The organism is Methylomarinum vadi, assembly GCF_000733935.1.
Lineage (GTDB): Bacteria > Pseudomonadota > Gammaproteobacteria > Methylococcales > Methylomonadaceae > Methylomarinum > Methylomarinum vadi.
The window spans coordinates 518,608-575,536 of record NZ_JPON01000001.1 but is presented as its reverse complement, the minus strand read 5'-3'; the positions used below and the strand labels follow the sequence as shown (position 1 = coordinate 575,536).

Genomic DNA, 56,929 nt, shown 5'->3' with positions numbered 1-56,929 from the left:
CAAGCCCAAGCCGAGCTAAAGTCTCGCCAGCAAAAACAAGCCGCCAAAGGCAAAGATCCGGCCAAGACCCAAGTACAAAGCAACGAGCCGGAGGCGGTATTACAGCCGCAAAAGAACTCCAAAGACTTTCGCAGCAGTTATAAACCGTCGGTATTGGCGAACGACAATCGAGTGATCGTGGCTTGCGACGTTCATCCTTCCAGTGAAACCGAGGTGGTGCCGGGCTTACTGGATCGCGCCCAAGCCCTGGGAGGCGTCGAAACAGCTCTGTTCGATGCTGGCTATTTCAGCAATGGCGTCTTGGATACTGCTGAGCAACACAACATCGAATTGCTTTGTCCGGAAGGCCAAAGTGAAGGAGACGATTGGAACAAACAATCCAACAAACAAATCCCCAAAAGCCGCTTTATTTATCAGGCCGACGACGACACTTATCGCTGTCCGGGGCAACAACGCTTGACTCGCCGTCACACCTGCAAAGGCGGTAAAAGTGGCCATGCTTATACCGTCTACGCCTGCGATGCCTGTTCAGACTGTCCGCTGAAATCCCAATGCACGCGTAGCGAAAGCGGTCGCACCCTCAAACGCTATGACAGCGATACCCAAAAAGAAGCCCTGCGCCTGAAAATGGCCCAGCCCGAACCTCGGCAACGCTATCGGCAGCGGCAGGCCATGGTGGAGCCAGTCTTCAGTCAGCTACGCGGTCGCCAAGGCTTGAATCGCTTTCGCCGTAAAGGTTTGGCGGGCGTCAAAGTGGAATTCGCCTTGCACGCCATGGCCTACAATCTGAGCCGCGCATTAGTGGCAGCTCTTTTTCGCGCTTTATATCATTGGCTTAGCCGGTTTATGAGCTCGTTTGACCGAAAGTTCGACATTTGTCATGGTTAAACTACTGACTTGCCAGCTTCGCCGGCCGTGGGAAATACGGCCGGTTTCCAGTGGTAAATCAAAGAAATTGGGGTTTTACGACAGCCTCTAATGGCCGGTGGGCGCCCCCCGACCCGACCGCGTTTTTTGGCCGCTTCAAGACCGGCCACCACGCGTTCTTGAATCAAAGAACGTTCGTACTGCGCCAAGGCACCAAACACATGAAACAATAATTCACCGGAAGGCGTTGTGGTGTCCATCCCTTCAGTCAGTGAACGGAAAGCGACTTGTTTATCTTTGAGCGTATTGATGATGGAAAGCAGGTGGGATAACGACCGACCCAACCGATCCAATTTCCACACGACCAGCACATCGCCTGGTCGGACAAAGTCCAGCGCTTTGGTCAATCCGGCACGGTCATCTTTAGCTCCGGATGCTCGGTCTTCAAAAAGATGTCGGACATCGACACCGGCAGCCAGCAAAGCATCGCGTTGCAAATCGGTGCTTTGTCGATCGGATTCAGAAGACACCCGCATATAACCCACTAACATAGACGGAAAACCCTAGTTTTTATGTTTCCGTATCATATCACTTTCCGACATTGTTTTTCGTTTATTTTTTGAGGGAAGTTGTGTAGGATTTTAAGCACGGCATGAGAGCTGTCGTAAAACAGATGTTTTACGATAGATCAATCCAGACTGGCAGCAATCATGGCATGCTCGCCGTTCGATCTACGATTGTGCGATCGTCGGCTTCCCGACAATATATCTCAACTTATATATGGGATTTGTTATCATCGAGCAGCGGTTAAGTTAAACTGAAAACAATACGATTAAAATGAATATGACGATTGGTCAATTAGCCAAACAAGCGAATGTAAGCATTGAGACCATCCGCTATTATCAGCGTAAAGGTTTATTGATTGAGCCTGAAAAACCCGCCACGGGTTACCGCCGATACCCCTCCAATGCGGTTGTCAGAATCCGGTTTATCAAACGTGCCCAACAATCAGGGTTTACCTTGAAGGAAATCTCGGAATTGTTATCGTTGGATAGCGGTCATTGCGAAGATGTACGAAAAATGGCGGAGCATAAACGCCAACAAATTGACGACCAAATTAGAGACTTAACAGCCCTGCGCCTTGCGTTGGATGCCTTGATTAAAGGCTGTCAGACCGACCCGTCCACAGCACATTGCTCCATCATCGATTCACTTTCAAAATAACCCGCCTCAAATTCGATTCCGTCAGGGAATGATCTCCCCCTTGACTCTGTTCTATGGTACAGGGTTTAGACTTCTAACCATGATCTATCATTGTCTGTTTGACGTTTAGCCAGGATGTACTGCTGAAATAGTGATGCAGACAACAACGATTAATTTGATTGAGGAGATCCATGATGACAACTGAACAAGAAACGACGACTAAAAGCACCTCCTGGCTGGGTATCGGGGCCATACTGGCTGCCATCGGCGCATCGGTTTGCTGTGTCGGTCCTTTGCTGCTTTTAACTTTGGGTATCGGCGGCGCCTGGATGAGCATGTTGACCTCCATGGAAACGGTACGGCCTTTTTTTATCATTCTCACCCTAGTCTTCATCAGCTTGGGCTATCGCAAACTTTATTTGATACCGGAAAACTGCGAGGAAGGGCAAGCCTGCGTCTCATCCGACGTCAAGCAAAAACAACGCTTGCTCTTCTGGATTGGTTCCGGATTGATTTTATTATTATTGGCATTCCCCTGGTATGCCCCGTTTTTCATGGCCTGAGGAGAGCAATGATGAAAATGAAAACGTTATTCTTGGGGTTGTTCTTGTTATCGGGGCTTTTTTTGATGCCAACGGTACAGGCAGAGTCACCGGCTCGGACTCAGGACAGTACCCAGTCAGTCATACTTGATGTGCAAAACATGACTTGCGCGATATGTCCCATCACCATCAGAAAGGCGCTGCAAGCTGTTAACGGCGTCCAGAGCGCCAAAGTGGACTTCGGCAGCAAAACAGCAAAAGTCACTTTTGATCCGCAAAAAACCAATACCGCCGCTTTGATCAAGGCCACCACGAATGCTGGCTATCCGGCGACTGTTCACTCAGACAAATAAGTTAAGGAAATCATGATGTGGACTCAACAACTCAAAATTGACGGCATGACCTGCCCAAGCTGCGCCGAAGGCATCGAGAAGAAACTCAATGCGCTTGAGGGTGTGGACATCACGGTGTCTTACCCGGAAGGCAGCGCCGCGTTGACGGTTACCGGAGACGCCACGCTTGAATCGTTGCTCGAGCACATTGCGCAAAAAGGTTATCAGGTTAAAGCGATTGACGACAAGACAGCCAAAGCCGATAACAAACCGGCAGCGGCAAAGTATGGCGGGCCGCTGCATGTCGCGATTATCGGCACCGGTTCGGGCGCTTTTGCCTGCGCGATCAAAGCGGTGGAAAACGGCGCCAAGGTCACGCTGATTGAACGCAAGGCCATTATTGGCGGCACCTGCGTCAATATCGGCTGCGTTCCGTCTAAAATCATGATCCGCGCGGCGCATATCGCTCACTTGCAGAAAGATCATGCGTTTACCGGCATCAAAAAACACAAACCGGTCATTGACCGCAAACAGCTTTTGGCTCAGCAACAAGCCCGGGTGGAGGAACTCAGAGCGGCGAAATATGAAAACATTTTAGAAACCAACCCGAACATCACGCAGGTCAAAGGCGATGCCCGCTTTAAAAACGCCAATACCCTGATTGTCGATCAGGAACACGGCGGCAAAACCGAAATTAGCGCCGACCGCTTTCTCATTGCCACCGGCGCTTCGGCCAGTATCCCGCCGATTCCAGGCTTGGCCGGAACACCGTACTGGACCTCGACGGAAGCCCTGGAAGCGGACAAGCTGCCGGTACATTTGATCGTCATTGGCTCCTCTATTGTCGCGCTGGAACTGGCCCAGGCTTATTTGCGACTGGGTTCCAAAGTGACCTTGCTGGCTCGTAGTTCGATTCTGTTCAGGGAAGACCCCGATATCGGCTCGGAACTGCATAAAATTCTGGAGTCGGAGGGCATGACCATCCTGGCGCATACCCAGGCGGAAGCCGTGCGCTACCGAAAAGGCCGGTTTTCATCGGGAAAATTCACCATTAAGACCACTACAGGACAAACTTTGGAAGGCGATCACCTGTTGATCGCCACGGGACGACAACCGAATACCCAAGGTCTGGCTCTGGATCAAGTAGGGGTCGAAGTCAGCAAAACCGGCGCTATCATCATCGATGACCACATGCGCACCCGTGTCGAACATATCTATGCCGCAGGTGACTGCACCAATCAACCCCAGTTTGTCTATGTGGCCGCGGCCGCCGGCACCCGAGCCGCCATCAATATGACCGGCGGCGATGCCGCCATCGATTTATCAGCCATGCCCGTGGTGATGTTTACCGAGCCGCAAATGGCCACAGTGGGATTAACGGAAGCCGAAGCGCATTTGAATAATATCGAAACCGACAGCCGTCTGCTGACGTTGGAGAACGTGCCGCGATCACTGGCCAATTTTGACACCCGAGGCTTTGTCAAACTGGTCATGGAAGAAGGCAGCCGCCGTTTGATCGGCGCACAAATACTGGCGCCGGAGGCCGGTGAAATGATCCAGACCGCAGCATTGGCGATTCATCACAAAATGACCATTGAAGAGCTGGCCGGACAGCTGTTCCCTTATTTAACGATGGTGGAAGGCATCAAACTCTGCGCGCAAACCTTTAGCAAAGACGTGAAAGAGCTCTCCTGCTGTGCTGGGTAAACACGACTGTTTGCTTAGGCTTCTATTGCGACTGAGCGTTTGACGGAATTTTCAGCGGTTCCGACTTATGACCAAAAATTAGTAAGTCTATGGAAAATTAGGTTATCCAGCGAAATGGCGGCTGGTGACACGACTGCTTGTTCTACCCCTTATTGTAAAGCGAACGCCCGCTTTTATCTCTTAACGCCGCCTCGTCCTGGTAGATCACGAAAGCGCGAACATCCAATTTGTTCGTCTCTTTGTTTACAAAACACACCACTTTAAAAAAGCCGGCCGGAATCAGGGCTTCCCTCCGACCGGACGGACGAATGGTTCGGTCGAAGTCGCCGTAAAACGGCCCCGAGAAGGACGTAATCTTACCGTTGCTATCCAGTTTTAAGCCGTAGACCCAGTCTTCAAGCCCAACCATTCGTCTTGGTTAAGATTTGCATGTTGTAAACAACTGTTCGAATAAAAGAACGTTTCGTTCGAAGCCAATTGCGCATCGTGAGTTGTTTCCCCCCAAGCGGCCGACGTTCTGCGGGCCATATGCCCCCTATCCCATGGGTTATTGGCGTAATAGGCATTATCCAGCTGATTGTCGGAGCCGATACGGGGATCGATTCGCCAACGATTGCTTCGATGCGTGCTTTTCAGATGATTCTGGTCGATATTCAGACAAACAATCAACGGAGAACGCTTGTTGGCGCAACTATTCATCACGAGCGAATACGTCGGGTAATCGAATATTCGTCCGGCTTCGTATACTTCGGTGGGGATGGGCAACTTGATCCCTCCGCCCAGAAAATCTTAGTTGTAGCCAGCCATTTTGCCTCCGGTAAGAGCAATAAGTTTATCGAGTAGTTAGGTAGAGAAATACCATGTTTTTAATACACTGCCGCTGATAAACTTAGCATAGAATCTAGTGCGATGCTTGTTACCAATCTATTACAAGACATCGCAAAAAACGGGTATTTACCCTGGTGAAGACAATATCCTGATGGCTCTTTAATCATTCCGAGTTATAACACGGAAATGAATAATGTTGTCTCTTTGTACCGAAAGACTCGTCTGAACGGTATAGCATATCTTGCCGCCCTCCCCCTCTTCACTTCCGCGGGCAACCAATAATCCGATAACTGTGGCTTTGGAAATGTAGAATCCCTTGCTGACGGTGTTGTCGTTAAGGCCGGTTAACGCTTCCTTGAGCCGTTTGTTTTATTCGGGGTTTGTATTTGTATGGGCCGGTCTGGAATGGTCGTGCCTGATTTTGTCGATAATTGAACGATTAAAATTGCCGGCGTTTGATTGCATCGCGCAACCCGAATTCCGTGGCAGGATTTACGTGTTCCTTACAGAATTGCGAATGATATTCGCTCATTCCGAAATGTGAACCGCTTTCAGAAAACGCATTTCATGAAAGATAACTTTATTCCTTTCCTACATTTTCGGCTGAATGTCGTTTAGCTACGATCGCTAACCACGGTTGCTCGTGTAAGGGCTTTCCTTCCGGCCGGTAATAAAAGTCGAGTATCTCAAACCCTGCGTTCGTCAAATAGGATTCGCTGGTATCGATTTGCATGAAATGGCCATATCGTTGTCCGTGCCAGCCTTCACCGTCGCCGCGAGGGTTGGATAGAAATAACACACCGCCTGACCTTAACGATGCGTGCAACTGATTAAGCACCCTCGGCAATTCCTGGCTGGGCACATGAAACAACGACGCATTAGCGAAAATGCCATCGAAGGCACTGTCGGGCAAATCTAAACTCAGAAAGGTCTGCTGCAGAATCCGGCAACCGGTATAAGCACGGGCCATGTTGCAAAATACTTCGCTGCCATCCAGGCCGACGGGTCGGTGACCCAACGACTTAAAATAGCGGACATCTCTTCCAGGTCCACAGCCAAGATCCAAAATATCCAGTTGTTTATTTACTGGAAAATGGCCTAAAAATGCCGCATAGTTCTGAGTGACATCGTGGTCTTGTGTGCCCGCCCAAAAGGCTTCAGCATTCTGATTGTAATGCTTCAGGGTAAGTGTTTCGATCTTTTGTAATTGCTCATCGCTTTGTTTCATATCAACCCGTTGTAGAAAAGAAGGTATTGCGTGACCGTTCCTCGCTCAAAATGTAACTGACGATGTCGAGTCCCTAATTCGCTCCGGCAAGACACCTAATATCTAGATTATGGGCCCTGGCCCGCAGTCAACAGTAACTGTGGAAACGGCGTTAAACACCGATTTATAGCGCTTTTAGAAATTATATTTCACAGAAACTCAATTGGCTAACACGTTGAGATTTCAGAATATCAACTACCTCACGCAACAGATTGTTGCGGCCGATCGACTTGAAAATACACTAAAAAATGAAAAAATGTGTCCTCTTTTTTTCGATTTGGAAGAGGCCTGCAATGAAAGTCTTATTAGTTTTGCTTAATTCACTATTTTCGATCGTCATTCTGCTGGTCGCAGGCTTTCAACTCGTACACCTACTATTTAACAAACTAACCGACAAGGGCTTAGAGGCATAGCACGGGCGGGAACCGCCTCTTATTGCTGATATTTGGCTGTTTTCGAACTAATTGAGTATATTGTCTATCGAAGACCGTTTGGCAATTAACACCTTGTAACCGGTGCTTTCTATTAACCTTTTAACCGTTATTGTTTACTGATTTTGATAGAGCAATTTCGGCCATTATGTGAAGTTTCCTTTTATGGATAGCGATATTGCCGCGAGCGCGATGTGATCAGGCTTTGAAGCTTGTATATTGCTCACGAACTTAACATAATTTCCACGATTTCAAGATAGGCAGCAAAGTCTCTGAAGCTCATTCCCGACATGTATTCTATCGAAAATCATCTAATCGCCATTTTCTAGTACCCTTAGGAAGATTGGTTGCCAACCACCCCATAGATTTCGTCAAAAAAGAGTTGGTTGTCTTTTCTATTCTTGAAAATTTCATCTTGAATTTTTCTTGCAAAAACATCAGTTTCCATTGAGTCTTTATTTTCAATCAACTCCTGCCAGTATGAGTCCATATCTAGTTTAAGTTTCTCGAGGTTTTCAATGGAATCCTTGTTTTCTCTGTATTGTTCTATGCAAAAGGTAAGAATAGGCAATAATGGGGTCGCAACATTGAGGACAAAATTATTAAATGTTATGTCGGACAATAAACCAAATACAGCTATTACGGCTCCAAAAATAACAGAAAATTTAAAAATGCATTTTATGTACTCACTTCTTAAACCAACATTCCAAACAAGATTAGACCTTTGGCAAAGAAATCTTGCAACATAAAAGGGAACATTTGCCACAGATGTAGCATACCAATCCTTCAGCTCTGAATAATTCCTTTGTTCTTTAAATATTTCGGCATAAATCTTTACAACTTCATTATCAGGAACATTGCCAACATTTATATCATTCCGAGCTATGATCATTTCTGGTGTATGACTTGAGAAGAAAGCGGTGTAACCTGTTTGGCTAAGATCTCGCCAGATCAACCACCAAACGAGAAGGAAACACCGCCATGGTACATAGTAATGTCATCAACCTGAATAAGCTAGAGCAAAATGATCCGTTGCAAGAAGTGTTGCGAGACGGTGCCCGTAAAATGCTGGAGGTAGCGATTGAAGCGGAAGTAAAAGCCTTTATTGATCAGCATAGCGGGCTGAAGACCGACGAAGGTAAGGCAGCGGTCGTTAGAAATGGTTATTTGCCTGAACGTTCAATTCAAACAGGGCTGGGTGATATTGAAGTCAAAGTCCCGAAGGTTCGGGATCGATCCGGTTCGGGGATCAAGTTTAACAGTCGCTTGGTGCCGCCATATTTGAAGCGAAGCAAGAACATCGAGGAATTTCTGCCTTGGCTGTATTTGCGAGGAATCTCGACGGGAGATTTCCCGGAGACCTTAAAACACCTATTGGGATCGGACGCTCCTGGCTTATCCGCTGCGACGATCAGTCGGCTCAAGCAGGATTGGGAGCATCACTATCGGGACTGGACGCGTCGGGATCTGAGTAATAAACGATATGTGTATGTCTGGGCCGATGGTATTTACAGCAACGTCAGAATGGATGATCGACTCTGTCTACTAGTCATCATTGGTTCCGATGAAACGGGGCGCAAAGAACTCATCGCCTTAGTCGATGGCTACCGGGAATCGGCTGCGAGCTGGGAAGAGGTGTTGATGGATTTAAGGCAGCGTGGCCTCTCTACGGACCCGAAATTAGCGATTGGAGATGGCGCTCTCGGTTTCTGGAAAGCCGTCGCTAAGCTTTGGCCGCAGACCGACCAGCAACGCTGTTGGGTGCATAAGACAGCCAATGTACTGGAGAAATTGCCCAAAGCCATGCAACCCAAGGTTAAAGAGGCGTTGCACAATATCTGGCAAGCCGAGACGCGGGAGGCGGCCTATCAAGCCTTTGATCACTGCCTCGAACGGTTTAGTCCGAAATACCCGAAGGCCATGGAATGCTTGGCAAAAGACAAAGCCTCGATGTTGGCATTTTATGATTATCCTGCTGAAAACTGGCAGCATATTCGAACGACCAACCCGATCGAGTCCGTCTTTGCTACGGTGAGATTGAGAACGACTAAGACCAAGAATTGCGGCAGCCGGATAACCACGTTGGCGATGGCGTTTAAACTGATCGAAACAGCCCAGAGAAGATGGTTTCGGCTTAGGGGCTATAAACATTTAGCCGATGTGATTACCGGCGTGAAATTCGTCGACGGTATTAAACAAACGGGAGATCAAAAACAGGACGCCGCTTGATTCTCTTCTATACACCAGATTTGACAATAGCTCTATCATTCCATTCGAAAGATAAAACATTTGTATCAAATTTTTCTTGTATTTTTGCTGCTAACTCTTTTTTGCTTTTTATTACCGGCACAAGAACCAATATATTTACAAGGGTTACAACAATACTTAAAAAAGCCAGATGGGCAGATAAATCATATTTAAACCACAAAAAATCGCTGTTTGTTAGATAAGCGAATATGGAGAACACGGCTATAAAAATGACATTCGAGAAGACTTGCCACTTCATATAAAACTTAGCATCGCTGTACAAGTAACGCATTGCTGCTAAGCAATCTAAGTTTTCCGTTCTATTCTGCTTAAGTATTATTTCATTATCCATAAGTTGGGAATTCTGAACCAAAGATCTCTCCCCATTTGTTTATCGATTCCTTATGTTTACCTTGTTTTTCTAAACTTCGTGCGTCAAGGGATCTATTGTAATCAAGGTTTGCTCTATCCCAAATTTTTGACTTTTCATCGAGTGTCAAAGTATTTATGTTTCCTTGTATTTCCTTTGGGTCTGGCACATAGCTATAAATATTATCTCTTATATAGAGAAAAGAGCCAGGAAGCTCAATATCAACAAATTGGCTTGCACTAGTTGAGTTTTGATAATAATTTAATAGCATGTTTTCTATTAGATAAGATGACATGCTAGGCATTGTTGGCCTATTATTCCAATATTTCATTGTTCTTAATTGGCCTCCGGAAAAACGGTTAAAGAGGTTGCCGAACTACAGAATCTGTGTGTTGAGGCGGTTCGTATTCGACGACGCAAATGGTTGAAGCATGGTTTAGCTAGCTTACCTGACCAGCCCCGCAGCGGTGCGCCCAGTAAGCTGACGGATGAGCATCGGCAGCAGTTAGCGCAATGGGTTGACGCTGAAGCTTTATCCTCGCGGGAAATATTAACGCGCTTGGTTGAGCGCTATCAGATCCAGATCGGAGCGACGACCTTGCGAAACGAACTCAAGCGCTTGGGTTATGTGTGGAAACGCACGCGTTACAGTTTAAAAAAAAGCGCGACCCCGAGCGGTTCGAGCAAGCCCGGCAAGAGATTAAGGGATTGATCCAGCAGGCGAATGCTGGTGAAATTGAATTGGCCTACGTGGATGAGGCAGGATTTGCAGCGCAACCGCCGAATCGTTCGGCCTGGACAAAAAGTGGCGAGAGCCACGCCGTCACGGCAAAACGGACGCAGCGCTTAAATGTTATTGGTGCTCTGTTATCTTCGGGAGGACTGTTACTGGCCAAATTGTGGAAAAGTGTGAACGGGTTATGGTTCTTTGGTTTTTTGATGGCGTTGATTGAGCGGATCAAAAAACCGGTGGTGGTAATTTTGGATAATGCCTCGATTCATACGGCCAAAAAGCTCAAGCCTTATTGGGAGTTACTGGAAGAAAAAGGCATGCGCTTTTACTTTCTGCCCCCATACAGTCCTGAGTTGAACCGCATTGAAATACTATGGCGCAAAATGAAATATCAGTGGTTGCCATTCAAATCCTTTACGCCAGCTGAACTTGAGCAAGCCATTGAAGAAATTTCCGCTGGTTTTGGCTCTAAATACCAACTGACTTTCTGCTAGGCACTTATTACATTAAGAACATTTCCATTGTTCTGCTGGTTGATTGTTGAAACGCTATCTCGATCAATTCTTGGATCTGTCTTTTTCCATACTCCACTTCCATTTGGGATAAGATAGAATGTTTTCCCGTAGTAGTCCTCTTGTGTGAAAAAGCATGGAACTATATCAAAAGTCCAATCATAACTTGTCAAATTTAGAACAGCGGCTTCTTGCCTTCTATTGATGTCGGCTTTACTGTACTGTGGAACTCCGCTTAAAGCACTGTACTGTGGAACTCCGCTTAAAGCACTCACAAATTTGTTTACTACTTTTATTGAGTTCAGCTTATTTGTGAATGTGTTGCATAAATCCTTAAGGCTTTTAACATCTGAATCTATTGTAATATCAATGTTGTCATGACTATATTCATGATAAGTTCCGCCTCTCGCACTCAAACAAATCATCATATCTATATCATCAAGAGGCCTTTTTTTGGTCCTTCTTGCAAAAGAACCAAAGTTTATATCTCGCTCAGAATATAACTCTGGAAATAATGAGTTTTTAGATGGGAATTTATGTATTTCTTCTATTAGCCAATCCCGACTGCTTCTAGCTTTTTTTACCTGCTCACTATCTAAATTTACTATATCTCTCAAAAATTCATTAAATGCTGATGTTACTGTATTTGCCATAAATTCCTTGTGCTTTGTAAAAATTATCGTCTCCTTATTCTGTTTTCCATTTCTTACTTTTTCATGGCAATATCGAACATCAGGCTAAACACATCCTGCTTGAACTTTTGATTGTCTGAAAACCTTTTATATAGAGTCTACTCAGAAAATATAACCTACTGATTATAAATATTTATTAGGTGATATTTGCTATAATTAATGCACAAAAAACATGCCTTTGACTTCAAAAACCGTGCAGAGATGATTCGAACCACCAGCGCAAAACAACTGACGATAGCCGAATTCGACTGGCCCTTTGAGACGGCCCTGGATAAGAATAATCGCTGGGTCAAGCTCAGTGACTGCATTCCGTGGGACGAACTGGCGGAGAGCTATTATCAAGGCCTGCCGACTGATAGAGGCCGTCCGTTGAAAGACGCGCGCCTGGTGATCGGCGCCGTGATCATCAAACACAAGCTATGCCTGTCTGACGTAGAAACCGTGCTGCAGATCCAAGAAAACCCGTACCTGCAATACTTCGTAGGCCTGCCGGGTTATCAGGCAACGGCACCGTTTCCCCCGTCGTTATTGGTCGAAATCCGCAAACGCATGGGCGAGGCGGTGTTCGAAGGCTTTCATCGGGCCATTATCGAGGCGCATGAAGGCAAAAAGCCGGTCAAGCCTGAACCGCAAGCACCGCTTGATGCGGCCCTGGGTTCCAAGTCTGACACCGGCCCAACCGAAGAAAAGCCCAGTGCTTCCGCGGATGCCGCCTCTGAGCAAACTGGGCCAGAAGGCATGGCGCCTGCGCATCGCGGCCAATTGATTTTAGATGCCACCGTGGTCGAACAAGCCATCCGTTTTCCCACTGACTTGAGTTTGCTGAACGAAGCGCGTGAATTCAGTGAACAAATCATCGACACCCTGTGTGTCCACCTGAAGGTTGGCACTAAACCCAGAACCTATCGCCGGAAAGCCCGCGCCGCGTATCTGGCCATCGCCAAACAAAAGCGTCCTGGCCGGAAAACGTTGCGCCGGGGCATCAAGCAACAATTACAGTATCTGCGCCGCAATCTGGGCCATATCGAGCAACTCTTAGCGCCGATTCCGGAGGGCCAGCCGCTGCCGCTACCCGGCTGGCTGCTTCATCGTTACTGGGTGATCCAGCACGTGTACCAGCAGCAATGGGAGATGTATCAAACCCAGACACGCCGCTGTGACCATCGCATCGTCAGCATCAGTCAGCCCTATGTGCGGCCCATGGTGCGCGGCAAACAAGACCAGCCGGTCGAGTTTGGTGCCAAGCTCAGCGTCAGTTTAACCGGCGAGGGCTTGGCCCATGTCGACCGCCTGCGTTGGGATGCCTTTCATGAAGGCTTAGACCTGGCAGCACAGGTTGAGGCCTACCGCGAGCGATTCGGCCACTATCCGGAACGGGTGATCGCCGACCCCATCTATGGCACGCGCGCCAACCGCGACTACTTGAAACAACGCAGCATCCACTTTGCCGGCAAGCCGCTCGGCCGCCCCAAACAAGTCACCGACGCCAATCGCGAACAACTCAAGCAAGCCAAGGCCCAACGCAGACAAGACTATTTGCAACGCATCCCCATCAAGGGCAAATTCGGCCAGGGCAAGAATGGTTACCGGCTCAATTATATCCGGGCCAAGCGTGCCAACACCTCATTCGCCTGGATCAACACCATCTTCCTGGTCATGAACCTGTTGATCCTGGAAAGGATCTTTTTTGGCCTTAGTCAATGCGGCCTTGCTAGTTTGATGAGGGCAGTTGCACAGGTCTGGGAACAAAGGGTTTTAACTCAGCGCGCTCAGCTCCACTTAGCCGTCCGGCTTGTACATAACTATGGCTGATTTACTGAGTAAACTCTAAGTAATCGTTGTAATTTTTTCCAAGGTTAGCGGTTATGTTTTTACCAAAGATGAATGGCGGATTTCCGACAATTCCATCAAATCCACCCCGTTCGAAAACCTCCGGAAACTCCAGTGCCCAATGAAAAGGCTTCCGTGGCGGTTTGCCTGCCGGAAGGTCTAGGGAGAGTGATTTTCTCGCCTCGGCAAAAATCTTCCGTCCGGTCTCATCGTCACCTTCGGTATAGGCAGTCGCCCATGTGGACAGGTTATCCATGGCATTGTCCAGCGATCGCTGGCTGCCGCCGGAAGCCAAAGCTTCCCCGATCATGGCATCGGCAATGTGTTCGATATGTTCGAGCTTCTGTCTGGCTTCTTGATCCAGCCGCTCCATGTATTGAACGTCACGAATATCCCGAATCGGGATTTCCCGAAGCTGCTTGCGGAGCGATAACGCATCCTCAATCGTCGCTTCGACATCGGAAGCGAAGATGGACGTAATTCGTTTCTTTTCCGGATGCAGCGAGAACTTGGTCAATTGTTCCAACTTGGTCAATCCGAGCAGACTATCGCCGGAGCGTAGATTGTGGTCGAGAAAGCCGAAGGGTCTTCCCTTGGCCAGCGTGATCAACCAGATGGACAGCTTTGCCAGCTCCACGGCAAGCGGATTCAGGTCGACGCCATACAGACATTTTTCAGCCACCAAACGCCGGGCGATCATCAAGCGCTCGTCCAACGAATCGGGCATCGGTTCGTAGCAGATGCGCGAACGGTTTCAGGCGATCGGCCAGTTCCATATCGCCACCACAGACCGTGACGATCTTGCCGAAAGTTACATCGTCCAACTCCTTGACCAACGCATTGGTAATGGCGCTCCTACTTCTATGCGTCCTGTTTTCGACGATGGATATCAGGTCTTCCTCACCTTCCAGTCGAGCCGATTCGAGCTCGGCGAGTGCGATGTTCGGATTCTTGGCTTTCTGGGAACCAATCAGCCCGAGTGTGTCTTTTTTCAACCTGCGAACGGTATGTTCCAACAGACCTTCGTAGACATGCCCGATTTGTTCGACATCCAGAGCCTTGTAGGAAAGTAGTAGCGCTCCGCCTCGTTGTTCCAAGACCTGCAACGCTTCGAGCAGCAGCAACACGGTTCGGTTGTCGATAGGAAGTGGTTGTGCAGGCGTCTCCTGCCAGTGCGTTCCTTTGGCCCGTCCTTCGAGAAACGGAAAACGATCCGGGTCGAAAAGCGATCCACCCAATGCGGGCATCCGCAGCGATTCATGTTCGATACCGCCATAGACGGCTCTGAAAACGGCAAGCAGCCGGCCCCAGGCACGTGCCTTCTTTCCAGAACTTCGTGGCCGTGTTGATCGGCTTCTTCGGCCAGTTGTCCACGCAGGGTGGTGATGGCGTAATGCTGATCGTACACCGGATCGTCGAGCAGCAAGAGACCTCGCTCTTCGGCGCAAAGAACGAACACCAGCCGCATCATCACCGTCAATCCTGCCTCGTACAGTTCAGCTGGTGGCACGTCATGCAGGAGTTCCCTGTTTCTGTCCTGATCGGCCTTGTCCAGACACTGGACCAACACCTCGACGGCACGCTTGACCTGTTCGCCGAGGGTATCCGTCACTTCTTCATGGTGCTGGAGCGAATCTTCGAGTATGGCAGGAAGTGTCTCGTCCTCGGGACCGAACCAGCGCCTCACTCCCAGCAAAGACTGAAACGCCTTCAATGTCACCGGCTCCTGAAACCAGAGACGGGCGTACCATGATACATGGGAAGAGGTGCTGCCCACCGGTGCGTTCACCAGCATCCAGCGCTCGCCATTGGTGACTAGCCCGAGTTGGACTCCTTTGTCACGACAAAGCAGGGTCATCCGTTCGAAAACCGGAACCGGCCAGCCATCTCCGACAGTCACTTTTTCCAGATCCGTGCCTTCGGGCAGGACGGAGAGGAACATCATAGGGGAACCGTCTCTCTTCAAGACATAGTCGGGCTTGAATCTGCCATCGCCATCCGGAGACTTGTAGGTGAAGTCGTCCGTCGCCAGTATCAGCGCCAAGCCCTCGTATTCCAACAGTTCTTTGAGTACAAGCTCTATCCAAGCCCGGTGCATTTCGAGAAGCTGCGGATCGTCTTCTTCCACCGCCTCACGCCATTCCTCGTATGCGGAGCGGATACGTTTCTTCCCATAGGTGTCCAACGACTCCAGTCCCTGCGGAAAAATCTTCTCCAGCACGGCCACGGCCAGAAAAGGACCGGACACTTCGATCATCGAGAGCCACTCGGTATGTTGAGACATCTGTCTTGTCATAGAACCTTTTCCTTGAACGTAGATAATTTGGGCACGCCAGCATTCCGTAAATGCTCGTATATCCTATCGAACCATTCCGGTGGCCGAGTGGAATCTTCATTGCAACCAAGCGGAACCCAAATGACCATGCCCGCACGAGCGCGCGTCAGTAACACTCTATATCTATTACGAACATAGCCCTTCTCTACTTCCGAATGACAGTATTGCCATTTGGAACCACGAAATTTACGGTATACCCAAGAACTTCGTTTTTCATCTAGCGTGAGGTCTCCGCCCCAACAAAGACCAACCCAATCTAACTCTAAACCTTGACATTCAAATTCAGTTGCAGGCACCTCAAGTGTATAACTGGATCGAACATCATCTGGAGAAGAGAGAAACCATTTTTCGAAAGCGTATCCGCTACGAAACGAAGTTGAATTCTCCAACCCATAAGCTCTCAGCCGTTGGTCTTCCGAGCCACAAACCAATCCACACCGCTTGTGGAGATCCCCGCCACTTCTCAACCTCAACCATTCACGTGCATCACTCAGGCTTCTCGTCACGAATAATGGAAACTCCTTGGTAACTGGAAAACTCTTACAGGCGGCGGCAGAATTCGGCTCCAACAATTGGTTGACCCAATCGGTAATTTTTTGGGCTCGATGGCTACGTACACTCACGGTCAAGTGGGCCAGGGGTTCGGAAGTGAAAGCAAGCTCTGTTGGAACTCCATGTTCGAACAAGCGATGTCCTGCCACGCTTGAACCACCCGAAATCACTTCCGGTGAGGCTATCACATTCCAATTGCATGTCGTTTCTTGTAGAGCTCTTCCCCACTCCCCAAGCCCAGCTTCGCCAAGAAATATTTCCTGACCTCCCCCAACGAGGCCGATGACGACGGACCAGTCAGGTGTTCTTTCCATGACGGACAGTAGTTCGAACGGCTCGGAATAATCGACGGCTTGTTTCCGTTTCATTTGGCGCCTGTCCCAGGCACGCTGGGATTCGTCAAAAACGACGACATGCTCGTGTGGAACAGCCCCGCAATTTTCTCGATGGTAACGAAGAAACTGGTGGACATTCTGAATGAAAGTCGAAACTTCGTGTTCGGCCTCGTTTCTCCGGCGCCCTGCTTTTTGTTCATTGAGCACGAGAGCTTCTCGCACGACTTTTACCAGTGGTCCATTTCCTGAAAGAAAGATTCCCGATGGACCTTGCTTGGAACGAATGGATGGATCGTGGACGACATTCAAACCGGTCAACGTCTTACCTGCACCAGGCACACCGGTAATCAGAATCAATGTTCTCTTTTTTTCAGCTTTGGCTGAAAGAATTGCTTGAGCCACCATATCGGTCGTTGCCGATAAGTTTTCAGCGTAGTTGTGTGAGATGTCACGGACACTATGATTTTCGTAAAGAGTTTCTGCAGCCTCTATGATCGTCAGGGTAGGACGATAAACTGAAGAAAGCCATGTGCTTGCATCCAATTTTTCAGTGTTGCAACTCTCTTTCAAAATACGATAACTCGTCCCCAAAGTTGTTCCACGGGTTGCAGCATTCGCCCTAAACAGCGGGGCAACAAGACTTCCATTCAGGCGATAGACATGCTCATCAATGGGTCGAGCGTCTGTGGCACATAAAACAGGGACGATGACTCTACCAGAACTTTCTGCATGAAAATCTCTCAAATTGAGAGCGTAATCCTCAGCCTGCCATCTGGATGCCGCATCATACTCAGTAGCTCCGAACTTGAACTCAATGACAAAAACCATGTTGTCAGTCAATACGAGAGCATCTGGTCGCTTCTGACGCCTTGGGATTGGATACTCCAAAACAAGGGTCCAATCGCCAACATGGCTGATTGATTGAGCTATCTCGTTGAAGGTGTTTTTAAGAACCTCAACCTGTTGATTCCAAACGTTGATTTGCTTGCTATGTTGTTGACTGATACCCGATGAGGCTATCTTTTGCGAAAGTACACCAACTACAGTGTCTGGGTTACAATCCAGGAACTCCTTTACGGTTGAAGAATACCCTGCCTTCATGAAATGCCTCCCTTTTGTGACTCAGGTACGAGAAAGACCAAGGCCACCGGGAAGGTTCTATCGGTCAATCCTGCGTAGCGTTTCTCTATCGCCGCCTTTTCCATTTCCCGCTCTTCGGGAATTCTGGCCAGTCGCATTTTCAGGGCTTCGATATCCTTGCGAATCTGGTTGCGTTCCTCGGGTTCGAATCCGGGAAGAACCATCTGTTTCGGGAGGGCATCCTCCTTCAGCTCGCCCTTTATCGTTTTTTCGAGTTCATCGAGGACGTTCGTCAAATCGGTTATCTCGCCATCCTTCCGACGTGCCAGCGTGTTTTCGAGGAAGCGAAGCCTGTCTTTCGAACGGGCTTCCATGGTGGAACGAATGGAGCTCTCCTGTTTTTCGAACCGCTCGGTAAGGATATCCAGAAGACCGCCTTTCGGATCGAAGGAGGCTGCCTTGGTCAGTAATTCCTGCAATCGGCCTTGCTGCGGTATTCTCGAAAATCCGGTGTGTTTGAGCTCGCCGCCGGAGATCGTTATCTCTTCGTGAAGGCGGTGATGGTCGCCCCCGGTGATGACCAGCCGGGACCAGACAAGCACGGCGGGTGTCGAAATTTCACTGTCGGGAACGGTCTTGACACTCACACGGTGCAGTTTTTTCACGTCATCCAGCTTCCAGAGTTCTTCCCGCAAAAGCCGCAGGCACATCTGGACGAGTCGATGGTTCAAGTGGGCCAAGACGACATCGTCACGACCCTTCGCCACCTCGTGATCGAAAGTGATCGGTCTTCTTTCACCGGTATGGGGATGTTCGAGCCCGGCAGTCGCACGGCCCCACGAGCCGGGAAGTACAGGCACCTCGAACACGCTGCCTTCCGGTGCTCCCGGTAAAGAGACTGGTTTCAAAGATGGTTTTTCTGCCAGTTCCAGAGCGATGGAGACGGCTCTGTGTATATGATCTGCCGAAAGATGGAAGTCGGTCTTGGCCTCCATGAGCCTTTCATGCAACTTGTCTATCTTTTCCTGAAGGCGACGCTCGGCGGACACATATTTTCTGGCCTTCGCGGCTTTGCCTTCGGCGTCGGCGGTATCGAGAACCGTTCTCTTGCCCAGCATGGCTTCTTCGATTTGCTGGGCGATAACCGGGCCTACACTCCCGAGATCTTCTCGGATGGTGTCGATCTTGAGTACCGCTCTCATCAGGTATTCATGGTCTCCTTCTATCTGGCCGACCTTTTTCGAGTGGATGGATTCGTTCGACTCGAACCCTTTTCCCACTGGATGCCAGATGAAGACTTCGGATTCCTTCTGGCCGTGTCGGTCGATACGACCGTTCCTCTGTTCCATGACGTTCGGATTCCACGGAATCTCGATATGGATCATGTGGTTACAGTAGTTCTGCAGGTCGATACCTTCGGAGGCCGCATCGGTGGCCAACAGTATTCTGACGGGTGAAATATCCGGATGAGCCTGAAATGCCGACTTGATCTTTTCACGATCGTTCTGGTCGACACCACCATGCATCAGCATCATGCGCTCGCCGCCGAAGCCGTAGGTGGTCAGAATTTGTTCCATCCATACATGGGTGGCGCGGAACTCGGTAAAGAGAATCACTCGCTTACCGTTCCATTCGCCATCGGTCTTCAAATGCGCTTCGAGCCAGTCGACGATGGCCGACGCTTTGGCGTCCACCCGGTTTTTCGATTTTTCGGCCCATGCGGTCAACTTGTCGAGCATCTGCCGTTGATCCTGATCGAGAGGGACCGACAATTCACCGGCAGCTTCCACCGCTTCGTACTGGGCATCTTCGTAGAGCTGGTCGTTGGCAAAATCCTCTTCCGCCTTCAGGATGGCTTTTTTAAGGATCTTGTCGTCCATGGCCCCGGCCTTTTGTTTCGGTCTGGGACGCTCCAAACTCTCCCGGTGTTTGGCCAGCGTTCCCGCAAAAGCCATTGGGGAAGAGAAAAGTCTCTTTTTCAAGAGTTTGTGGACGAAGTCGGAGCCGTATTCGAAGGAACTGCCCTTGACGCTCTTTGCACGGGCAGCCGTGAATTGTTTCAGGAGGTCGTGTATCTCACGTTCCTCAGCCGAGTAATCGACCTCGAGAGGCATCAGCCTTCTTTTCGGATACAAAGGGTTTCCGTCTGCATCGACCAGATCCGTCTTGAGCCGTCTGACCATCACACGTTGCAGCTGTTTCTCGTCGGGCATGACGGATCGGGCGAACCGCTGGTCATCCAGCAATTCCAGCAACGAGGTGAAGGACTCCTGATACCCGTTGTGCGGCGTGGCACTCAGAAAAAGCCGGTGTTCGAAATGCGGAGCGATTGTTCTGATCAACCGATTCTCTGACTTTCCAGAGCGTACTTGGAGGCAGTCGACGGTGCGACATTGTGTGCTTCATCGATGATCAGAATGTCGAACTTTCTCGGATAAGTAATGGTCGGAGGAAGGCAATCTTTGACAAGCCGGAGACCTTCACCGCTTTTCATCCAGTCCATGGAAGTGATGAGTCGCGGGAACGAAGTCCATGGGTTGGCATGTATGCCTCGTTCACGTCGCAGACGCTTGATGTAATCGGTATCGACAATCCGGAATTCCAATCCGAACTTTTCCCACATCTCGACCTGCCACTTGACCTGCAGCGAAGCCGGACAGACTATGAAGACCGTTCTCGCACGATGACGGACAAGCAGTTCCTGCACGACAAGCCCCGCTTCGATGGTCTTACCCAAACCGACGTCGTCCGCAATCAGCAGGTTGACTCGGGCCATGTCTATGGCACGTACCAATGGGTCGAGCTGGTAATCTTCGATGGTGATTCCGCTGCGGAAGGGAGCCTGCAGGAAGGACCTGTCGGCATTGGTCACCGCACCCCAACGGACGGCATCCAGAAAGGCGTCCGATTTATCCTCGGAATCGATGCCGGTTATACGAGGCATTCCGGCCTTTTCGAGAACCTGGGCTCCGGGTTCTATCTGCCATACCACTTGGAGCTCTTCACCCAAAGCGTCCTCGTCCAAGGAGGACAGGGTCACGACATGTTGCTCTCCGTTGGCTTCGAAAGATTGTCCCTGAACGTCGCTGACGACCCATTGACGTCTTCTGACTTCGACGAGTTGTCCGGGTTCAGGTACGGACGTAATAAAGTGATTCGATGAAGTTTGGTACAGTTCGTCCATAAGTCGGTCTTCCCTTTATGTGATTGAAATAATGGGGCTTCAATTCTTGTCTGTTCGTCTATCGAGGCGGTTCACGTGATCCTGGATGCTTCGCCCGATGACCTCGCCAAGTATCACCGGCACGGCATTGCCGATGAGACGACCGATAGTTTTCTTGCTGATCGGCTCTCCAGGAGGCGTGAATTTGTATCCATCAGGAAAGCTTTGCAATATCGCTCCTTCACGTAACGAAATCGCTCGGTTTTGCTCCGGATGACCGAATCGGCCATTACCGAATCCGTAAAACTGTGTCGTCATGGTCGGCGCCGGTTCTTTCCAACTCATCCGCCCATATACGCTCGGATACGTTTTCCCTGAATCTTTTTTGTGACAATCGGCGACGAGTTCTCTAGGCCAATCCCGCCAAGAACCTCCGGGGCGAGAAGCGAGGATTCTTTTGAGATTTATCGGTGAAAGTGTCGCACTCTGATGAAGGGGATCCCGAGAATCTACTTCTCCCGCTTTCAAGGGAGGAAGGTCTCCGATGGCGTGATGGACGGTTCGCCTCTCGCTTTCCGAATGAGTTGGTGGTATGAGTTCGATCTCCCCGAGCCTCGATGCGAGCAACACCAATCGGCTTCTTTGCTGGGGCAATCCGTAATCGGCACAATTGACCACTCGATAATCGACTTCATATCCTCGGTTTTTTAGATCGTCGACGAAATCTCGGAAAACGTTTTGTTCCACGAGGCCTGGAACGTTTTCCATCGTCACCAATTCCGGACATGTTTCACGAACAAAACGTCCGAACTCGAGCAGCAACCACCACCGTCTATCGGTCGAATTCGCTTTTTGATTGTAGGATGAAAATGTCTGACAAGGCGCGCAACCAGCCAACAGTTTCAAGTTCGCCCCGGCGAACGTATCGACCACTTCATCCCCTCTCATTTCCTCGACGGATTTGAGCAGAAAACGAGCGGCGTTGTTTTCCGTATAGGGATAAGCACAAGCCGGGTCTATATCCACGCCCAATTTGACTTCGATACCGGAATTTTCCAAACCACGCGTCAAACCGCCTGCGCCACAAAACAAATCGACGGCTTCAATGCGTGGATGTTGTCCATTTCATTCGGTCGATATTCCTTGGTGGGTCATTTCATCATTCCAGATCGATCAGTAAGTAATTGTCATTTATTTAAATATTTGAAATGAACGCACAATATTCGATAGACACTGGGGGGCTCTGATTCCCAATTTTTCAGCTATCGCTTGCCTCGTCATTCCTTTTTCGATCAATTCAAAACACGTTTTAACCGTCGGCTTACGTCCTTCATATATTTGGAGTCGGCCCAAATGCCTTCACGGACATTTGGGTTTTTATCAGTTTCCACAATATCGTACCCGACACCTAAAGAAAATAGTGTAGAGTATCAAAATATTGACGACTTCTCATTCCTGAATCAAATGCGGATTCACTTTTGGTGGTTCATTTTTACCAAATACCTGAGAAGTATTCGGAAATAGAATCACATTGACCTTAGCTGATTTGTTGCTTCCTACGACTTGGTAACTGATCACATTCAAACCTCGCCCGTCCTTCATATGCCAATTCTTTTTCAACACCTTTTTCTGGAATGAGGTCCATTCAGATTTATCTAATTTTTGTGATAGCACATAATCCTGAAATATTCCTGGCGTGATCAGTGCAACGCCTTCCTTGACGACATGAACCCTCGCTCTAGGCCGATTGGTCTTGATCTCACCTTTATGAATTCCTGAGCTCAACCATGAAAAAAATTGCTCAACCGGGTCGTTGGTATCCTTTTCTGAATCAGTTTTAAAACTAGCCGATTGGTCGTCGGTAGATTGGTTCATGAACTGAGGTACTTGGACGCCATCCGCTTTTTTTTGCGTTGTATCTACCCTTGGGTTTTGTGGAGTGGAGCCTGGCTCGGTGTCCTTGGATTTGCTTTCTTGCATGTGTTGCGAATCAACCCCGTGGCCGTCACCCAGAGAATCCGTATCTGATGGAAGAAACTCCGCTAAATCGAAATAAGCCACAGCGCCTTGCGAATCCGAAGAAGACTCATCGGCTACCGTAGGAGGTGTCTCTTCGTTAACCGATTCCGAGTCACTTGCCGATTCGTTCGCGGTGACATTGGTTCGAATATCCGTATTGTTCTCGGCAATCGGTCGAACTTCATCGTCGGCCACTGATTCCATTTCAGCTGGTACAATCCGACCACCAAACTCATCCGGCCGATTGTCTGGATTCGTCCAAATTTTCGCAACCGCAATCCGGATCATGGTCAATTCATTACGCCACCCTTCCCCTTCGACGACGGCTGGCCAGATCGCTTTGTCGCCATACGGGATCAGTACGCCATGCTCTTGGAGTATGTCGAACATACGGCCGTTTTTCGTTGGTATGCCGGAGTGCCCTTCTTGGGTTAATTGATCCCTGATTGCATCCACGGTTCGCTTGCTCACCAGCCAACAGTCGTCGCCGCTAACCCAACCGGCCGCGCCATTTCTGTTTAACGGCAAATCTCCTTCGTTCAATAAATGGCGCAAAGCGGTCAACATCTTTTCGTGCAATGGTTTCGTTCGGACGGTTGACATTCGGCTGGAATCTGCGCCCAGGTTCGTGGCTACGGATTTGCTATCGGCAGAGCCAACAATCTCACCGATCGATGAGGCATTTTCGATATCACCCGACACGCAAGCCAGCCATTGCTCAAAAATGTGTCGATCGCCGGATAACCAGTTTAATGCGTATGACGGAATGATTCGATGGATTAACAGCAGCGAGGCTTTCTCATGCAGGCGGTATTTCCGTCCGCGTTGGAACTCCGTGCTGTACCATACACCCTGCTCGTCCAAAAACGAATCCCAAGGCGACCAGGGTATTGCCTTGCGATCGGCATCGTAAACCGTCACCGATTGATCGACGGCGACTTTGGCCAAGTCGTGTGATAGTGCAGCCAGAAAAACAGCGTAAGTCCATAAATCCTGTTTGGCGGCTATCTCCTCGGCTCCGCCGCTTTCGGACAATAAATAAGATCGTCGGATCTTCAACGCATTCACACAGACTTCCAAGGTATGTGTTAGCATTCCTCCGGGGCCAGCGTGGTGATGCACTTCCGAGGCTGGAAGCAATTGCACGAATCGCGTGAAATTCCGAATGGCGTGAAGATAGTAACGGTTGAAATTGCGTTCCGATAAACCGGCCAATTCATCGATTTGCACCATCATTCCTCGATGAGGAGACAACAAATCGTCGACACTTCGAATCGACAAAATTCCGGGAATATCCGGCGGTACCGCTTCGGATTTAGCCTTGTCTTTTTTCAACCAGCTAATATTCAACATGTTATTGCTTAATCCCCAACACTTTTTTGCCAAATTCCCGCAAGGAGCCGTCAGGACCGACATAGCGATACAAAGTAGGCTTGGTGATACCTAGTTCCTTACAAAGTTCCGAGACCACGGTTTCGCGCTTCCCCATCGAGGCCTGTGCCTGTCTGATTTGCGCTTTTGTCAACGAGGGCTTGGCTCCGCCTTTCCGTCCCCTGGCCCTAGCCGCAGCCAGTCCTGCCTTCGTGCGTTCGCTGATCAAGTCCCGCTCGAACTCTGCCAGCACTGCAAAGATGCCGAAAATCAATTTTCCGTTTGTCGTTGTGGTGTCGATATTAGCGCCCTGCCCCGCTAATACACGAAAACCGATATCCTGGTTGGATAGCTCGTGAGTGGTCGTGACCAGGTGTTTTAAATTCCTACCCAATCGATCGAGCTTCCAAACAATCAACGTATCACCCGACCTCAGCGCTTTCAAACAGGCCTGCAATCCTGGCCGGTCCTCTTTGGTTCCGGAAGCGTGATCGGTATAGATATGATTTTTCTCGACCCCAGCCCCCAGCAACGCATCGATTTGCAAATTCAGCATTTGTGATCCGTCCGCTTTAGAGACTCTGGCGTAGCCGATTAGCATCTTCCTCCCGTTTCAAGAACGATCGTTTATGAAACTCCTGAGTTTTACTGAAATTTACTACTAAAAGTAGTAATAAAACAAGTAAAATTAACAAAGTAATGAAAACCCAAGTCACCTACGGGATACGCAACACTCGGTTCCGGCTGATGGCCAATCTTGGCCGGACAGGACTTTCACCTGTCAGGTTACTCTGAAGGTTTCCATTATGTCTTCCTTCTACATTATTTCCCCCTTCTCCAGGCTTTCCTGGCGCAAAGAACGGTTACCAGTCTGTCTCTTGACAAATGTAGCTTTCCGGCTACACTAAAGGCATGGTTGAGATAAAGAAAACCGATGTTTATGCCCGATGGCTCGACAATCTTCGTGACATTCGCGCTCGCGCCCGAGTTTTGGCCAGGGTCGAACGTATGGCCGCTGGCAATCCAGGTGATGTTAAATCCGTTGGCGAAAGCGTATCGGAAATGCGCATCGACTATGGCCCCGGATATCGGGTGTATTTCACGCGACGCGGCAACGAAATCATCATCTTATTGGCAGGTGGCGATAAAAGCACTCAGGATGCCGATATCAAAACCGCTCAAAGTCTTGCCCGTAACCTATAGGATAACGCAATGACAAAAACTATCACCAGCCGCTACGATGTGGCGGAGCATTTGAGAACCACCGAAGAAATGGCGGCCTATTTGGACGCCTGTATCGAGGAGGCCGACGGCGATGCAGCTTTCATAGCCAAGGCGCTTGGCGATATTGCCCGTGCACGCGGCATGTCGCAGATTGCCAAAGACACCGGACTTTCCCGCGAAAGCCTGTATCGATCCCTGGATGGCGAGCACATTCCCAGTTTTGATACGATTCTTAAGGTAATAAAGGCACTAGGTATTCATCTGCATGCCGATCCAGCCTAATCTGGGGGGTCTTAAATCCAAGGGACGAAAACGTACATTAGCAGCTAACATAATTTGCTTATAAGTTTTCTTAAGCTGATTAACAGACAACACCCGGCCATTAGATACAGACTGATTAGCATGACAATAAGTCTCCTTCCACAAATGTTAGGAGTTTGTTATGCAAACAAAAATTACAAACCAAAACGACGGATGCATTCCATGGAATAAAGGTAAATTGATCGGTCAGAAGTTGCCGCTCAAATTGAAGGAGATATGGGCCATTCGTATTCGGTTGCAAATGGCCGACAAAATCCGAGAATTAGCTTTGTTCAATTTAGCCATCGATAGCAAGTTGCGCGGATGTGATTTAGTAAAGCTTCGAGTATGTGATGTTGCCCAAGGCAACCATGTGTCGAAGCGAGCAACAATTATGCAACAGAAAACACATCGTCCGGTTCAATTCGAGATCACCGAACAAACCAGAAACGCACTTAAATCTGGATTAACGAAGCAGGGCTTAAATCTGATCAGTATCTTTTTCCAAGCCGGATTCATCAATCCCCTCATCTGTCTACCCGACAATATGCTAGGATTGTTGAACGATGGGTAACATCAATTGGACTTGATCCTGCGGAGTATGGAACGCATAGCATGCGAAGAACAAAAGCTACGCTTGTCTATCGAAAAACGAAAAATTTACGAGCTGTCCAGCTATTACTTGGTCATACCAAACTTGAAAGCACTGTCAGGTATTATGACAAGTAGGAAGTTATGTTGAGTATAGCGGCCAAGTATCAGTTTTTTTCCGTTAACCTTTGAGAACTGCACATAAGATTTCATGATTGTTTTCCGCGGCGGCCATTGGGGTCGCCTTTTTGAGGAGGTCGATCAATGCTTCAATCTAGCCCGAATATTTCATGATAGAGGCGGGCAAGTTTGTTGATATTTGATAAAATTCAGTTACTTAGATTGAATTTAACCAACAACTTGCCCATGACAAATTGTACTCCAGCTCAGATAGAATTTCCTCCCTTAAAACGCCGTAAAATAGACGCCCAATTCAGTGGTGGAGCGATCACCAGTGATGGCGGTGTGCTGTTGTTAAGAGCGATTGACCAGCAATTAGGATTAACCGAACGGATAGCGGCGCAGATTCCTGACGCCAGAGCCCCTGACCGCGTGCAACACTCTGTGATCAACCTGCTCCGTCAACGGGTTTATGGCTTGGCGTGTGGGTATGAGGATTTGAATGATCATGACACGCTCAGAAATGATATCGCCTTTCAGACGGCGGTGGAAAAGGATCAGACATTGGGCAGCCGATCCACCTTGTGCCGGTTTGAGCAGCAGGCGGATCGCGCCTTGATGTGGCGCGTTCATGAGGAACTGGTGGCGCAGTTTATCGCTTCGTATGAGACACCGCCGAAATCGTTGGTCCTGGACTTCGACGCCACCGACGATCCGGTTCATGGCGAACAGGACGGACGTTTTTTTCATGGCTACTATCGGCACTATTGTTTCCTGCCGTTGTATGTCTTTTGCGGCCATCATTGCTTGGTCAGTTATCTACGTCCCAGCAATATTGATGGCGCCAAGCACAGCTGGGCGATTCTGGCGTTGCTGGTCAGGCGCTTGCGTCAGGCTTGGCCGGACGTTGACATCACGTTTCGCGGCGATGGCGGTTTTTGTCGCCATAAGATGCTGAGTTGGTGCGAGCGGCATCGCGTTCACTATATTGTCGGGTTGGCCAAAAATAAACGCTTAACGCGCTTAAGCCAACCCTGGATTGAACAAGCCCGGCAACAGTTCCAAAGCGAACAGCAGAAACAGCGTCTCTTTACCGATTTCCACTATAAAGCCGGCACCTGGAAACGCCGACGCCGTGTCATTCTTAAGGCCGAACACATGAGCCAAGGGAGTAATCCCCGCTATGTCGTCACCAATCTGGACGGCGATGCACAAACACTCTATGAAACCGTTTACTGTGCGCGAGGCGACATGGAAAACCGGATTAAAGAGCAACAATTGGATCTGTTTGCCGACCGCACCAGTTGCAGCCTGTGGTGGCCGAATCAGTTTCGTTTGCTGTTATCCACCTTGGCCTATACCCTGATCCAGGCGATTCGCCGAATCGCCCTCAACAACACCGAACTAGCGACAGCCACTTGCGCCACCATTCGCCTGAAATTGTTTAAAATCGGTGCCGTCATCATTCGTAACACCCGTCGTATTCGACTGCTGTTCAGCAGTCAGTATCCGTTTCAATCCCTGTTTAAATCCGTTTGTCAGCGCCTGTGCCCTGATTAGTACAAACAGAGTGCTGTGCCCGGCACGCTGATAAACAATGGGGTAAGGGGAAGTTGCGCCTGAAAAACGGAAATCAATGCTTAATTCCCTTTTTGACCGCTCAATTTCTCCTTACGATCGCATGTTTTAAAACAAACGAGGGTTTCGATAGGGTTTCAAGGGACTGATGAAATATCCGGGCTAATCAAAGTACCGATAGGCACCTCGATATTCATCGGCCACGTCACCGCGCCGCCGGAAACGGTAACGATTCGGCTAAGCAATGGTTCGCCATCCCTTATCGCTTTATGAATGGCGTAGGCCGTCGCGACGTTATGCATCAGCACGCCGACATCGGTCGCTCGAGATCCAGCCGGCACTTCCCTGCCCGTCAAATAACGGATCAATTGCCTATCCCAGCCCATCGGGTAACGGGTCGGCACTTTAACCACCTTGATATTGGCGAACGGCAAAGCGGCCCGTTGCATCCGTTTGATCGCATCGGGTTTGTTGTCTTCGATGCCAACAATCGCTTGCGGCGTTGCCATGCCGTGCAGCATGATGCGGATGCCATCGATGATGGCTTCGGCGCGTTCCTGCATCAAGCGGTCGTCGCAGGTCAAATAGGGCTCGCATTCGCCGCCGTTGATCAATAAGGTATGAATGCGGTTCTTACGCCCCAGATTGAGTTTGACGGCTGCGGGAAAGGTCGCCCCGCCCATGCCGACGACACCCGCGGCGGCGACTCTGACCGATACTTCTTCCGGGTCCCTGGAAAATGGATCGGAGACCGGGCTTAACGGTGTCCATTCGTCCTTGCCGTCCGTTTCTATGACGATTGTGCGTATCGGCAGTGCCGACGGATGCGGCGCCGGATAAAGGTGGATGTCGCCGACGATGCCGGAACTGGGCGCATGAACCGGCGCTGAAATCAGGCCCTGACTATGCGCCAGTAACTGCCCTTTCAACACCCGTTCGCCCACTTTGACCACCGGCTCGGCCGCCTTGCCGACATGCTGTTGCAATGGAATATAGAGTTTTTTAGCGAGCGGCAAATCGGTCACTATCGGCAATTGCGACGTGTTACTTTTACGTTCCTCGGCATGGACGCCGCCGCGTACGCGCATTATCCGTTTTAAATTAATCATGCGGACGCTCCAACTATCGCAGTATCGGGTTTATGCCAGCGCCAATTTTTCAAGGTGACTTCAACCGGATGCATTTGCAAACATTCTGTCGGACACACATCGACGCATTTACGACAGGCGATACAGGCATCGGCCACGACGGCATGGATCTGTTTCGGCGCGCCGACGATGGCATCGGTAGGACAAACCTTGAAGCAGCGGGTGCAACCGGTACACGTATCCTCGCTGACTCTCGCCACCTGGAGTTCCGGTTCCTCAACCGCGCTTAAATCGATCTCGACACCGAGAATTCTGGCGATTTGTTCCGCCAAGGTGGTACCCCCCGGCGGACAGAGCGTGACTGGCGCATCACCCGCCACCAATGCTTCAGCTGCAGGGCGGCAGCCGGGATAGCCGCATTGTCCGCATTGCGAACCGGGCATCAAAGCTTCCAGTTCATCGACGACAGGACTGCTTTCCACTTTCAGATAACGGGCCGCGACGGCTAACAACAAGCCCAAACAAAACCCTAAGGAAGTCAAACTGACAATGGCGGAAATTACATACATGGTCATCGCTCTCTATTTGTAAAGACCGGCAAACCCCATGAAAGCCAGGGACAGAATACCGGCGGTGATAAAGGCAATCGGTGTGCCGGCAAATGTTTCAGGCACGGTCATCAAGGCCAGGCGCTCGCGCAGGCCGGCGAACATCACCATGACCAGAGTAAACCCCAGAGCCGCCCCGAAACCGAAAAACAAACTTTCGGCAAAACTGTATTGTTCTTGGATATTCAATAAGGCAACCCCTAATACCGCGGGTTGGTCGTGATCAGGGGTAAGAAAATACCCAAGACCTGATACAGCACCGGACTGGTCTTATGAATCACCATTTCGGTAAATTGCACCACTGCGGCAATCACCAAAATGAAACCCAGGATGCGGAGAAAACCGATCTGCAGGGGCAGCAAAATCCAATGCTCCAGCAACCAACTAGCTGCGGCGGCCAGCGTCAGCACAAAAGTCGTGGCCAGCCCCATCCCCAAGGCGGTATCCAGCTTGTTGGAAACCCCCATGAACGGACATAAGCCGAGAAATTTCACCAGCACCACGTTATTGACCAGCGCGGTTCCTAAAATAAGTAGTAAATAGTCGGTCACGGTATACAACCTAGCGTTGTGGACTCTGCATAACTGTCAGCATCAACCATGCCAAATAACGATTACTGCGCATCTTCCACTATTTCAGTGCATTCCCGTACCATTTGTGTGCGAATTGCTGTCGCAAAAAACACATCACTCTCCATCAAGACGAATCGTTTGTCGTAAATGCGACAATTGCGTTTCCCTCACCCTGCTTGCCGCCTTGCCTGCCAGGGCATTTTTTCTTTGAGCATAAGAAATTCCTCAGCCAAAAAACCTTGGCCTTATATTTGCTAATCTTTTTACACATAATTTCTACCGTTATTCCATTACATGACTAGGCGATTCGCATTCCTATACACAAGCCCGCTATACGGGCAATCCATCAGGCATATTTATGCCGTCTCAGGGCATAAGAGGTTTAAAGGCTAATGGAAAAAACAACACTAAAATATCTACAAATGCATACGGACATCGAAAAGGTCATCAATCAATTAAACCCTGCCTTGCTCGATCGGGAACAAGGAAAATTTATCGATATTTTGAACGGCAAACGCAGGGAATTACTGCCGGCCTGGTTGTTCGTCGAAGCGGTCGAACAGGCGCCGGTGGCGATTTCCATTACCGATAAAAAAGCCAATATTCTGTACGCCAACCAGGCATTCAGCGACGTCACCGGTTACAGTATTGCCGAGATCATCGGCAAAAACGAATCGATGCTGTCCTATAAGGCCACTCCGCGACATGTCTATTACGATCTCTGGCACAATATCAGTAGAAATAAGACTTGGTACGGCCGACTGATCAACCGGCATAAAAATGGCGACCCATACCTGGCCGACCTGACCGTGGCGCCAATGCAGGACTCGTTGAAAAACATCACCCATTACCTGGGCATGCACCGCGATATCAGCGACAAGTTTCGGGTGGAAAAAAAACTGCAAAACCAAAAGTTACTGATCGAGTCGGTCATCAATGCTTCGTCGGTTGCGATGGTGGTGCTGGATCAAAACGACCAAGTGGTGCTGGATAATCTGCAATATAAAACCCTGTTCAGCGATCTGGATCATGCGGAACCGATCCGTTTGTTTCTGGAAATATTGTCCAGCGAATTAGGCGATATTCGTACCTACCTGGCGCAAAATCCGGCTGGTTTCAATAACTATGAAGTGCGCATCGACAGTGCCGCGAAACATCATCCGTTATGGTTTGCCTGTTCAGCGAAAATCTTTCAGGAAAAAAATGCCGAAGCTACCGGTTTTTTTGAAGAGTCGAGTGAAAATTATGTCTTGTTGAGTATTTCCAACATTACCAAACAACGTCAGCATCAGGAGGAAATTTATCTGCAATCGCTCAAGGCCATGCTGGCCGAAGAGGAACAAATCCGCAGCATTCGCGAAACCTTGTTGGGCACCATTCATCAAGTGAGCCAGCCATTGAATCAAATTCAGGCCGCCATTCATTTGATGCAACAAAAAAAGCAGCAAGGCGCGCTACTCGATTTGCTGAAGCAACTGGAAGACAGTTGTCAGCAAACGGTATCGACCTTGAATCACTGCATCCCCGAAATCGCCCCGACAGCGATTACCTCGATCAATCTGAACCACATTCTGCAGGAAGTCATGAAACTGAGTAACAAAAAGTTTCTTAGCAACGGCATTGTCGTGGATTGGGCGCCCAGCCCGACTTTGCCCAATATACTGGGCGCGGAAAATAAACTGCGAATGATGTTCAAGCAATTGATCGACAATGCCATCACCGCGCTCAATCAAGGCCATCAACCGGATCGAAATATTATGATTGCGACGAAATTGCACAATGACCGGGTCATCGTAAGTATCAGCGATACCGGTCCAGGCATCCCGAAACAGCAGCATAGTAAAGTCTTTCAACCCTTCTTTACCACGCAAAAAATGGGAGGCGTCCAGGCCGGTATGGGTTTGGTCATGGCGAAGGAAATCGCGCATCAATTCAACGGTACGATCGAAATAGATTCCGAATATCAGGATGGATGCCGCTTCATCGTCGGTTTCCCGATGATTAACGAAAATGACTACGATAGGTTTGATGAATGATCCATTGCAATGAATTAGTCGAGTCGGAACTGGAGACTTTATATCAAGTCAGCAAGTCGCTTAATACGAATACCGACTTACATAATAAACTCAACAACATACTGGAAATCTTGCACCGTCGTTTACGCATGTATTCCGGAATGATTGCCTTGCGTAGCCACGAAGACGACAGTTTAAGTGTATGCGAGGTGTATGGTGATGAGATCGATAAATCGGTTCGTTACAACCCCGGAGAAGGCTTGGTCGGAACCATCTTGGACGCGGGCAGCACTATCGTCGTCGAACGCTTGGCCGACGAGCCCCGTTTCATTAGCCGGCTCGGCCTGTACGATCCGAAGCTGCCCTTTATCGGCGCCCCGATTTTGATGGGTAGCAGTGAAATTGTCGGAGTATTGACCACGCAACCGCACAATAGGGAATTTCTCGGTGAAAAAGCCCGCTTTCTGGAAATGGTCGCCAATCTAATCGCGCAAAGCGTCAAGAACCTGCGCGCGATGGAGAAAAAACAACAGGAACTGCTGCATGAACGCGACAGTTTGAAACAAGCGCTAGTCAAAAACTACCGCTTCGAAAATATCATCGGTCACTCGGAGCCCATGTTGAAAGTGTTCGACATTATCCGTCAGGTCGCGAAATGGAACACCACCGTGTTGATACGCGGTGAATCAGGAACCGGTAAAGAGGTCGTCGCCAACGCCATTCATTACAATTCCAGCTGCAGCAACGGCCCGTTTCTGAAGCTCAACTGCGCCGCCCTGCCCGACAACCTGTTGGAATCGGAATTGTTCGGTCATGAAAAAGGCGCTTTCAGCGGCGCCATCGGCCAACGCAAAGGCCGCTTTGAACTGGCCGATAACGGCACCATTTTTCTAGACGAAATCGGCGAAATCTCCGCCTCGTTTCAGTCCAAATTGCTGAGGGTATTGCAGGAAGGCGAATTCGAGCGGGTCGGGGGCAGCAAGACCTTGAGCGTCAATGTTCGCGTCATCGCCGCCACCAACCGCAATCTGGAAGAAGATGTCGCCGAAGGCCGCTTCCGCGAGGATCTTTATTACCGCCTGAACGTGATGCCGATTTTCATGCCGCCGTTACGCGAACGTCTTGGCGATATTCCCGAACTGGCGAATTTCTTACTAAAGCGACTGTCCCGGCAGCAAGGCGGCCGACTGCTGGAAATCAAGGAAAGCGCCCTGCGCATTCTCATGAAATACAGTTGGCCCGGCAATGTTCGGGAACTGGAAAACCGATTGGAGCGCGCCGCCATCATGAGTAACGATGGAATTATCGATCGCGACGTCATCATCAATACAGGCTTGGAGGAAGAAATTGGTATTTTGCCCGCCCCTCAGCCATCGATCAAAATCGATCTTCACGACGAAAACCTGGATGAGCGTGAAAAAGTCATCGCCGCCTTGGAACAAAGCGGCTGGGTCCAGGCCAAAGCCGCCCGTCTGCTGAATATGACGCCCAGGCAAATCGCTTACCGCATCCAAACCCTGAATATAAATCTCAAACAAATTTAGCCTAATGCAAGCTAGTTCATCGAATCTTCCGCCATCGCCTTCAGCCTGCTAGATGAACTTTACCGCGACCAACACAAATACCAGAAGAAATTGTAAGAATAATATTTTCAACCAATCTTTTAAGTCTTTACGAAAATCTTGTTTGTGCATCATTCACTCCATATTTTAATGTCAGATCAATACCGTTCCTCACCATGACGGTAAGAAACAGCCTCTCTATCCCTCCAGGTAAAAACCAATACAACATGGTTGAAAGTTTTTCCGCGACTCAGCTACTCCGCTTCATAGCTGTTAACGCCTTCATTGGGCGTCATTTATTATTCCTGTAGGCTTGCCGGATTCCCGGCGAATTTAATCCGAGCCCCCTCGTCAGGCCTGTCCTGAAAACGATGAATAGCAAGGATTATTCGATGTTGTCAATTCTTTAATGCAATGTTCAGGCCAAATTATCTAGTAAATAACATTAGTCTCTATAATATCCTATTAGTTCCCATGTAACGTAAAAAAATTGAACTTTTTAAGGTGATCATTCAGAGTCGTAATCTCTATTTTTGTATTTATCCTCACAAAAGCCGACAAGCAGATTGTTACTTTTCTAACATTCCCTTTCTCTGTAAAAAATTTAATTATCCATTATTTCAATAACTTATAAAAAACACAAAGATTGGCACAAGGCATGCTTAATACCTCGGCAAACACATTTACGAGGTATGACTCATGGAACTGCCAATACTCAATGACCAACCGACAACTAAAGGCGGTTGCTCGGCCGGCTCTTGCGGCTCGACCGACGATCAACTGAGCCATTTAACCGACGATATTCGGGAAAAAGTGCAAAACCACCCCTGCTATTCGGAAGATGCCCATCATTATTTCGCCCGCATGGATGTGGCGGTCGCACCGGCTTGCAATATTCAGTGCCATTATTGCAACCGCAAATACGATTGCGCCAACGAATCAAGGCCCGGTGTCGTTTCCGAACTGCTGACTCCCGAACAAGCGGTCAAGAAGACCATGGCGGTCGCCGCCAACATTCCGCAAATGACCGTATTGGGTATCGCCGGGCCCGGCGACCCGTTAGCCAATCCGGAACGCACCTTCGCCACTTTCAGGGCACTGAGCGAGCAAGCCCCCGACATCAAACTCTGCGTCTCGACTAACGGACTAGCTTTGCCGCAGTCGGTCGAGGAGCTGTCCCAGCACAATATCGACCATGTCACCATTACGATCAATTGTGTCGATCCGGAGATCGGCGCCAAGATCTATCCCTGGGTGTTCTGGAACAATCGCCGCATCAAGGGAAAGAAAGGCGCGAAAATCCTGATCGAACAACAGCAAAAAGGTCTGGAAATGCTGGTAGCCAAAGGGATCTTGGTCAAAGTCAATTCGGTTATGATTCCCGGCATCAATGACAAACATCTATCCGAAGTCAGCAGGATTGTCAAGGAAAAAGGTGCGTTTTTGCACAATGTCATGCCGCTGATCGCCGAGGCCGAACACGGTACTTTCTATGGCGTCATGGGGCAACGGGGGCCGACGGCGGCGGAATTACAGGAATTGCAGGATCAATGCGCCGGCGATATGAACATGATGCGGCATTGCCGTCAGTGCCGCGCCGATGCGGTCGGGTTATTGGGCGAAGACCGCGGCGATGAGTTCACGATGGACAAAATCGAGGAAATGGAAATCGATTATCAAGCGGCGATGGAAAAACGTAAGGTCATCCATGATGCGATCGCCTTGGAAATGGATGAGAAACGCGTCGCTAAAACCCAAATCGCTCAAGAACGGCAAACGCTGCCCAAGCTTTCCACTCGCCCGGTACTGATGGCAGTCGCGACCGGCGGACAAGGCGTCATGAACGTCCACTTCGGCCATGCCAAGGAATTTCTGATCTACGAGGCATCTCCCGACGGCGTGCGCTTCATCAGTCACCGTAAAACCGATTTGTACTGCAGCGGCGATAGCACTTGCGGCGAGGCGGAAACAGCCCTGCAACGCAATATCCGCACCCTGGAAGGCTGCGAAGTCGTGCTTTGTTCGAAAATCGGCTACGAACCTTGGGAACAGTTGGAAGCGGCCGGCATTCAACCGAACGGCGAACATGCCATGGAAAGCATCAAGGAAGCGGTCATGGCGGTTTATAGAGAACTAGCCGAATCCGGCAAGCTAGAAGAAACCGACGAACAGCAACGGGTCAACGCCTAGGGAGGTCGAGATGGCTTTAAAGATTATCGAGTCTTGCGTCAATTGCTATGCTTGCGAACCGCTGTGCCCCAGCAACGCGATTTACGAAGCGAAACCGCATTTTCTGATCGACAGTAAAAAATGCAGCGAATGCGAGGGGGATCATGCCGATCCGCAATGCGCGAGCATTTGTCCGATCGAAGGCGCCATTCTCGACGCCTTCGGCGTGCCGATCAACCCGCCAGGCTCCCTGACCGGAATTCCACCGGAAAAAATGGCCGAGGCGATGGCCGAACTGCAGGCTCATTAAGCGGGTTGACAAGCATGGCGCAAATCATCTTCTATGAAAAACCGGGCTGTATCAATAATCGGCGCCAAAAACAATTGTTGCGGCAATCCGGTCATACGGTGGTCGCGAAAAATCTGCTCGCCGAAGATTGGTCTGTCGAACCAGAGCGATTACGCGAGTTTTTCGCCGGATCTCCGGTTTCCGCCTGGTTCAACCGCGGCGCGCCTTCGATCAAACAAGGACTTGTCAACCCCGACACGTTGGAAGACGATCAGGCCATCGGCTTGATGCTGACCGATCCCCTGCTGATCCGGCGACCCTTGATGCAAGTCGGTCAAACAAAAATGGCCGGTTTCGATGAGGAAAAAATCTGCGCCTGGATCGGATTAGACGAACCGGAAAAGGATTTGAAGATTTGTCCCAAAACCCGAAAAGCGGAAAGCTGTCATGGTTGATTCCGATAACAATGCTCCGGCCGCCGTCGCCCTATCCGAACGGGTCTATTGGATTGGCGCCTTCGACCCCGATTTACGCAGCTTCGATATTATTTTGAAAACCGCGAACGGCACCAGCTACAACGCCTATCTGGTCCGCGGCAGCGAAGGCGTGGCCATCATCGATACGGTCAAGGAAGGGTTTGCCGGGGATTTCTTCGCCCGCTTGGAAACGGTTGCCGACTATGCCGAGATTAAAGTCATTGTCCTCAATCATCTGGAACCGGACCATACCGGAGCCTTGCCGGAACTTATGCGGCGCGCGCCTCAGGCGCAATTGTTCATTTCGCAGAAAGCCCAAACCATGCTGAAGGCGCTGTTGAAGCGCGATAAGCTGAATTTTACTCCGGTACTGACCGGAGACAAAGTATCGTTAGGCGACCGTAGTCTGGAATTTCTGCATACCCCCTATCTTCATTGGCCGGATACCCAATGCACCTATGTGCCGGAAGAAAAAACCTTGTTTTCCGGCGATGTCTTCGGCTGTCATTTCTGCGATACCCGGTTATTCAACGATGAGGCGGGCGATTTCAGGTTTTCCTTCGAATATTACTATGCCCATATCATGCGGCCGTTCAAGGACTATGTGATTCGTGCATTGGAACTGATCGAGCCCTTGCAGCTCGATCTCATCGCCCCCACCCATGGCCCCATTTTGCGCGACCGGCCGAAGCGTTACGTTCGGCGTTACCGGGAAATGTCGCAACCTTCGCTAAGCACCGACAAACAGGCCAAGGCAAGAACCCTGTTGATTTTTTATATCAGTTCGTACGGCAATACCCGGCGCATGGCCGAAGCGATCTATGCCGGCGTCATGAGTGTGGCTGGCGTCCGGGTTTCCCTTTACGACCTGGAAGGCGGCGAAGTGTCGCCTTTCGTCGATTTGATCGAAGATGCCGACGGTTTGTTATTCGGCACCCCAACCATCAATGGCGATGCCGTAAAACCGGTCTGGGACTTGTTGTCGTCACTGACCGTAGTCAACCTGAAAAACAAACTGGGCGGCGTATTCGGCTCATATGGCTGGAGCGGCGAAGCGGTCAGATTGGTGGAAGACCGTTTGCGCGGGCTCAAGCTGCGGGTTCCTATTCAGGGTCTACGCGTGAAATTGATTCCGACCGAGGAAGAACTAGAACAATGCCACCGTTTCGGTCGCGAGTTGGCGCAAGAATTATTGGGTTTACGCGAGGCAAGAGTCATCGATTTCGCTGAACTTACCTCATCCTAGTGGTTACTGAAATTGGAGAAAAATCATGGCAAAAGCAAATGTCACGTTTGAAGATATAAACATCACCGTGTCGGTGCCGGCCGGCACCCGCGTCATCGAGGTTTCCGAAAAAGTCGGCGCCGGCATCACTTATGGCTGCCGCGAAGGCGATTGCGGTACCTGCATCATGAAAGTCACCGACGGTTGGCAGCATCTGACCGAACCGTCCGTGCTGGAAGATAAAGTATTGCGGGAAAATATGGCCGGCAAACACAACCGGCTGGCCTGCCAGGCTCAAATACTGGGCGGCAATATTTCCGTCAAACCCGCTTGATTATTAACGATTTAGGTAAAACATGGCAACAGTGACATTCACGAGCCCGGAATACCGGGATAAAACGGTCTATGCGGTGGCCGGCAGCCACACACAGACTATCTTAAAATTGGCTCAGGAAAACAAAATCCCGATCCAGTTCGAATGCGAGGACGGCGAATGCGGCACCTGCCTGGTCAAAATTACCAGTTTGGACAATAAAGAACGCATGGGCGGCCCGTTGACCGAAAAGGAGAAAAAAATATTGCAGGAGATGGGCAAGCTAAGCCGCGAAGAAATGGAGCAAATGATCGTAGACGACTTACCCAGTCTCTGGCGACTGGCATGTCAGGTGATCGTGCGCGACGAAGATATTCGCGTCGAGTATTAACCATGAACGCCGCGCTGCAGTCATTGTCATTCGACCGGGAACAGCTATATTGTTCGCTGTTGCGCGAAACCAGCGATAATCCGAACAGGCATTGGCTGGCGCAAATTCTCGCCAGTTGGTTGAGCGGACATAGCGTGTTGCCCGATTACCTGGGGCTGGAGCCGGCGCAATTTACTTCGTTAATAGAGAATTGGTTTGCTCATATCGATATTCCCACGAAAGCGGCCTCCGGCATCGAACTGGACTTCAATCGCATGCTGGAAAAGGAAGATCTCATCCGACTGCTAAGGAAATTCAGCCGAAGGCAAGACATGGAAAACGAATGGATCATCGGCCTGATCGTGTCGGCCTGCCTGGGCAGCGACCATCTATGGCAGGACCTAGGCTTATGGCGACGCGCCGAATTATCGGCGCTTCTGGCCTATAACTTCCCTGTGTTGGCCGAACGCAACCATAAAGATATGAAGTGGAAAAAGTTTCTTTACAAACAATTGTGCGAAGCCGAGGGCCTGTACCTGTGCCGCGCCCCTTCCTGCGAGGTTTGTAACGACTATACCCACTGCTTTGGACCGGAGGAAGATTGACAGTCTCTGTTTAGGATGTTACCAGCAGGCACTTCCCTGTCCGAAATTACGTTATTTTCAGAGGCTATTCTTTTGCGATGTAGTTTATGACTTGGTCTCTTAATATTTTTTTCGCATTATCAATTTCCAGACCTTTGGCTTTCAGATAGAGAAGCCTTCGTTCAACGATGAGTAATGGTGCCCGAGCTCTTTCGGGATCTATTTGCATCAATGAGTCGAATTGACGCAAATGTTTGGTCATGGACTTGATAATCGGCTGGGATTCGGCGTATTCCAATCGTTTATCGGCATTATCTTCCTTCAGCACCTTTAGCAAGGCTTCTGTGATAAAAGGTGGTTTTTCAGATGGGTTTTCCGGAAACTCATTGGGAGAAAACATCAAGAAAAGTACCAAGGCGCTTATCGCTATTGCCACAATGATAATTTCGATTTTGTATTTGAGCTTACTAAACATGGTTATACGTCATGATTTTAGGAGTTTATGTTTATTGTACCTTTCATTGAGTGAATGTTGATCATCCACTACTTTCTAAGGTTTATTTACGTTGCGTCTTTCCGATTCGAGTTCTCTAACGAAATCATTTTTACGTTTCAAGGTGGGAAAAATTACAGTGTCCTCAAGATAGAATCCCAGCCATATCAATGGAATGGCTAGCATCAAATCCAGCCCGAACGTTCCGCTAACCAATATGTTCAAAGCGGCCGTCAGAAACAAAATGGCGCCAATCAAGTAATAATGCAAACCCAAGACTATGCCGCTTAAAAACATGGTATGGGCTAAAATGATATGAATACTCATGGCCGCGCCTCCGGCTTTGATCATATCGGCATGCCACATCAAAAAAACCAGAACGACCGCTATAAAAGCACTGCCCCAATAATAAAGCTGGTAACGGATCAATTGGGCATTTTCAACACCGGTACTTATCGCTTTCGCTTTCTCACTCAAATAAGAACAGTAATAAAAGAACGGCGTAACCAGAAGCCAATAAAAAAACGCGACTCGTTCGGTGACTTCCGCTAATAATTCACCGAGAAAACAGACAAATATCAAGGCGATAAAAATAATTTCATTGATATAAATATACCTTAACGCATTATCCATGTTCCATGGAGTTTTTTTATCTTCGTTCATACGGGGTCCGCTAATAATTAAGAGTGAAAATGATCTAAAAATTGTTACTCGATTCTGCTATCGATTGTCCATCCATTCTTTTTCGACTGTCAATCTTTGCTTGAACGGAAAATCAATTCCTAGCCTATGGTCCGAAATAATGGAAAAAACGGTTATTTGGATGAATGAGCGGATAATTCGCTTGGAAGAGGGTTATTAAGTGCGGAGTTTTAAAAGAAGATTTCAAAATCGAATTCTATTCAAGAAACTTTTAGTTCACTAGGCATGGCGGGAATTGCCACAGCCTATAGATTGCTGTGGCAAATAGGCCTGATAATCACACGATAAGATTGCGGCTATAGAACGCACGCTTTGCCGATTTAACGAGATGCAGTTGGGCAAGGCCTCATATTCCCGCTAATGAGAGCTAAATGCGAACTGCGGGTATACTTAGCGTTGCATTAGTTCATAAACGCTGTTTAATGCGTCGATAGGCTTGGGCCAATTCCTCGCCAATCACCTTTGCGCCATCCACCATTTCTTCGGTTGTTTCGACGGCATCGTCGTAAATTTCACCGGCCTTGACGCTAAACTTATCCCAATTTTTTTCGGCTTTTTCCCATTCGTCCTTAGCCTCCAGGCTAGCGAGATGTACCTTTAAAGCAATCTCATCACGTTGTTTTTTTAGCGATTCCATCATTTCCTGAATATCGTCTTGTAAACTCATTGCTCTACCCCGCTTTGTCAGTTATTGATCCAACACGAAAAATTTTAGTTAATTCCTCCCGAGTATAGCGAATAAATCATGCAATTAGAAATGGAGTTTTTCGCTAGATGCCTTATGATGAAAGGAATTTGATCAGGTATATAACGTCATGTCCTATTCACCGCAATTGCAACAACGCTTACTCGATGCTTTGGCCAATAAAGGAACCGATTATCGGCCCCGAACCCGACATTTGCGGGCCGATGGACAACCGCTTTACATCAATCGATTGATTTTCGAAGATTCGCCTTATCTGCTGCAACATGCGCACAACCCCGTCGATTGGTATCCTTGGGGGGAAGAGGCATTCGACGCCGCGCGCGAGCAAGACAAGCCGGTATTTCTATCGATCGGTTATGCCACTTGCCATTGGTGCCATGTGATGGAAGAACAAAGTTTTGAAAGCCCTGCCGTCGCCGAAGTGTTAAACGAACATTTCATCAGCATCAAAGTCGACAGGGAACAACATCCCGATATCGATGCAACGTATATGGCGGCGGTGACCTTATTCAGCGGTCATGGCGGTTGGCCGATGTCGTCGTTTCTGTGTCCGGACGGCAAGCCTTTTTTCGGCGGCACCTACTTTCCCCAAGCCAATTTTATCGATGTATTGACGCAGATTAACCGGGCTTGGCGGGAACGGCGCGAGATATTAATCAATCAAGCGGAACAATTGGCCGATGCGGTCGAACAAAGTTCTTCAGTCGCGAACCAAATAGCGGAACTGGATCAGAATTTGCCTTCCCGTGCCATCGAAAGCATTCTATCCAGTTACGATTCGCGCCATGGCGGCTTTAGTTCGGCGCCGAAATTTCCGCACGAACCGTTACTATTGCTGATCGTTCAAATATTACAGCGCAAACCGCAAACGTCTTTATCGGCGGCGCTGCAACATACTTTGCAGGCGATGGCCCAAGGCGGCATCTACGACCAGGTTGGCGGCGGTTTTCACCGTTATGCCGTCGACCAATACTGGTTGGTGCCGCATTTCGAGAAGATGTTGTACAACCAAGCCTATCTGGCCAGAGTCTACCTGCAGGCCTTTCTGTTGACCGGTAGTTCTTTATTTCGCCGGGTCGTCAGGCAAACGCTGGACTATGTGCTCAGAGAAATGAGCGATGAGCGCGGCTTGTTTTATTCAGCCACCGATGCCGATAGCGAAGGCCACGAGGGAACCTATTTTGTCTGGCGTATCGAGGAAATCCGCAATTTATTGCCAGAAAACGATGCCCAGTTCATCATCGATTTATTCGGCGTGACGCCGCAAGGAAACTTCGAAGGGAAAAATATACTGTTTCTTCCCCGTTCACTGGCAATCGTCAGCCAGGAGCAAGGACAGACGCTAAAACAGTTGTGTTTGCGCTTAGACCCCTTGCTCGAGAAGTTAAGAGAACATCGCCGTCTGCGCGTTCCCCCGTTGACGGACGACAAAATTCTGGTCGCGTGGAATGGCATGATGATCACGGCCTTTGCCGAAGCCGGCCATTTTTTACAAGTCAACGACTATATCGAAGCTGTAGAATGCGCGGCAAAGACTTTATGGCAAACGCAACGCCTGGAAAATAGTCTTTGGCGGGTCAATCTACGAGGAAAAGTATCGATTTGCGCCAGGCAAGATGATTATGCCCATTTTGCCGAGGCAATGTTGGCCTTGTACGATGTGACCGACTCGCAAGATTATTTACTGCGGGCCCGGCAATTGGTTGACGAAATGCTCGATCAATTTCTCGATAACTCCAGCGGAGTGCTTGACATGGGCAATGAGAGGCTCTTATTCACGCAACCCAAGGACAGTTACGATGGCGCTCTGCCCTCTGGCAACGCCGTGGCAGTCAGGGTCTTAACCCGCCTCTTCCGCCGCACGGGAGAAGGCGCTTATTTGGAGCATGCTCGCAATATTCTGCGTTTTTATGCCGGGCAGATGAACCGACATCCGATCGCCTATGCCTATATGTTGGCGCAACTCGATGAGCTGAATCTGGGGGAAATCGGCGATTGCCAATATATCGCCGATGGCAGCATCAAAGTCAGCGGTAAACTTAGCCACTCAGTAGAAGGCCGCTACGAAGCTTTAATACGTTTGCATTGCCATGAAAGCGAATGGCATTTTAACGGAGATCCTAGTATTACCCTTGGCGATCAACAAGATTGGGAGATTCGGCAAATCAACGAACTGCAACGCAGTGAAGGCGGTTATGAAATCAGGCTGGTCGTTTTACCAAACGATGCCACGGAGCATTTCAAGCCATTGACCGTACAGTTAACCCTGCAAGCGTGCGATAGTCAGCGTTGTTTGCCGGCCGAGGATATCGCGTTGCGGCTATATGCGGTTTACGGTGATTGAAATGGGTTATACTTCGTAGATCAAAATAGGCATCGGAATGCCTGTCAGAAGATGCCGGCGCCTCTGCCAGGGTACTTCCGAAATTTGAAGGGGGATAAGTATAATCGGCATAAACCATCAGCCATAATATGGCCTATGCCGATAATTGAATACTGCGATTAATCGAGCTCCAGGCGCAAACCCATCGACAAGGAATCGCTGGTTACGGTGCTTAAATCCAATAGTTTTTCATAGGTTACGAAAGCGGAAAAACCGCCTGCGAATTGGGCCGACAGGCCGGCATTGATGACGGCATAATCTTTATCCCGCTCGCTGTTGCGGATAATGAACCCGCCGGTTCCCGTCGGGGTATTGACAAAAGTGACGTTGACGCTCTGGGAATTATCGGAAAATTCATGTACATATTCCCCTGAAAGCGTTGGAATCAATACGCCCCACGGCTGACTCCAGGCATAACTGAGTTGGGCGCCGAAATTACCTGTCACCGATTCATATTCCTGCTCGCCGATAGCAAGCCCCAATGTTCCGCCCGGACCTGTCGGATCAGAGAGTGATTCGCTATAACCGTCAAGTTGAATATTGCGGTACATCCAGCGCGCGGTCGGCGTGAATGTCCAGCCGTCGAAGAAAAAGTTGTAACCGGTCACCAGGCCGGCGGCATACGTATCTGAATCCACTTTGGCCTTTGCCACTTGATTGACGCCGGTATAGGAAATGTTGCGTAGGGTCCGATGGCGTTGATCGGAGTAAGAGAACGTGCCGTCGATGAAAAACCGGTCGTCGAGATAGAAGGACGAATACGCGGAAAATGAATAACCGTTGGTGTCGATATCCCCTGCTCCTTGCTTTAAGGTTGCATCTGAACTGAGGTAACTGCTGGATAAGCCAACGATAAAATTATCGCTGAAACGATAATCGGCGCCGATCATGACCTTGCTATCGACCAGATTAAAGCCTGGGTTCAACAAATGTTGATCGTATTCCTGCCACGACGAATGGCCGTTTACATAAACATCGAAACGGCTGACAATCGAGTCGGCGCCGGCTCCGCCTCCTATTTGACGCAATGTTGCCAAACGCTTGAACATGTCATCTAGCGCACCGCTGGTAATATTGGTGTTGAGGGAGAATATTTCATCGGGAGTTAATGCGCCCAGTGCCTCGTCGCCAGAAAAAAGTGCGTTAATACAGTCACTTTGAAAGTCTGTATAAACCACATCATCATTAATAACTTGACCCGCGGGCAAACTGCGATTCTCGCGGAAGCTTTGAAAGTCTGTATAAACCACATCATCATTAATAACACTTCCGCAGGCATCAAATAAAGCCGAGTCCAGTGCATCAAAATTGGAATTGGCTACGGATTGGTCTGTATATAACACGGAAGAGAGCAACCGAACCAGCACTGCCATCTTGGTCTTGAATAATTTTACATTCATATCGGGGCCATAAATTTAGAAACTGGAAAAGAAAGCCGAAGCAAGTGTTTTGAAAAAAGTGCAAAGAATTTAGGAGCTTAAATTATTATTTTAAATAAATCCTAAAGGCAGCCTCTAATTAATTCAGAATTTAGCTATTTTGATGTGTGTAAGTTATTGAAAATGTTGGATGGCCAAATTCGCATAACGTTATTTTTTAGAAGCCGCCTAAATCCTACAACATTTTTACAAATTACCTCTAGGAGAGGCTAGCAATGGTTATTTATCGTTAAAGGTATGCTGATGTTAGCGGATAAAATAATAATCTACCGAAATCTTATCGTTTTAGATCATTTAAACTGAAATCGTCCAAATAAAGCACTAATATCCCCAATCCCAAGGAGGCCAAGTAACTCAAGGTTGGAGACCCCGGAAACAGATATTGATCCAATAATCCCCAAACACCGCGCCACAGCATTATGATTCCCAACACGATCACAACCGCATTAACATTCGGATGGTCGTTTTTTAATTTATTAATCGTTTGATTCTGTTTTATATTGTCGAGCATCTCATTATTTGTTGTTGTGTGTAATCATGCGTTTATTATTCTAATTCCTCAATCCGTTTTCCCAAAATAGAAACCGATCGCCGGCCCAACCAAGAACGCCAAACCGGAAGAAAGCGTGCTGGCAAGCTCTAAAATTTGGTTAACCGCATAGTCTGGAGAAGAAGCATTTAATATGAACAGCGCGCACATCAGCAGAATGATCGTCGCGTTATAAAACAGAGAACAAATAAATGCAACTTGATACGGCCCTTGAGGCAACGGCGCCGCCTTTTGAATGACTTCCTTGGCAAACCAGAAGGCCACGATAGGCGTCAAATAAGGCGCAAACACGCCGGTAAGATCGACCAAGGCCGATCCCAGAACGGCATTGATGTCGTCGACAGTCAAACGAGTAAAACAATACAGCGACAAAATCAATAACGAGCCGGCATAGCCAAAAAACCAGACTAAAAACAATTTAAAACGCCCCGTCATGCTGGCAACTCCCCTAAAAAGGCGCGACAATCACGGAACATTTTTACGTTCATGCTCGACCAACCGGGCCAAAGCGCCCAGTTCATCAGCCAGCAAGCTCAACAAGTCATCCAGAGTGACGATACCGAGCAAATCTCCGCGATCATCGACCACCGGTAAACGCCGAACCCCTTTGTTACGCATATATTGCATCGTCTCGAACACGCCGCATTTTCCCTGAACAGTGACCAATTCCGATACAACCACATCGCCAACCATAATCGCCATGGGGTCGGCCTCCATGGCAATGATTTCCACGACAAGGTCGCGATCGGTCACGATGCCGACCGGCACGCGCCTTCCCACTTGTTCATCAACCACGACGACGCTACCGACATTATGTTTGCGCATCAACTTGGAAGCCTCCAAAACGGTCTCGTCACGCCGCATTATGATGACGTCGCGAATACATATTTCTGCAACAGACATATTTGCCTCCTTTGGTTTTCAATTGCAATGATTCTGCAACATTCTTCAGAACTAATCCATAACAATCTATCGACGAATTATGCAGAAGCCCTGAAGCGCGGGTGAACACTGCCAAATGTCACTCGCCCAAAAAATCCCCTTTTTGATGCCGCCACATTTGGTAATAGCGGCCCTGTTGTTCCAACAACTGCCGGTGGCTGCCTTGCTCTATGATCCGCCCTTGTTCCAACACGATAATTCTATCCATTTGCAAAATCGTAGACAGACGGTGGGCGATCACGATGGCGGTTTTGTTTTTCAACAATTCGAAGACGGCCACCTGAATTTGCTGTTCGGTCAGCGAGTCGAGCGCGCTGGTCGCTTCGTCCAGAACCACGACCGGAGCATCCTCGAGAAAGGCGCGGGCAATGGCGATGCGCTGTTTTTCGCCGCCGGAAAGCTTGACGCCGCGCTCGCCGACCTGGGTCTCGAATTGATGGGGCAATTGTTGGATGAATTCCAGGCACTGCGCCTTGGCGGCTACGTCCAGCAATTGCCGTTCGGACACCTCCGCGCCCAACGTGATATTTTCGCGCACCGAACGATGAAACAGTTCCGGCTGCTGCGGAATCAACGAAATCTGCCTGCGTAGCGACGCCAAGGTAAACGCCCGGCTATTGACGCCGTCGAATAAAATCGCACCGCCTTGCGGTTCGACGAAACGAAACAGCAGTTTGGTCAGCGATGTCTTGCCGGACCCGGAATGACCGACCAGCGCGATTTTTTCCCCGGCTTCGATGCGCAGGGAGAAATCCCGAAAAAGCGCTCGATCACGGTCATAAGTAAAATCGATGGCGTCGAAACGGATTTCTCCTAGGTCGATTCGGTGATCTTTTGCGTCGGGGCAATCGCTTTCCAGGTCCTGGTTTCTGAACACTTCGGTCATTTCCTTGGCGTCGGCCAAGGCGGTGAAAAAATTGCGTAGATTGCGGCCGAACTCCCATAGGCGTTGAATCAGCATCAACATGATGGATTGAAACAGGACGAATTCTCCGACCTGAAAATTGCCCGTGCGCCATTTATCGATCATCAAATAGACCAGCAACAGTTCGATACAGAAGATCAGCAGGCCTTGAACCGCAAAAGACGTGAACATCAGAATCCAGGCGATGATTTTGCGCCGGTAGACTAGATCGGACGCCTTATCGACGCGTCGTTGTTCCGCCTTTTCCAGCCCGAAGCATTTAACGATGAAAATGTTGCTGATGGCGTCGGAATAAACCCCGCCCACTCTCGAATCGGCCTTTGCCACCGCTTCGTCGAATTTCAGTTTCCAAATCGAAAAACCGATGTTCCAGGTCAAATAGACCGCCACCCAAGCCAGGAAATACAGCGCGAAACGCGGTTGTTGTTGATAGAAGATGACGAATGCCAGCGAGATCGCCAGGGTATTCAGATAGAGCTGAAAGAACACCCAGTCCATAATGATTTCGAAAGATCTGGAAAAACGATTGGCCTGTTTGATCAAACTGCCGGAAAAGCTGTTCTCGAAGAAGATGTATTTTTGCTGTTTCAACACGTCGAAACAACGTTTTTCCAGTAGATTAATGCCACCGCCCTCGACGGGGATGATGCCAATTTCCAGTACCCGCCAGGACAACCAGATGCCGGCATAGAACAAGGCGACCAGCGACAAGTTGTGCAGCAACAGTTCCTGCGTCGCATCGGAATAAGGCTTCGCCAGGCCATTAGCGATGTTTTTGTACAGCAAAGGCACGTTGAAATCCAACACCGTCCCGCTCGTCATGCCGATCAGGCAAAGCAGGAAATACCATTTTTTTCGCCAGATGACCCGACCGTATTCTTTAAAGATGATATCCATGTAAATAGCCGCTGATTCGGTAAAAATTACCGTCTCGATAATTTTGTGATAATTAGGTTTTATAATCCAGCCATTGCCAACCTGATTGGGTTTATCCAATGCCGGCCAAGAATATTTTGATCATCGAAGAGAACGATGAACTGGCGCAACTAATGGCCTTGCATCTCAGCAATTCCCAATTTGGGTAACAAAGAAGGCTTGAGGGGTGTTTGGCGAGGATGTCGGTGGCAGGGATGCCGCCGTCAAGCCCCAAGGACGGGTTTACGGCGTTCCTCGACAGGCACTCCCCAGGCCCTAAACACCCCTAAAACGCTCAAACTGAGAATTGCTGCCTTGCATCTGCGCGATCTTCAGCACCATGTCGACCTGAGCTTCGACGGCAATACGGGATTGTGCTCAGCACTACGATCTGGTCATCCTCGACCCGATGCTGCCCGGTTGCGATGGGTTTTGCCCATTTGCAAGTCGATCCGCTCCGGCAATAACTATCCGCCTATACTGATGACGGCCAAGACCTCCGAATTCGACCGCGTACTGGGCCTGGAAACAGGGGGCGGACGATTACGTTAACAGGCCGTTCAGTATTTCCGAACTCTTCGCCCACCAACCCGGCCGAGCGTTCTCCCGCAACGAATTGCTCGACAGGATTTGAGAGCTGGCCATGACGGCTACGAGCACACCGTCAACTTCCATATCAACCGGCTCCGCGTCAAGATCGAGGACGATCCGAAACAGCCCGTCTATATCCAGATGGTTTGGGGCGTCGATTATAAATGCGCCGAGGAATGAAGACCAAGACCATCTTCAAGACGGTATTGGCAAAACTGACCCTGGCGCTGCTGCTGATTTTCATTTTGCTCGGCGTGTTCGGCGTTTCGCTCACGCTGGTGACGACTCATCTGTATCGCCAGGAAGTCATGCAGAACGGCCCTGCGGCCTTTGTTTCATTCTTTGATGGTGTTGAACCCGAGCCAGGAAATTTAACTGCTCGACCATACAAGGGGGGATTCTAGCCTTTTCCGCGCCGGCATCGAAAATCGGTCGATGTCGAACCGATTAAGCGCTATGCCGTGAACGGGTGTTGGAAAATGCCCTGCGTTTCGTCATCGAGGAAGGCATCATCAGGATCTCGCTAAGCGCGGATCATGAACAAATACGTCTCGAAGCAATGATAATGGCAGAAGCATTTCGCCATCGGAATTGCCCCATATCTTCGACCGCTTCTATCAACTCGACAATAACCGCACTGTGGAAAAAGGCTACAGCGGGCTTGGGTTGGACATCGTCAAGCTCATTGTCGAGCTGCATCAAAGCATCATCATGCGTACGACTCGTTATTACTTTGTTCAAGACAAAAGCTAACGATGCAGTGCAGAAATCAACCAAACCCTGAGCGAGAAAAGTTGGCGGCAAGATCGCCGCCAACGCGCGAATCAAGGAAAATTTTACTGATAGTGTTCCTCCAGTTCCCGTTCCAAAGCCGCCTGAACCAACGCATTGTAGTGGCGCAGCAAATTGAAATCGGTCGGTTTGGGCGGTAATTTGGCGACAATTTTAGCTCTCAATTCGCTTAAAAAATGTCGCCGCAACGTGGCATCTTCGGGCACATGGCCGAATGTTTCCTTTTCGTTACCGATGATTGCCTGTTTTTGAGGGGCGGCGATTATTTGCGAACGTTCCGCAGCTTTGAATGACAGCATGGACAAAGCCCCTATTTGCGCTTCGTATTCGGTATCGACCATCGCGTCGTAATGCCGTTTCAGCGTCGAATCGGTAGGCCTGTCGCCAAAACCATCCTCTATTTCACGGCGTAATTGGCTAAGAAAATGCCGCCGCAACATCGAGTCTTCCGGAATTGCCATAACCGGGGATTGCGCGGCAACCGCTTCGGCCGCTTTTGCAACGACCGCCGTCGGCTTAGCTGCGGGTTCGGCGGACACCCCTTCCAAACGCCGGACAAACTCGGCTTTTAGCATTGTGTCATGGTGGCGTTTCAAAGCCGAATCGGTCGGCCGGGGACCGAAAGATGACTCGACTTCCGCCATTAATTTTGACAAATAATGGCGTTTCAGGCTGGAGTCTTGCGGTACGCAAGTAAAGCCGCGGGCCAGATCGTAAAGAACTTCCAGGGGATTGAATCCAGCATCGGACAATCTTACTCTAGTGCCGCGTTGCGGTGCGACCGCTTGCGTCACGGCTGGTTGCGCCAACTCTTTTTCATATTGCGCCACGGCTTCGCGTAATTGCTCGCGTTCGCCCTTGCTTTTCTCGATCTTGTTTCGAGCATAAAGCAGCGCTAACACACAAGTTAAGGCGTATCCCATCGTCAACGCGGCCGGCTTGACCAATGGCAACGTCATCAAGTAGTAGGACCAACCTAAAAAGGCGCAAAAGATAATCAAACCGAATACAATCGCGGTCCTGCATTGCGTTTTGATCGTATTCGGTTTCTCGGCTTTGATATATAGGGGTTTCAGCCCCAGGGCTTTCAGGTTCTCGGTTTTGCTGGTATCACACTTCAGTTGTTTAGCCAACTCCAGGGTTTCGTAATCGCGCTTGACGCGTTTTTTCCAGGAGCTCCCTTTCTGCAGCATGTAAACGACCATGAAGAAGGCCACTAACATGGCTACCAGTGTAATTAAGATTTCTAAGTTGATCATAACGACCTCCTCTTAATCATCCAATTATTATAGTAGTTATATTTACACTCTAAGCCTAACCTATCATTTAATAAAAGTTAGAGGGTAAGTATCTCCTTTGTCTTGTATAAACACAAGATTATTATAATTTTTTTGGCAGGGAGTACGTGTTCGGGAAACGCGAGTCGCTATGATATTTCCTGCTGAAAGGGCTAATGCGAGTACCTTATGGACTAAAGCGATCCAGGTCATCGGCAAATTCGATAGGTCCCTGATAGTACTGACGGATAATGCGCATCGTCTTGTTTTCATCGCCCAGGGTCCGCATCATGCGATGAGATAAGATCAATTTTTTGACCTGTGCTTGCACCGCGATTTTACCGATTTCCGACGGCGGCATGTGTAATTGCCGCCCTACTCCGACCAACGTTTCGGGAATGGCATTGTGCGCCACCAATATATCGGAATATTTCGCCAACCGATTCAACGTGCGGTACTGATTATTCATATCGCCGGAAAAAGTCACGGCACACCCCGCCAGCTCGATTCGCCACGCCAAGGTCGGAATCGGGCCATGATGTACCGGAGTAGCCGACAAGGAAACTTGTTTGTCCCGATAAACCTCTTTGCTAGTTTTTTCATCGATAGCAATATTCTTCGGAAGAACCTTAAAGCGACTGGGCGTGCGCTTATCGACATATTCGGCGAGATAACGGTAGATACCCTCTGAGCCGGCCAAACCGTTTATAAATTCAATCGTCCCCGGCATCGCTTGATTTCCTTCCGGGCCGTAAACGAATAAGTCGTTATCGCGGCGACTGAAATAAAACGCCTTTAGAAAGGCGACAAAATCGGCGCTATGGTCGACATGCAGATGGGAAAACAGCACGAATTTCAAATCGTTAAGCCTGGCGCCGCTTTTTTCAAAATTGAGCGCGCTGCCGGAACCCGTATCGATCAACGCCAGCGCGTTTCCGTCCAAACTCAGCAAGTACGAGGTCGAGGCGCGACGATCGGTCAATTCGGGTCCACCCGACCCAAGAATTTGCAGTTGAACCCTTTCCTTCTGACAAACCGCGAATAGAGATGGACTGACGAATAGACAGCACAGTAACAATAAATATTTTCGCATTTTCCACCTCCCGCTATATTGCTAAGCTTTAAAACTTATTGAGGTCCGGTGACGGATAAAATTCCTGACTCACAGACTTTTACGTGTTAATCGACACGTTTTCGACTATAACAGCCCGGCAATATTTTTAAAATGTCCTAACCCGTCAGCCATGCATAAAAATGATTCAGATAAAGGTAAAATAATCACCATCACCGTAAATACCGCACTCGATCTGTATATTGAGATCGAAGGTTTGGCACACAATGACAATATCGTGGCCCAGAGCAATACCGAGTTTGCATGCGGTAAAGGCGTCAACGTCGCCAGAGGGGTTGCGTCCTTGTCGATAGCGGTCACTTGCCTGGGATTTGTCGGCCAACAATCGTTGCCTACGTTCGAAGCATTGGATTCCGAATTTATACAAACCGACTTCACCGCGGTAGAAGGCAAAACGCGAACCAATATCACCCTTTTCGACCGGACCGATAACCGGGAAACGCATATTCGCACCAAAGGCTACACCGTCAATGCCGAAGATTGCCGCCATCTGAAGGACAAATTGGCGGCCCTGTTGACGCCAAACGATATTGTCGTGTTGTCCGGCAGTCTGCCCCCCGGCATGGCCCCAGATTGGTACGCGGAAATGATCGAACTGTGCCGCGGCAAACGCGCCACAGCTCTACTAGACAGCAGCGGCAACGCCATGAACAATGGTCTTGCCGCAAAACCGTATTTAATCAAACCCAACCAGCAGGAACTGGAACAAATCGTAGGCGCGCCCCTCAAGAATGAAGCGGAAATAGTCTCGGCCGCGCGAGGCCTGGTCGAACAAGGTATCCACTGGATCTATGTTTCCCGTGGCGCGCAAGGGGTGGTAGTGGTTGGACGACGGGTGGCAATGGCAGCAAATATAGTCGATACGCCTTCCCGAATCCTGACCCATATCGGTTGCGGCGATGCCATGGTCGCGGGACTCGCGGTAGCGACACGCAACGGTGAAAGTCTGGAAAATACCGTAAAAACTTCCATCGCCTGCGGCGTGGCCAATCTATATTCCCGCGAGCCCGGTAAGTTCGAACAAAAATTGCAACAAGAGATGATGTCGAAAATTGCAATCCGATCGTTATGAACTTTATAGGGCTTAGGTGGCAATGGCAATAAACGGCAAGCAAGCTGCCGTCAAAACATGCGATTAGCTTGCGTAATCGCACATTTCGAAGTCAACATTCCTCCGATTGCGCTAACGCTAATCGGAGCTACGCGAGCTAAAAGGGTTTCTTTCCCGGCCCCTTTAAATACCAAATGATCACGCCGATCAAAGGCAGCAAAATCACAAGAACGGACCAGAGTATTTTTTCGGCGTTTTTGCATAACTTTGCATAATCATCACGATTGCATAAATGTCAACAATGAGAAGCAATGCACTGCCAATACTTGTTAAATCCATTGTATTCCCCTTATTCGTATTCGTTAAAATAAAACAATCAAGGTCGTAACGTGCAATCGGAAAGTTCAAAAAGGCGAAAATGTATTGCGTCGCTTGTGGTGGCCTTTATTTATATGTCGCTACCGATTGAGGTTATTCGCTGGCAAAAAAGATGTCAATAAATAAACGTGTTTAATAACGGGCTTTCAAATCGGTTTAGTGGCGGCCTTGATAATATTTTGGCCGCAGAATGCCTTTATCCCTTATTCGATGTCTAGAGTTTATCACTGCCACGATAGGCCATGCGGTACAGTATCGGCAACACCAGCAGGGTCAACAGTGTCGATGACAAAATGCCGCCGATGACCACCGTGGCCAGCGGCCGTTGCACCTCCGCGCCGGTTCCTGTGGCCAGCGCCATCGGAATGAAGCCTAAGGCGTCGGTCACGGCAGTCATCAGCACCGGCCGCAGACGGACCAAGGCGCCCTGGCGCAACGCCTTTTCCAGTCCCAGGCCGTCCCGGCGCAGTTTGTTGATGAAGGTGATCAGCACCAAGCCATTGAGCACGGCGATTCCGGACAGCGCAATAAAGCCGACGGCCGCCGAGATCGACAGGGGAATATCGCGCAACCACAGCGCGGCGATGCCGCCGGTCAACGCAAACGGTACGCCCGTGAACACCAACAGCCCGTCGCGCACATTGCCGAAGGTCGCGTACAGCAACAAAAAGATGATCAACAGCGCCAGCGGCACCACTACTTGCAGCCGTTCGGCGGCGGCGATCATTTGCTCGAATTGGCCGCCCCAGGCGACCCAGTAACCGCTGGGCAACGTCACCTCGGCGCGAATTATTTCCCGGGCCTGGGTCACGAAGGAGCCGAGATCCCGGCCGCGCACATTGGCGGTCACGACGACGCGCCGCTTGCCATTTTCGCGGCTGATCCGGTTGGGCCCTTGCGCGGTTTGGAAGTCGGCCACCGTCCCGAGCAGCACGAACGACGGTTGCGACGAGCCCTCCGCACTCACTGGTAACGGAATGGGGATTTGCCGCATCGCCTCGGGGTCGCTACGCAATTGTTCCGGTAGCCGCACCACCAAATCGAAGCGCCGGTCGCCCAGATAGATTTCGCCGGCTTTGGCGCCGCCCATCGCCGCCTGCACCGCTTGTTGCACGTCATGCCGGTTCAAGCCGAAACGGGCCAGCATGTCGTGTTTCATAGTAACGGTCAATATCGGCAAACCGCTCATCTGTTCCACTTTGACATCGGCGGCGCCCGGCACCCGTTCCAACACATGGCTCATCCGTTCGGCGGTTGCCAGCAAGGTATTCAGGTCGTCGCCGAACACCTTGACCGCGACGTCGGCGCGCACGCCGGACAACAACTCGTTGAAGCGCATCTTGATAGGCTGGGTGAATTCGTAGTTGTTGCCGGGCACCGATTTGGCCACATGCTCCAGAGCCTCGACTAGGTCGGCCTTGGGGCGGCCGGGGTCGGGCCATTCGGAACGGTCTTTCAGCATGATATAGGCATCCGCCACATTGGGCGGCATCGGATCGGTCGCGATCTCGGCCGTGCCGATCTTGGAGAAGACCCGTTTCACCTCGGGAAAGGCGCCGATTTTCTTTTCCAGATCATGCTGCATTTGGATCGCCTGCGACAGACTGGTACCGGGAATGCGCAAGGCATGCATAGCGATATCGCCTTCGTCCAGCGCCGGAATGAACTCCGTACCCATGCGCGTCGCCATCAACACACTGAGAAACAACAACATGGCTGCGCCTGTCAAAACCACCGGGCCGTGGGCCAGGGATTGCCGAAGCAGCGGCCGGTAGGCTTTTTGCGCGAAACGCATCGCCGGATTTTCCTTGTCGTCGACCCGATTGCCGATAAACACCGCTAGCGCGGCGGGCACGAAGGTGATCGAAAGCAGCATCGCGCCGACCAGCGCGGCGACCACGGTAAACGCCATCGGATGAAACATCTTGCCTTCGACGCCCGACAGCGTGAAAATCGGCAGATACACGGTAATGATGATCGCCTGACCGAACAACAGCGCCCGGCGCGCCTCCTGCGAAGCCGAAAACACCGTGTCGAGCCGTTCCGGCAACGTCAACGGCCGTTGCAGCCGCCGTTGCTCCAACGCCAAACGGCGGACGCAGTTCTCGACGATGACCACCGCGCCGTCGATGATGATGCCGAAATCCAACGCACCGAGGCTCATCAGGTTGGCGCTGACCCCGTGCGCCACCATGCCGGTGATCGTGAGCAGCATCGCCAGCGGGATCACCGCCGCCGTGATCAGCGCGGCGCGCAGGTTGCCTAAAAACAAGAACAGCACCGCGATGACCAGCAGCGCGCCTTCCAACAGATTGTTCTTGACCGTGGCGATGGTCTTGTCGACCAAAACCAGGCGGTCGTAAACCGGTTCGGCCTTGACCCCGTCCGGCAGACTGCGGTTGATTTCGGCCAGTCTTTCGCCGACCGCTTGCGACACCGTGCGGCTATTCTCGCCGATCAGCATGAATACCGTACCGAGCACCGTTTCACGGCCGTTTTCGGTGGCGGCGCCGGTGCGCAACTCCTTACCCAGGAGCACGTCGGCGACATCGCGGATGAAAATCGGCGTACCCCGGTAATTGCCGACGATGATGCGGCCGATTTCCTCCAGGGTCTTGACCTGACCGGGCACCCGGATCAGATATTGTTCGCCGCGGTGCTCGATGTAGCCGGCGCCGATGTTGTCGTTGTTGCTTTGCAGCGCGGCTACCACGTCGCGAAAACTCAGGCCGTAGGCGATCAACTTTTCCGGGTCCGGCGTGACATGATACTGCTTGACGTACCCGCCGATACTGTTGACCTCGGTCACGCCCGGCACGGTGCGCAGCTGCGGCCGCACCACCCAGTCCTTGAGGGTGCGCAGATCGGTTTCGTCATAGGCCAGTCCGTCGGCTTTGCGCGCGTCGGGCGCGGCATTGACCGACCACATGAAAATCTCGCCGAGGCCGGTGGCGATCGGCCCCATCGTCGGCTCCAGTCCCGGCGGCAACTGTCCTTTCGCTTGCTGGATGCGTTGGCTGACCAGTTGCCGGGCGAAATAGAGATCGGTGTCGTCTTCGAAGATCACCGTGACCTGGGACAGACCGTAACGGGACAACGAACGGGTCTGTTCCAGTCCCGGCAACCCGGCCATGACGATCTCGATCGGGAAGG

At 49.9% G+C, this 56,929-nt stretch carries 58 protein-coding genes and 2 pseudogenes (2 of these 60 running past the window's edge); 27 read left to right on the top strand and 33 right to left on the bottom strand.

Translation table 11 applies throughout. The features are described from left to right. Window positions 1–888, top strand: partial view of an IS1182 family transposase gene (locus EP25_RS21690; RefSeq protein ID WP_051906354.1) — the 3' portion only. 693 nt of this gene lie to the left of the window's left edge; only the last 888 of its 1,581 coding nucleotides appear in the window; the start codon falls outside the window, past its left edge; the stop codon is at window positions 886–888. On the opposite strand, the gene EP25_RS0102920 is transcribed toward EP25_RS21690, so the two are convergent. Beyond that, window positions 885–1,418, bottom strand: coding sequence for a recombinase family protein (locus EP25_RS0102920; protein WP_084190937.1), 534 nt, complete (start codon window positions 1,416–1,418; stop codon window positions 885–887). The two genes, EP25_RS21690 and EP25_RS0102920, sit on opposite strands and share 4 nt — an antisense overlap. Window positions 1,419–1,704: 286 nt before the next feature. Between EP25_RS0102920 and EP25_RS0102915 the strand changes: the two genes are divergently transcribed. From EP25_RS0102915 to merA, 3 genes and pseudogenes are all read left to right on the top strand, one after another. Further along, complete coding sequence (locus EP25_RS0102915) at window positions 1,705–2,091, top strand: MerR family transcriptional regulator (RefSeq protein ID WP_031432520.1); 387 nt, start codon at window positions 1,705–1,707, stop codon at window positions 2,089–2,091. 173 nt (window positions 2,092–2,264) lie between these two features. Then, a pseudogene (locus tag EP25_RS24220) lies at window positions 2,265–2,965 on the top strand (mercuric transporter MerT family protein). A gap of 15 nt (window positions 2,966–2,980) precedes the next feature. Next, window positions 2,981–4,651: a mercury(II) reductase gene (merA, locus tag EP25_RS0102900; RefSeq protein WP_031432517.1), complete on the top strand. Its 1,671-nt coding sequence runs from the start codon at window positions 2,981–2,983 to the stop codon at window positions 4,649–4,651. Window positions 4,652–4,793: 142 nt separating this feature from the next. Here the strand turns inward: merA and EP25_RS23575 are convergent, their stop codons facing one another. From EP25_RS23575 to EP25_RS0102875, 4 genes are all read right to left on the bottom strand, one after another. After that, window positions 4,794–5,060 carry a DNA/RNA non-specific endonuclease gene (locus tag EP25_RS23575; protein WP_051906353.1) on the bottom strand — a complete coding sequence of 89 codons (267 nt, stop codon included), beginning with the start codon at window positions 5,058–5,060 and terminating at the stop codon, window positions 4,794–4,796. After that, entirely contained in the window at window positions 5,027–5,416 is a 390-nt protein-coding gene (locus EP25_RS23570) for a DNA/RNA non-specific endonuclease (RefSeq protein ID WP_200875008.1), read from the bottom strand. Before EP25_RS23570 ends, EP25_RS23575 begins: the two co-directional genes overlap by 34 nt. A gap of 643 nt (window positions 5,417–6,059) precedes the next feature. After that, window positions 6,060–6,707, bottom strand: coding sequence for a class I SAM-dependent DNA methyltransferase (locus EP25_RS0102885; RefSeq protein WP_031432515.1), 648 nt, complete (start codon window positions 6,705–6,707; stop codon window positions 6,060–6,062). 804 nt (window positions 6,708–7,511) lie between these two features. Continuing rightward, window positions 7,512–8,132: an S-4TM family putative pore-forming effector gene (locus EP25_RS0102875; RefSeq protein ID WP_152555584.1), complete on the bottom strand. Its 621-nt coding sequence runs from the start codon at window positions 8,130–8,132 to the stop codon at window positions 7,512–7,514. Window positions 8,133–8,158: 26 nt separating this feature from the next. Between EP25_RS0102875 and EP25_RS0102870 the strand changes: the two genes are divergently transcribed. Then, window positions 8,159–9,406, top strand: coding sequence for an IS256 family transposase (locus EP25_RS0102870; protein ID WP_031432313.1), 1,248 nt, complete (start codon window positions 8,159–8,161; stop codon window positions 9,404–9,406). Window positions 9,407–9,413: 7 nt separating this feature from the next. Here EP25_RS0102870 and EP25_RS0102865 read toward each other — a convergent pair whose 3' ends face one another. Both EP25_RS0102865 and EP25_RS21680 read right to left on the bottom strand, forming a co-directional pair. Continuing rightward, on the bottom strand, window positions 9,414–9,797 hold the full coding sequence (locus EP25_RS0102865; RefSeq protein WP_152555583.1) for an S-4TM family putative pore-forming effector: 384 nt from the start codon (window positions 9,795–9,797) through the stop codon (window positions 9,414–9,416). Then, the gene (locus EP25_RS21680) at window positions 9,769–10,125 is read right to left on the bottom strand and encodes a hypothetical protein (RefSeq protein WP_051906351.1); all 357 of its coding nucleotides are present in this window, start codon (window positions 10,123–10,125) and stop codon (window positions 9,769–9,771) included. Before EP25_RS21680 ends, EP25_RS0102865 begins: the two co-directional genes overlap by 29 nt. 9 nt (window positions 10,126–10,134) lie before the next feature. Here EP25_RS21680 and EP25_RS22830 point away from each other — a divergent pair, with 9 nt between their 5' ends. Next, window positions 10,135–10,506 (top strand): helix-turn-helix domain-containing protein, encoded by a 372-nt coding sequence (locus EP25_RS22830; protein ID WP_084190936.1) that lies wholly within the window; start codon window positions 10,135–10,137, stop codon window positions 10,504–10,506. Then, window positions 10,425–11,021, top strand: coding sequence for an IS630 family transposase (locus EP25_RS22355; protein WP_051906350.1), 597 nt, complete (start codon window positions 10,425–10,427; stop codon window positions 11,019–11,021). Before EP25_RS22830 ends, EP25_RS22355 begins: the two co-directional genes overlap by 82 nt. On the opposite strand, the gene EP25_RS0102850 is transcribed toward EP25_RS22355, so the two are convergent. Beyond that, window positions 11,018–11,692, bottom strand: coding sequence for a hypothetical protein (locus EP25_RS0102850; protein WP_031432511.1), 675 nt, complete (start codon window positions 11,690–11,692; stop codon window positions 11,018–11,020). The genes EP25_RS22355 and EP25_RS0102850 overlap by 4 nt on opposite strands. Before the next feature lie 240 nt (window positions 11,693–11,932). On the opposite strand from EP25_RS0102850, the gene EP25_RS0102845 reads away from it, so the two are divergent. After that, complete coding sequence (locus tag EP25_RS0102845) at window positions 11,933–13,543, top strand: IS5 family transposase (protein WP_235185817.1); 1,611 nt, start codon at window positions 11,933–11,935, stop codon at window positions 13,541–13,543. A 1-nt stretch (window position 13,544) separates the two neighbouring features. Here the strand turns inward: EP25_RS0102845 and EP25_RS23210 are convergent, their stop codons facing one another. The 9 genes from EP25_RS23210 to EP25_RS0102815 all read right to left on the bottom strand — a co-directional run bounded on the left by EP25_RS23210 (window position 13,545) and on the right by EP25_RS0102815 (window position 25,017). Then, window positions 13,545–14,288, bottom strand: a complete 744-nt coding sequence (locus tag EP25_RS23210; RefSeq protein WP_152555582.1) for an Eco57I restriction-modification methylase domain-containing protein — start codon at window positions 14,286–14,288, stop codon at window positions 13,545–13,547. Continuing rightward, window positions 14,236–14,577: a hypothetical protein gene (locus tag EP25_RS23205; protein WP_152555581.1), complete on the bottom strand. Its 342-nt coding sequence runs from the start codon at window positions 14,575–14,577 to the stop codon at window positions 14,236–14,238. The genes EP25_RS23210 and EP25_RS23205 overlap by 53 nt, the downstream gene beginning before the upstream one ends. Further along, the gene (locus EP25_RS23200) at window positions 14,553–15,818 is read right to left on the bottom strand and encodes a type IIL restriction-modification enzyme MmeI (protein ID WP_235185816.1); all 1,266 of its coding nucleotides are present in this window, start codon (window positions 15,816–15,818) and stop codon (window positions 14,553–14,555) included. Before EP25_RS23200 ends, EP25_RS23205 begins: the two co-directional genes overlap by 25 nt. A gap of 35 nt (window positions 15,819–15,853) precedes the next feature. Next, a complete protein-coding gene (locus EP25_RS0102835) occupies window positions 15,854–17,884 on the bottom strand; it encodes a DUF2075 domain-containing protein (RefSeq protein ID WP_051906345.1) in 2,031 nt (676 codons plus the stop codon). Next, window positions 17,881–20,205, bottom strand: a complete 2,325-nt coding sequence (gene drmD, locus EP25_RS21670; protein ID WP_235185815.1) for a DISARM system SNF2-like helicase DrmD — start codon at window positions 20,203–20,205, stop codon at window positions 17,881–17,883. The genes EP25_RS0102835 and drmD overlap by 4 nt, the downstream gene beginning before the upstream one ends. Then, the gene (locus EP25_RS23775; RefSeq protein WP_235185814.1) at window positions 20,202–21,047 is read right to left on the bottom strand and encodes an SNF2-related protein; all 846 of its coding nucleotides are present in this window, start codon (window positions 21,045–21,047) and stop codon (window positions 20,202–20,204) included. The genes drmD and EP25_RS23775 overlap by 4 nt, the downstream gene beginning before the upstream one ends. 39 nt (window positions 21,048–21,086) lie before the next feature. Continuing rightward, window positions 21,087–22,118, bottom strand: a complete 1,032-nt coding sequence (locus EP25_RS0102825) for a DNA cytosine methyltransferase (RefSeq protein WP_268745409.1) — start codon at window positions 22,116–22,118, stop codon at window positions 21,087–21,089. 357 nt (window positions 22,119–22,475) lie between these two features. Next, window positions 22,476–24,398, bottom strand: coding sequence for a MobH family relaxase (mobH, locus tag EP25_RS21665; RefSeq protein ID WP_036300178.1), 1,923 nt, complete (start codon window positions 24,396–24,398; stop codon window positions 22,476–22,478). A 1-nt stretch (window position 24,399) separates the two neighbouring features. Beyond that, on the bottom strand, window positions 24,400–25,017 hold the full coding sequence (locus EP25_RS0102815; RefSeq protein ID WP_031432506.1) for a recombinase family protein: 618 nt from the start codon (window positions 25,015–25,017) through the stop codon (window positions 24,400–24,402). Window positions 25,018–25,328: 311 nt separating this feature from the next. Here EP25_RS0102815 and EP25_RS0102810 point away from each other — a divergent pair, with 311 nt between their 5' ends. The 5 genes from EP25_RS0102810 (at window position 25,329) to EP25_RS0102795 (ending at window position 28,211) form a co-directional block, all read left to right on the top strand. Then, window positions 25,329–25,619 (top strand): type II toxin-antitoxin system RelE/ParE family toxin, encoded by a 291-nt coding sequence (locus tag EP25_RS0102810; protein WP_031432505.1) that lies wholly within the window; start codon window positions 25,329–25,331, stop codon window positions 25,617–25,619. Window positions 25,620–25,628: 9 nt separating this feature from the next. Then, window positions 25,629–25,922, top strand: coding sequence for an addiction module antidote protein (locus EP25_RS0102805; protein ID WP_031432504.1), 294 nt, complete (start codon window positions 25,629–25,631; stop codon window positions 25,920–25,922). Between the two features lie 160 nt (window positions 25,923–26,082). Then, window positions 26,083–26,514 carry a site-specific integrase gene (locus EP25_RS21660; RefSeq protein ID WP_235185812.1) on the top strand — a complete coding sequence of 144 codons (432 nt, stop codon included), beginning with the start codon at window positions 26,083–26,085 and terminating at the stop codon, window positions 26,512–26,514. Then, window positions 26,400–26,669: a tyrosine-type recombinase/integrase gene (locus EP25_RS23770; protein ID WP_327036943.1), complete on the top strand. Its 270-nt coding sequence runs from the start codon at window positions 26,400–26,402 to the stop codon at window positions 26,667–26,669. Before EP25_RS21660 ends, EP25_RS23770 begins: the two co-directional genes overlap by 115 nt. Window positions 26,670–26,897: 228 nt before the next feature. Continuing rightward, entirely contained in the window at window positions 26,898–28,211 is a 1,314-nt protein-coding gene (locus tag EP25_RS0102795; RefSeq protein ID WP_031432503.1) for an IS1380 family transposase, read from the top strand. Window positions 28,212–28,366: 155 nt separating this feature from the next. Here the strand turns inward: EP25_RS0102795 and rsxC are convergent, their stop codons facing one another. The 3 genes and pseudogenes from rsxC to rsxA form a co-directional block, all read right to left on the bottom strand. Then, entirely contained in the window at window positions 28,367–29,338 is a 972-nt protein-coding gene (gene rsxC, locus EP25_RS0102790) for an electron transport complex subunit RsxC (RefSeq protein WP_084190935.1), read from the bottom strand. Beyond that, the gene (locus tag EP25_RS0102785; RefSeq protein WP_031432501.1) at window positions 29,335–29,886 is read right to left on the bottom strand and encodes an RnfABCDGE type electron transport complex subunit B; all 552 of its coding nucleotides are present in this window, start codon (window positions 29,884–29,886) and stop codon (window positions 29,335–29,337) included. Before EP25_RS0102785 ends, rsxC begins: the two co-directional genes overlap by 4 nt. 12 nt (window positions 29,887–29,898) lie before the next feature. Then, window positions 29,899–30,476, bottom strand: a pseudogene (rsxA, locus tag EP25_RS21655) (electron transport complex subunit RsxA). 413 nt (window positions 30,477–30,889) lie between these two features. Between rsxA and nifL the strand changes: the two are divergent. The 9 genes from nifL (at window position 30,890) to EP25_RS0102730 (ending at window position 39,521) form a co-directional block, all read left to right on the top strand. After that, the gene (gene nifL, locus EP25_RS0102775; RefSeq protein WP_031432500.1) at window positions 30,890–32,533 is read left to right on the top strand and encodes a nitrogen fixation negative regulator NifL; all 1,644 of its coding nucleotides are present in this window, start codon (window positions 30,890–30,892) and stop codon (window positions 32,531–32,533) included. Then, window positions 32,530–34,056, top strand: a complete 1,527-nt coding sequence (gene nifA, locus EP25_RS0102770) for a nif-specific transcriptional activator NifA (RefSeq protein ID WP_031432499.1) — start codon at window positions 32,530–32,532, stop codon at window positions 34,054–34,056. The genes nifL and nifA overlap by 4 nt, the downstream gene beginning before the upstream one ends. A 717-nt stretch (window positions 34,057–34,773) precedes the next feature. After that, window positions 34,774–36,264 carry a nitrogenase cofactor biosynthesis protein NifB gene (gene nifB, locus EP25_RS0102760; protein WP_031432498.1) on the top strand — a complete coding sequence of 497 codons (1,491 nt, stop codon included), beginning with the start codon at window positions 34,774–34,776 and terminating at the stop codon, window positions 36,262–36,264. A gap of 10 nt (window positions 36,265–36,274) precedes the next feature. Further along, window positions 36,275–36,553, top strand: coding sequence for a 4Fe-4S binding protein (locus tag EP25_RS0102755; RefSeq protein WP_031432497.1), 279 nt, complete (start codon window positions 36,275–36,277; stop codon window positions 36,551–36,553). A gap of 14 nt (window positions 36,554–36,567) precedes the next feature. Next, on the top strand, window positions 36,568–36,987 hold the full coding sequence (locus EP25_RS0102750; protein WP_031432496.1) for an ArsC/Spx/MgsR family protein: 420 nt from the start codon (window positions 36,568–36,570) through the stop codon (window positions 36,985–36,987). Then, window positions 36,980–38,254 (top strand): FprA family A-type flavoprotein, encoded by a 1,275-nt coding sequence (locus EP25_RS0102745; protein WP_031432495.1) that lies wholly within the window; start codon window positions 36,980–36,982, stop codon window positions 38,252–38,254. The genes EP25_RS0102750 and EP25_RS0102745 overlap by 8 nt, the downstream gene beginning before the upstream one ends. A gap of 25 nt (window positions 38,255–38,279) precedes the next feature. Further along, the gene (locus tag EP25_RS0102740) at window positions 38,280–38,567 is read left to right on the top strand and encodes a 2Fe-2S iron-sulfur cluster-binding protein (RefSeq protein WP_031432494.1); all 288 of its coding nucleotides are present in this window, start codon (window positions 38,280–38,282) and stop codon (window positions 38,565–38,567) included. 22 nt (window positions 38,568–38,589) lie between these two features. Continuing rightward, the gene (locus EP25_RS0102735; RefSeq protein ID WP_031432493.1) at window positions 38,590–38,937 is read left to right on the top strand and encodes a 2Fe-2S iron-sulfur cluster-binding protein; all 348 of its coding nucleotides are present in this window, start codon (window positions 38,590–38,592) and stop codon (window positions 38,935–38,937) included. Between the two features lie 2 nt (window positions 38,938–38,939). Then, a complete protein-coding gene (locus EP25_RS0102730; RefSeq protein ID WP_031432492.1) occupies window positions 38,940–39,521 on the top strand; it encodes a nitrogen fixation protein NifQ in 582 nt (193 codons plus the stop codon). Window positions 39,522–39,585: 64 nt separating this feature from the next. Here EP25_RS0102730 and EP25_RS0102725 read toward each other — a convergent pair whose 3' ends face one another. The 3 genes from EP25_RS0102725 to EP25_RS0102715 all read right to left on the bottom strand — a co-directional run bounded on the left by EP25_RS0102725 (window position 39,586) and on the right by EP25_RS0102715 (window position 41,362). Then, window positions 39,586–39,975, bottom strand: a complete 390-nt coding sequence (locus EP25_RS0102725) for a hypothetical protein (protein WP_031432491.1) — start codon at window positions 39,973–39,975, stop codon at window positions 39,586–39,588. A gap of 75 nt (window positions 39,976–40,050) precedes the next feature. After that, window positions 40,051–40,656 (bottom strand): hypothetical protein, encoded by a 606-nt coding sequence (locus tag EP25_RS0102720; protein WP_031432490.1) that lies wholly within the window; start codon window positions 40,654–40,656, stop codon window positions 40,051–40,053. Between the two features lie 445 nt (window positions 40,657–41,101). Beyond that, window positions 41,102–41,362, bottom strand: a complete 261-nt coding sequence (locus tag EP25_RS0102715) for a hypothetical protein (protein WP_031432489.1) — start codon at window positions 41,360–41,362, stop codon at window positions 41,102–41,104. A gap of 148 nt (window positions 41,363–41,510) precedes the next feature. Between EP25_RS0102715 and EP25_RS0102710 the strand changes: the two genes are divergently transcribed. Continuing rightward, window positions 41,511–43,745: a thioredoxin domain-containing protein gene (locus tag EP25_RS0102710; protein ID WP_051906344.1), complete on the top strand. Its 2,235-nt coding sequence runs from the start codon at window positions 41,511–41,513 to the stop codon at window positions 43,743–43,745. A gap of 158 nt (window positions 43,746–43,903) precedes the next feature. On the opposite strand, the gene EP25_RS0102705 is transcribed toward EP25_RS0102710, so the two are convergent. From EP25_RS0102705 to EP25_RS0102685, 5 genes are all read right to left on the bottom strand, one after another. Beyond that, on the bottom strand, window positions 43,904–45,157 hold the full coding sequence (locus tag EP25_RS0102705) for an autotransporter outer membrane beta-barrel domain-containing protein (RefSeq protein WP_235185811.1): 1,254 nt from the start codon (window positions 45,155–45,157) through the stop codon (window positions 43,904–43,906). Window positions 45,158–45,500: 343 nt separating this feature from the next. Further along, window positions 45,501–45,734, bottom strand: coding sequence for a hypothetical protein (locus EP25_RS0102700; protein WP_152555580.1), 234 nt, complete (start codon window positions 45,732–45,734; stop codon window positions 45,501–45,503). A gap of 48 nt (window positions 45,735–45,782) precedes the next feature. After that, window positions 45,783–46,208, bottom strand: a complete 426-nt coding sequence (locus EP25_RS0102695; RefSeq protein ID WP_031432485.1) for a hypothetical protein — start codon at window positions 46,206–46,208, stop codon at window positions 45,783–45,785. A gap of 30 nt (window positions 46,209–46,238) precedes the next feature. Continuing rightward, window positions 46,239–46,676 carry a CBS domain-containing protein gene (locus tag EP25_RS0102690; protein ID WP_031432484.1) on the bottom strand — a complete coding sequence of 146 codons (438 nt, stop codon included), beginning with the start codon at window positions 46,674–46,676 and terminating at the stop codon, window positions 46,239–46,241. Between the two features lie 118 nt (window positions 46,677–46,794). Further along, window positions 46,795–48,537, bottom strand: coding sequence for an ABC transporter ATP-binding protein (locus EP25_RS0102685; protein WP_031432483.1), 1,743 nt, complete (start codon window positions 48,535–48,537; stop codon window positions 46,795–46,797). A 333-nt stretch (window positions 48,538–48,870) separates the two neighbouring features. Between EP25_RS0102685 and EP25_RS24130 the strand changes: the two genes are divergently transcribed. The 3 genes from EP25_RS24130 (at window position 48,871) to EP25_RS0102670 (ending at window position 49,550) form a co-directional block, all read left to right on the top strand. Then, entirely contained in the window at window positions 48,871–49,107 is a 237-nt protein-coding gene (locus EP25_RS24130) for a response regulator (RefSeq protein ID WP_327036909.1), read from the top strand. Between the two features lie 78 nt (window positions 49,108–49,185). Next, on the top strand, window positions 49,186–49,326 hold the full coding sequence (locus EP25_RS23760; RefSeq protein WP_235185810.1) for a winged helix-turn-helix domain-containing protein: 141 nt from the start codon (window positions 49,186–49,188) through the stop codon (window positions 49,324–49,326). Next, entirely contained in the window at window positions 49,323–49,550 is a 228-nt protein-coding gene (locus EP25_RS0102670) for a hypothetical protein (RefSeq protein ID WP_031432482.1), read from the top strand. Before EP25_RS23760 ends, EP25_RS0102670 begins: the two co-directional genes overlap by 4 nt. 130 nt (window positions 49,551–49,680) lie before the next feature. Here the strand turns inward: EP25_RS0102670 and EP25_RS24305 are convergent, their stop codons facing one another. The 3 genes from EP25_RS24305 to EP25_RS0102650 all read right to left on the bottom strand — a co-directional run bounded on the left by EP25_RS24305 (window position 49,681) and on the right by EP25_RS0102650 (window position 52,308). Beyond that, window positions 49,681–49,974: a hypothetical protein gene (locus EP25_RS24305; protein WP_031432481.1), complete on the bottom strand. Its 294-nt coding sequence runs from the start codon at window positions 49,972–49,974 to the stop codon at window positions 49,681–49,683. An 8-nt stretch (window positions 49,975–49,982) separates the two neighbouring features. Then, the gene (locus EP25_RS21650; protein ID WP_036300174.1) at window positions 49,983–51,197 is read right to left on the bottom strand and encodes a hypothetical protein; all 1,215 of its coding nucleotides are present in this window, start codon (window positions 51,195–51,197) and stop codon (window positions 49,983–49,985) included. A 205-nt stretch (window positions 51,198–51,402) separates the two neighbouring features. Next, window positions 51,403–52,308, bottom strand: a complete 906-nt coding sequence (locus EP25_RS0102650; RefSeq protein WP_036300172.1) for an MBL fold metallo-hydrolase — start codon at window positions 52,306–52,308, stop codon at window positions 51,403–51,405. A gap of 151 nt (window positions 52,309–52,459) precedes the next feature. Here EP25_RS0102650 and EP25_RS0102645 point away from each other — a divergent pair, with 151 nt between their 5' ends. Then, window positions 52,460–53,419, top strand: a complete 960-nt coding sequence (locus EP25_RS0102645) for a 1-phosphofructokinase family hexose kinase (RefSeq protein WP_036300168.1) — start codon at window positions 52,460–52,462, stop codon at window positions 53,417–53,419. Between the two features lie 136 nt (window positions 53,420–53,555). On the opposite strand, the gene EP25_RS24210 is transcribed toward EP25_RS0102645, so the two are convergent. Together EP25_RS24210 and EP25_RS0102635 are read right to left on the bottom strand one after the other, a co-directional pair. Further along, window positions 53,556–53,642, bottom strand: a complete 87-nt coding sequence (locus tag EP25_RS24210) for a hypothetical protein (protein ID WP_200875079.1) — start codon at window positions 53,640–53,642, stop codon at window positions 53,556–53,558. 348 nt (window positions 53,643–53,990) lie between these two features. Then, window positions 53,991–56,929: the 3' portion of an efflux RND transporter permease subunit gene (locus tag EP25_RS0102635; RefSeq protein ID WP_031432478.1), read on the bottom strand. 196 nt of this gene lie beyond the right edge of the window; only the last 2,939 of its 3,135 coding nucleotides appear in the window; its start codon lies beyond the right edge, outside the window — the gene reads right to left on this strand; the stop codon is at window positions 53,991–53,993.

What these genes read in the sequence shown, in the direction of transcription:
- EP25_RS0102715 (WP_031432489.1), bottom strand. Translation starts at nt 41,362, where the DNA reads ATGAGTTTACAAGACGATATTCAGGAAATGATGGAATCGCTAAAAAAA.
- EP25_RS0102670 (WP_031432482.1), top strand. Translation starts at nt 49,323, where the DNA reads ATGAAGACCAAGACCATCTTCAAGACGGTATTGGCAAAACTGACCCTG.
- EP25_RS0102785 (WP_031432501.1), bottom strand. Translation starts at nt 29,886, where the DNA reads ATGTATGTAATTTCCGCCATTGTCAGTTTGACTTCCTTAGGGTTTTGT.
- EP25_RS0102650 (WP_036300172.1), bottom strand. Translation starts at nt 52,308, where the DNA reads ATGCGAAAATATTTATTGTTACTGTGCTGTCTATTCGTCAGTCCATCT.
- EP25_RS0102815 (WP_031432506.1), bottom strand. Translation starts at nt 25,017, where the DNA reads ATGCTAATCGGCTACGCCAGAGTCTCTAAAGCGGACGGATCACAAATG.
- EP25_RS0102750 (WP_031432496.1), top strand. Translation starts at nt 36,568, where the DNA reads ATGGCGCAAATCATCTTCTATGAAAAACCGGGCTGTATCAATAATCGG.
- merA (WP_031432517.1), top strand. Translation starts at nt 2,981, where the DNA reads ATGTGGACTCAACAACTCAAAATTGACGGCATGACCTGCCCAAGCTGC.
- EP25_RS0102745 (WP_031432495.1), top strand. Translation starts at nt 36,980, where the DNA reads ATGGTTGATTCCGATAACAATGCTCCGGCCGCCGTCGCCCTATCCGAA.
- EP25_RS23575 (WP_051906353.1), bottom strand. Translation starts at nt 5,060, where the DNA reads ATGGTTGGGCTTGAAGACTGGGTCTACGGCTTAAAACTGGATAGCAAC.
- EP25_RS0102795 (WP_031432503.1), top strand. Translation starts at nt 26,898, where the DNA reads ATGACAAATTGTACTCCAGCTCAGATAGAATTTCCTCCCTTAAAACGC.
- EP25_RS0102690 (WP_031432484.1), bottom strand. Translation starts at nt 46,676, where the DNA reads ATGTCTGTTGCAGAAATATGTATTCGCGACGTCATCATAATGCGGCGT.
- EP25_RS0102720 (WP_031432490.1), bottom strand. Translation starts at nt 40,656, where the DNA reads ATGAACGAAGATAAAAAAACTCCATGGAACATGGATAATGCGTTAAGG.
- EP25_RS0102805 (WP_031432504.1), top strand. Translation starts at nt 25,629, where the DNA reads ATGACAAAAACTATCACCAGCCGCTACGATGTGGCGGAGCATTTGAGA.
- EP25_RS0102845 (WP_235185817.1), top strand. Translation starts at nt 11,933, where the DNA reads ATGATTCGAACCACCAGCGCAAAACAACTGACGATAGCCGAATTCGAC.
- nifA (WP_031432499.1), top strand. Translation starts at nt 32,530, where the DNA reads ATGATCCATTGCAATGAATTAGTCGAGTCGGAACTGGAGACTTTATAT.
- nifB (WP_031432498.1), top strand. Translation starts at nt 34,774, where the DNA reads ATGGAACTGCCAATACTCAATGACCAACCGACAACTAAAGGCGGTTGC.
- EP25_RS0102835 (WP_051906345.1), bottom strand. Translation starts at nt 17,884, where the DNA reads ATGAAGGCAGGGTATTCTTCAACCGTAAAGGAGTTCCTGGATTGTAAC.
- EP25_RS0102725 (WP_031432491.1), bottom strand. Translation starts at nt 39,975, where the DNA reads ATGTTTAGTAAGCTCAAATACAAAATCGAAATTATCATTGTGGCAATA.
- EP25_RS0102710 (WP_051906344.1), top strand. Translation starts at nt 41,511, where the DNA reads ATGTCCTATTCACCGCAATTGCAACAACGCTTACTCGATGCTTTGGCC.
- rsxC (WP_084190935.1), bottom strand. Translation starts at nt 29,338, where the DNA reads ATGATTAATTTAAAACGGATAATGCGCGTACGCGGCGGCGTCCATGCC.
- EP25_RS0102645 (WP_036300168.1), top strand. Translation starts at nt 52,460, where the DNA reads ATGCATAAAAATGATTCAGATAAAGGTAAAATAATCACCATCACCGTA.
- EP25_RS0102755 (WP_031432497.1), top strand. Translation starts at nt 36,275, where the DNA reads ATGGCTTTAAAGATTATCGAGTCTTGCGTCAATTGCTATGCTTGCGAA.
- EP25_RS0102740 (WP_031432494.1), top strand. Translation starts at nt 38,280, where the DNA reads ATGGCAAAAGCAAATGTCACGTTTGAAGATATAAACATCACCGTGTCG.
- EP25_RS0102730 (WP_031432492.1), top strand. Translation starts at nt 38,940, where the DNA reads ATGAACGCCGCGCTGCAGTCATTGTCATTCGACCGGGAACAGCTATAT.
- EP25_RS21650 (WP_036300174.1), bottom strand. Translation starts at nt 51,197, where the DNA reads ATGATCAACTTAGAAATCTTAATTACACTGGTAGCCATGTTAGTGGCC.
- EP25_RS23200 (WP_235185816.1), bottom strand. Translation starts at nt 15,818, where the DNA reads ATGATCGAAGTGTCCGGTCCTTTTCTGGCCGTGGCCGTGCTGGAGAAG.
- EP25_RS0102870 (WP_031432313.1), top strand. Translation starts at nt 8,159, where the DNA reads ATGGTACATAGTAATGTCATCAACCTGAATAAGCTAGAGCAAAATGAT.
- EP25_RS0102705 (WP_235185811.1), bottom strand. Translation starts at nt 45,157, where the DNA reads ATGGCAGTGCTGGTTCGGTTGCTCTCTTCCGTGTTATATACAGACCAA.
- EP25_RS0102735 (WP_031432493.1), top strand. Translation starts at nt 38,590, where the DNA reads ATGGCAACAGTGACATTCACGAGCCCGGAATACCGGGATAAAACGGTC.
- EP25_RS21660 (WP_235185812.1), top strand. Translation starts at nt 26,083, where the DNA reads ATGCAAACAAAAATTACAAACCAAAACGACGGATGCATTCCATGGAAT.
- EP25_RS0102920 (WP_084190937.1), bottom strand. Translation starts at nt 1,418, where the DNA reads ATGTTAGTGGGTTATATGCGGGTGTCTTCTGAATCCGATCGACAAAGC.
- nifL (WP_031432500.1), top strand. Translation starts at nt 30,890, where the DNA reads ATGGAAAAAACAACACTAAAATATCTACAAATGCATACGGACATCGAA.
- EP25_RS23775 (WP_235185814.1), bottom strand. Translation starts at nt 21,047, where the DNA reads ATGGACGAACTGTACCAAACTTCATCGAATCACTTTATTACGTCCGTA.
- EP25_RS0102810 (WP_031432505.1), top strand. Translation starts at nt 25,329, where the DNA reads ATGGTTGAGATAAAGAAAACCGATGTTTATGCCCGATGGCTCGACAAT.
- EP25_RS0102700 (WP_152555580.1), bottom strand. Translation starts at nt 45,734, where the DNA reads ATGCTCGACAATATAAAACAGAATCAAACGATTAATAAATTAAAAAAC.
- EP25_RS0102850 (WP_031432511.1), bottom strand. Translation starts at nt 11,692, where the DNA reads ATGGCAAATACAGTAACATCAGCATTTAATGAATTTTTGAGAGATATA.
- EP25_RS0102695 (WP_031432485.1), bottom strand. Translation starts at nt 46,208, where the DNA reads ATGACGGGGCGTTTTAAATTGTTTTTAGTCTGGTTTTTTGGCTATGCC.
- EP25_RS23210 (WP_152555582.1), bottom strand. Translation starts at nt 14,288, where the DNA reads ATGCCCGATTCGTTGGACGAGCGCTTGATGATCGCCCGGCGTTTGGTG.
- EP25_RS0102685 (WP_031432483.1), bottom strand. Translation starts at nt 48,537, where the DNA reads ATGGATATCATCTTTAAAGAATACGGTCGGGTCATCTGGCGAAAAAAA.
- mobH (WP_036300178.1), bottom strand. Translation starts at nt 24,398, where the DNA reads ATGTTGAATATTAGCTGGTTGAAAAAAGACAAGGCTAAATCCGAAGCG.
- EP25_RS21680 (WP_051906351.1), bottom strand. Translation starts at nt 10,125, where the DNA reads ATGAAATATTGGAATAATAGGCCAACAATGCCTAGCATGTCATCTTAT.
- EP25_RS0102915 (WP_031432520.1), top strand. Translation starts at nt 1,705, where the DNA reads ATGAATATGACGATTGGTCAATTAGCCAAACAAGCGAATGTAAGCATT.
- EP25_RS0102885 (WP_031432515.1), bottom strand. Translation starts at nt 6,707, where the DNA reads ATGAAACAAAGCGATGAGCAATTACAAAAGATCGAAACACTTACCCTG.